A 43,176-nucleotide genomic window follows, 5' to 3' on the forward strand; every position below is an offset into this window, starting at 1 on the left:
CTAACCAACTGAACTACCGCTGCACTGCTGTACTTCTTTTCAGAAGTCAATATCACAAATTATGGTGGGCGCTGACGGGATCGAACCGCCGACATTCTGCTTGTAAGGCAGACGCTCTACCAACTGAGCTAAGCGCCCTGAGTGAGGGTAAGCAAAACACGGTTTTGCCCGAACGCAAGAAAAAATCTATGATTTTTTTACTAGGTTCGACTCATTATCCCAACAAGACAAAAAAGCACGTAGTCTTGTATCCTAGGATATTCTCAATCCTGCAAATTTAAAGTGGCGCAGCGGACGGGGCTCGAACCCGCGACCCTCGGCGTGACAGGCCGATATTCTAACCAACTGAACTACCGCTGCACTATAATAATTTTGCAATTATGAGCTAAACGATATTAAAACTTAAGTGGCGCAGCGGACGGGGCTCGAACCCGCGACCCTCGGCGTGACAGGCCGATATTCTAACCAACTGAACTACCGCTGCACTTGAGTTTTAACGTAAAGGCTTGGTGGGCGCTGACGGGATCGAACCGCCGACATTCTGCTTGTAAGGCAGACGCTCTACCAACTGAGCTAAGCGCCCTTAACGTCTTCATCGTTTGTGAGGTGCATTATAGAGAATCTTCACAGCCTGTCAAACGCTTTTCATGCTCTTTTCGGAAAAAACCGTGTGAATGATTAAAAAATAGGTCATTCTTGATAAAACACAGGATTTTCGTATTTTATTTAGGCACTTATTTACAATCTGGCTGCTTATTTTCCAGTGTCTGTTCTGAAATATAAACCAGTGCATGTTCAGGAACAAGCCCGAAAAGCTCGATAATTTCATCATTCTTCATTCGGATACAGCCATGAGACATCGGAATGCCCATCGGTTCCGTATCAGGTGTTCCATGAATGTAAATATATCGTTTAAAGGTGTCACAGCCCTCCCCCTGGTTAAAACCAGCCTCCAAACCCTCCAGCCATAAAATTCGCGATAAAATCCAGTCCCTTTGCGGAAACTGTTGTGCAAGCTGTTGATTGTAAATTTCACCTGTGGGCTGGCGTGCAATAAAAACTGAATATTTTACAGCGTTATGACCGATCTTTTGGGCAACACGATGCCAGCCTCGTGGGGTTTTACCACTGTTTTCCTGTTCACCAATCCCATTCTTGCCAGAGGAAATCAGATAAAACTTGTTATATTTCGGCAACAGTAATGTTTGTTGTGCCAAGTCAATCAATATGTCTGCCTGTTCCAGTGTATAGGCCATGTTTCATCTCTAGATATTTAATCGTACTGATTTATTTGAACATAAAAAGGCTGTGCTTTCTGTAGTTTTGATTTTTAGAATTTATAGGAGGTTGACCCAATGATTTAGGAAAATGGTGTTTTTTTTGAATCTGCCTTATGTATGGAAGATATATTCTCAAGAGCTTCGATTTTTTAACTTGCCACTCGCAGCATAGCTGCTCGCCTTCTTGCGGAGCTTTAATCGCTCCTCAGGGCAAAGCGCTGCTTTGCTTACCCCGCCACTCAAGCGTAGCTCTCGTCTTGCGCCGCTAAAAAAGCTTTGCTTTTTTTAACGCGGCTCAGGCTCAGGGCGTAGCCATAACCAGATCGCCACAATCAACATGGTGACATCAGTAAACACCTTGACCCAGAACGGCGCATTGGTAAACAACATTAAAATCCCACTGACCAGCATCATGATACTGGCAATCCACTTGGCCTTGCGTGGCACGGTTCCATTCTCACGCCAGTTACGCAGTGTAGGGCCATATTTGGGATGGTTCAGTAACCATGCATCCATTTGCGGCCAGCCTTTTGATGCCGCCCATGCCGCCAGAATCAGGAAAACTGTTGTTGGCATACCTGGTAGAATTGCTCCAATAATTCCCAATGTGATAAAAATCACCACCAAGCTACGCCAGAACAATGTTTTCATTTAGCAATTAACCGACACGTCAATACAACCGTGCTAGTATAAAGTGTTTTTATTGTTGTTTATCAAACTGAGCTTATTATTTCTCGATGATGGGTGACTATGCCTGAGAAGATTGATTCACCCAGCTTTTTTGAACCTTGGTTACAGTTTAAGCACCCTATTGTTCGGCAGCTGGCCTTTTGCATTGCCAGCCCCAATATCCTGACCCAAATACCCGATGATTTAAAAATTGAAGATTATTTTGAACTTCATCCCAATACGGTTTGGCAAGAACACTATCAAGCTTATGAGGCGCGGTTGCAACAGTTGGATCAGCACCCCCAACCCTTAATTGACTTTATGGCACGCCTGAAAAGTACCCGTTTAGGTTTGCGTTTTGAACACCTGCTCTGGTTCTGGCTACAGGATGATGATTATCACCCCTACCAGTTATTAGGCCACAGCATCCAGAAAATTGCGGGGGCAATCACCCTGGGTGAGCTTGATTTCCTGTTACTCAACAAACAGACCCAGGAAATTGAGCATTGGGAAGTCGCCTTGAAATATTATTTGGGAGAGAATGAACTCAATTTATCTGAATGGTTTGGCTTAAATCGGCAAGATACCCTACAGCGAAAACTACGGCACTTTACCCAACGCCAGTTTCAGTTTTCCGAGGCCAACCAGTACCAGATTCAGCGTAAATTTGCAGTCATGAAAGGACAACTGTATTTACCAGAACATCATTACGCATCACCTATTCCAGCATGGATCAACACATCCAGACGTTTAGGTCAATGGGGAACCGCTATCCCTAGACTACCCTACTATCGCCTACAACGGCATGAATGGCTTTGCCCTGATCAGCATCCATCTTCGCAAACTGCCGAATGGTGGACCAATGGACTTTATCACAATGCAGACACTGACCCCATGTATTACATGTTCCGTCAACCTGCATTGTTGTTTAACCCAGCCTAACCTAATCAGGTAACATTTTATAACACATCTACAATCAAACCATCATGTTCATTTTCCAGTTATTTTTTTAGCCTCTAATGACATCATAATTAAATTCAGACGGAGAAGATGATGAAAAAAATTTTAGTTGCTTCTATCATGACCGCTTTTGTATTAACTGGTTGTAATACCTTTAAGGGCTTTGGGAAAGATGTTTCCAAAGCAGGTGACAAAGTAACTCAAACTGCTGAAAGAACACAGGATAAAATGTAGCCCCATAGAACAACGTTCACAAAACCTTATCTACAACCTAGATAAGGTTTATTTTTAAATACCTTTCTCAACAATATTCCCCTATTATATTGGTTCAGATTTCACCAGATTTAGCACCATCTCGCATGAACCATTCCGATACGCTTGAACTCAGTTTACAACTCCTACGCCAACCCTCAGTAACACCTGTTGATCATGACTGCCAGAACATCATGGCTGAACGATTGACCAAAGTGGGTTTTAATATCGAAAACATGCGTTTTGAAGATGTTGATAATTTATGGGCCCGTCGTGGTACAGAAAGCCCTGTGTTCTGTTTTGCGGGGCATACTGATGTTGTTCCGACTGGACAATTGGATGCATGGAATTCAGACCCGTTTTTGCCTAGCATCCGTGATGGTAAATTATATGGCCGTGGTTCTGCCGACATGAAGACAGCCTTGGCCGCAATGGTGGTCGCTTCGGAGCGTTTTGTCACCAAGCATCCTAATCATAAGGGTTCGATTGCCTTTTTAATCACTTCCGATGAGGAAGGTCCATCCATCAATGGCACGGTTAAAGTTGTTGAAACTCTGGAAGCACGTAATGAGAAAATGACATGGTGTCTGGTTGGCGAGCCTTCAAGTACCCATCAACTTGGTGATATTGTCAAGAATGGCCGTCGTGGTTCACTTAATGGGGTGTTAACAGTACAGGGCAAGCAAGGTCATGTTGCCTACCCTCATCTTGCACAGAATCCAATTCATTTGGCAACCAAAGCATTGGATGAACTGTGTGCAACTACATGGGACAATGGTAACGAATATTTCCCTGCAACCTCATTCCAGATTTCAAATATCCATGCGGGAACAGGTGCAACCAATGTCATTCCAGGCACACTGGAGGTGACCTTTAATTTCCGTTACTCCACTGAAGTAACAGCCGAAATTCTCAAGCAACGCGTCATTGAAACACTGGATAAACATCAACTGAATTACAGCATTGACTGGACATTGTCAGGTTTGCCATTCCTCACCCCAGTGGGCGAATTGGTGAATGCGGCAAGAACAGCGATTAAAAATGTGGCAGGCGTTGAAACTGAACTTTCAACCAGTGGTGGTACCTCTGATGGACGCTTCATTGCACCTACAGGCGCCCAGGTTCTGGAACTTGGGGTGTTAAATGCCACCATCCACCAAATCAATGAGCATGTCAATGTTGATGATCTGGAGCCTCTGGCTGAAATTTATGAACAAATTCTGGAACAGCTTTTAACTTAATAGATTTTATGGTCATAAAAAAAGGAACTCTGATGAGTTCCTTTTTTATTAGAGACCGAGGTGGGTCTGGATATTTTGCAAATGGGGAACAAAAAATTGCTTTTCGCCCATCTTCACATACTTAAAGACCTTATTGTCATCCACGTCCCGCTCTTCATCTACAATTTCCGAAATACGTACACGGATGGATTCAGGCATTTCATTACAGACCAAGGCAAACCGCTCGGAGACATCATCGCCCTCAATAACCAAGGCCACGCCCTGCTTCTCGTTCGGGTCATTCACCGCATAAACGGGAAGCTTTAGGTCATGCCATTCAATGTGGTCAACATTGGTTTGGGTATCCATTGCCGACAACACGATATTTTGTGGTAACAGCATGGGAACCTTTTGATGGCACTGAATAATATAGGCATCAATGAACCCTGTTGATACCGTAATTAAGTGTTGTAACTCTTGCTGGTCAATTTGTCCCAATGCCGAGTTTGCGCCTTTTTTAACCATTATTCATTACCCCTTAGCGCACTGTAAGTAAACTTTCAATATTTTCCAGAAGCGTTTCTTCCTGGAATGGTTTACCCATATATTGATTTACCCCCAGTGACAATGCACGTTCACGGTGCTTCTCGCCTGTACGTGATGTAATCATGATGATTGGCAAGTCCCGATGTATTTCATGGTGTCGAACAAGGTTGGTCACTTCGAATCCATCCATTCGTGGCATCTCAATATCAAGCAGCATCAAGTCTGGCTTGACTGTCTCAAGCTGCTCAATTGCATCGACACCATCTTTGGCTGTCACCACATCATAGCCTTGACGTTCCAACAGACGCGACGTCACCTTACGTACAGTCACCGAGTCGTCCACAATCATGATCAGGCGGCGCTCATCATAACGCTGTTTGGTATAAGTCTCATCTGCCTGCTTGCTACGCGCTGTTGACTGTGCCTGACGGGCAATATTCTGACCATCCAGAATCAGGCAGACCTGACCATCACCAAGGATGGTGGCGCCCGCGATCACACCAATACTTGAGAATTGCTGACCAATCGGTTTTACCACGATCTGGCCACGAGAGCCAATTAGCTGGTCTACCAGTAATGCGGTAGTCTGTCCTTGTGCGCCCTTAATCAGGAGTACAGGTAAAGAGTGAACCACACCATTCAAACGCGGGATTGGCTGTCCCGCAACAAATTCGGACAGATAGCGCAGGCGATAACGTTCCTGGTCAATCTTGAAGTAATCTTCCTGGCTATCAAAGTATTGTTCCAACGCCATTGGCGAGATACGCACAATACGGTCAATTTGTGCAAGTGGGAATGCGAATTGCTGGTCGCCCGCTTTCACCATTAAGGCATCACTTACCGCCACGGTTGTCGGTACGCGGATGGTAAAGGTGGTTCCCTTGCCCAGAACAGAGCTGACACTCACATGACCACCCAAGGCCTTGATATCGCTCTGTACAACGTCCAGACCCACACCACGGCCAGAAATCTGGGTCACCTGTGCAGCAGTACTGAAACCTGGATGGAAGATAAACTGTAAAACTTCTTCCTGATCAAGTTTTTGATCCGTGGTCATCAAACCTGTCTGGATTGCCTTGTCCTTGATGCGGTTGACATCAATCCCTTTACCATCATCACTGAATGTGACCACGATATCCGTACCCTGACGGCCAATGTCCAGAACAATATGCCCTGTTTCTGGTTTTTTAGCCTGTAAACGCTGCTCACGGTCTTCAATACCGTGGTCAATCGCGTTACGCAGCATGTGTTCAAATGGTGCAACCAGCCTTTCAAGAATACTACGGTCCAATTCACCTTCGGTATTGTTGACCACCAATTCAGTTGGACGGTTCAGGGTGGAAGCTGTTTGGCGAACAATACGTTGTAGACGTGGTAACAAGCGTGAGAATGGTACCAGACGGGTACGCATCAGGCTTTCCTGAATTTCTGCCTGAATACGCGACTGCTGCAACAGCAAACCTTCAGTGTCACGAATCTTCTCAGAAAGTGTGGTTTTAAAGTCAACCAAGTCCGAAGCGGATTCCGCAAGCGATTTTGACAACTGGTTCAACGATGAGTACTGGTCCATCTCCAACGGGTCAAAATCGGCATAACGGGAATTTTCTCCACCATGTCGGGCAATGATCTGACTTTCCAGCTCGCCTTCCATTCGGCGTAGCTGATCAGCCAGACGCTTGATTGCAAGTTCCATTTCCGTCAACGTACCACCCAGTTGCCCCAGGTCCATTTCAATACGTGAACGGTTGATCGCATTTTCCCCTGACAAGTCAATCATCTTCTCGATGACATCAGCAGAAACACGAATCATTTCATTGTTCTGTTCAATACGTTCTGTGGTTTCCCACTCACCCAACATGGATGGTGGTTCAGTACCATCACCCTGAATAAACTCCATCGTATATTCAGGCGTGAAGATGTCTGTTGCAGAGAGTTTTTGAGGAAGCTGCGCCGCAACATCCACGAACTCCATCTTCTCCAGACTTTGTTTTAAACCATCAAAGTTGGCATATTGACGCTTAAAGATCGCATCATTGAGCCATGCCAGCGCAGTATTAAGCAGATTGTCATAAACGTTTGAGCTGAAATGATGCACACCAAACTGTTCAAAGGCGTTTTCCAGATGGTAGGCAATGATTGCAATCGCATCCATTTCCGCCATGCGTGCGCCACCTTTCAGGCTGTGAGCATTACGCTGGAGCTGTAACAGCAAACTACGGTTACCGCGCTGGTCAAACCACTGTTTCAACAAGCTCTGAGCCTGTTCAAGCAGCTCTTCAGCTTCCTCAAGGAATGTCTGCTCCACCAGTGAACGAACATCATCTTCGAGAGACTGTTCAACATTTTCCACAGTTTGAAGAGAGGAGGTATCTTCAACTTGTTCCTCTATATCATTGCCACTCAGCTCATCTGCCGCAAGACTTGGTTGCTCAGAGACTTCTGCTTCTTCAACAAGTTGCAATACCTCTAGTTCACTACTCTCATCCTGTTCAGAAAGTGCGGTGATTTCAGTTGCAGGCTCGCTTACAACCAGATCAGCCGAGTGATCCGCTTGCTGAAGTAGCTGTACTACATGCGTTGATGGATAATCGATTTGCTGGTCGCGAATGGTTTGAATACGATCCGCAATATCATCCTGTACCAGACGAATCAAGGCAATCAGCTGTGGTGTTGCCTGAATCTGCTGGTTAATCAGCTTCTCGTAAATTGTTTCCAGCTCATGCGCAATCAGGCCGATATGACGCGCCTGAATCATATTTGAACCACCTTTTAAGGTGTGCAAATAACGCATCAGGTTTTTCAGCGCCCCCACATCCTGATGGTCTGCTGCCCATGTACTGAGGTCAACATCAATTCCCACCAGCAACTCATCCGCCTCTTCAAGGAAGATGTCCAACAGGTCAGGATCAAAGTCACTGTTTGATTCGGCTGACTGCAATTGTTGCTTATCTAGTCCAAGCTGGGCTGCCAATGCCGTAACATCAACTGCGGTATGTGGAGATTCTGTCTGAACAGGAAGTTTAGAAACAGCTATCTTTTCTTCCACACCAACTGAATCAACCTTTTCATCTGTCTCTTCAAGCTGTTCAACCGACACAGGTTTGGCTTCGAATGTACCCGCCATCTGACCAAGGTTTGCCAGAACCTGCAAGACATGAGCCGATGGGTAGTCAACCTGCTGGTCGCGAATGGTTTGAATACGATCTGCAATATCATCCTGAACTGAGCGAATCACGGTGATAAGCTGTGGTGTTGCCTGTACCTGCTGGTTAATCAGCTTCTCGTAAATTGTTTCCAGCTCATGCGCAATCAGGCCGATATGACGTGCCTGAATCATATTTGAACCACCTTTTAGGGTGTGCAAATAACGCATCAGGTTTTTCAGCGCAGCTACATTTTTATGGTCAGCAGTCCATGTATTGAGATCCGTATCAATCCCCACCAGCAATTCATCTGCCTCTTCAAGGAAGATGTCCAACAGGTCTGGATCAAAGTCACAGTTTGCCTCATCCGAATGTAACTGTTGCTTGTCCAGCGCAAACTGTGCCGACAGGTCTGTAATATCAAGAACAGACGCAGAATCCTGGGCTTGTTCAGGTGCAACTGTTTCAGGCACAGCATCCACAACATCTGTGGAAGCCTGTTCCAGAAACTCAATATTCTGCTGGGTAAATGAACTTAATTCATTCAGGACACGTTCATGTGCCTTGGTTAAAGTGACACGCTGTCCAGCAGCCAAGGTATCAAACAACTGAATAAACTGTTGGTGCACCTGATGATACAACTCAAACGCATAATCAAGATTCAACAGACTCGGTTTAAAAATCAGGTCCTGATAGCTTGAACGCAATAGGCTGGTATATTGATACATCCCAATCGTGGCATGATGATGCGTATGCTGTAACAGAATTTCCGCCTGATGACTTAATAGCTGGATATATTGAGGGAATTCATTTCGGGCACGTTTTTCAAAATCAAATTCCACATCCAGTAAATCATTAATATTTAATTCTAGTAATTCAGAAACCAGACCCTGTGGTCGTATTGCCTCACCATGTTTTTCTTCTAGCTGGAAGTCATAGCTATCCCATGCCACATTGAATGTGTCATAAATCTCATCCAGTTTCTGTTTCGCACCCTGCTGCCTTAAGGTATGTAGGTAATCACGAACAAACTGGGCGTAATGGGTGAGCAATGCGGTTTCATCAGAACTGGAATCCAGTTCATCCTGCAACAAGGTCTTAAACAGGTTTTCAACTTTAGAACTTGCTTCAAATACCTGATCCACATGCGCCATTGAGGAACTACCACGAAGGGTATGTAAAGCCCTGATCAAGGTATTGTAGTGGTCATTATTTGGACGCTCATTCAACAGGAACTGATCAATGGCCGTAAGATGATCTTCTGACTCTTCTAGGAAGATGGCCAAGGTTTCCTTGGCAAGCACTTCATCCTGCTCAGTTTCAATATCCTGTTGCAACTGATCAGCCGCATTCTCAACACCATCAATCAGTTCAAGACCCGTCTGAACATCATCATGTGTTAAAGTATTTGCAAGGTTTAATAGCTCATAAAGTGCAGGCTCTGGGCTTTGCTGTTGTTGTAATTGCTGCCCCAATAAAACCAGTGGTTTTAAATCAATCAAATGTTTTTGAACCGCTTTAAAATCATGTGAAAGCTTAAAACGGTAAATATTGAAAACTGCCTGAACATAGCGTTGAATTTCCGTGTTCAGGGAAACAGTTCCCGAAATAACTCGGTTTAAAGTGTCTTCAACCGTCCAAGCCAACTCACCAGAGGATTTCGCACCCACCATTCTTCCAGAACCCTTGAGGGTATGGAAATGGCGACGCACATCTGTAAGTACATCCTGTTGATGAGGTTGTTCCGTCCATTGAACCAACAAAGGTTCTAATTCAACAAAGATTTCATCCAATTCTTCAATAAAAATCTCAAGAATCTCGGCATCTTGTTCAAGATAGCTATCTTCAGGAAGCGTCATCGTTTCAACTAACGTTTTTAATATTTGTTTCATAGCTGCTTCTTTCGTTTTTATCCACCAGTTGTGGGTAAAAATTACGTGTATCTATCACACAAGATGTCGTTGCATTCCACCACCACCTTGTTGAGATATTCTACATCTCTAAATAGGAAAGACAGCGCTCCACTCTGTCTTTCCAATGCTGCTTACTCAGGTAACTTAAAGTCAGTTACTGATTCACGTAATGATTCAGCCATGTTTGCCAGTTCAGAAACCGAACGTGCTGTATCAAACGTTGCTGTGGTGGTCTGTGAAGTAATTTCCTGTACAACATTCATCGTGGTTGCAATATGACTTGCTGACGCAGACTGAAGTTTCGCTGCATCAGAAATGCTCGCAATCAGTTTTGCCAGGTCACCTGATACCGTTTGAATCTCATCCAGTGCAATACCCGCATCTTTTGCCAAGTTGGCACCACGTACAACCTCGGAAGTCGTTTGTTCCATTGAAATAACGGCTTCGTTAGTATCGGTTTGAATGGTTTTTACCAACCCTTCAATCTGTTTGGTTGCTGACGCTGAACGTTCCGCTAGACGCTGTACCTCATCGGCTACAACCGCGAAACCACGGCCCGCTTCACCAGCCATAGATGCCTGAATTGCAGCGTTTAAAGCCAAAATGTTCGTCTGATCGGCAATATCGTTGATCAGGGAAACGATGTTACCAATTTCCTGAGAAGACTCACCCAAACGTTTAATACGTTTTGATGTTTCCTGAATCTGCTCACGAATGTGGTCCATCCCCTCAATCGAGCGGTTTACAACTTCCGCACCATTTGATGCAATTTGTACAGAACGCTGTGCCACCTCAGCAGACTCAGATGCGTTTGCAGATACCTGGTCAATTGACAATGCCATTTCATTCATCGCCGCTGACGCACCTGCAATTTCTTGCGCCTGATGTTCAGATGCCTCTGCCAACTGGTTGGTAATATCCTGAGTATCCTGGGTATAGCGTGCAACTTCCTGTGAAGTATCCGTGATTCGGGATACAAGGTCACGCAACTGGTCAATCGCGAAGTTAATCGAGTCCGCAATTGCACCTGTAAAGTCTTCCGATACCGTTGCATAAGAACGCAAGTCACCGTCCGCCAAATCGGCGATTTCATCCAGTAAACGTAAAATCGCGTTTTGGTTACGGTCATATTCATCTTGCAGACGCGTTACACGCTCTTTATCCGTATTACTACGTAAAGCAAGTAATTGCAGTGCAGAGAACACCAGTAGGCCCAATGCGGCAATTAACACGATACCTGCAATAACATTACCCCAGCCACCCTCAGCTTTTTTCGACAAGTCATTCAATGAAGTCAATAAGGCATCAGATTGAGAGAAGATTTGTGAAGATGCCTGACGTACACGAACAATCTGGTTCGCGTTTTGTAGAACCGTTGCCGCCGCTGATTTCAAGACAGCGTCATAGTCAGACTTAATACTGTCTACAGACTCACGTAGATCTGGTGAGGTGATACGGTCAACGCCCAGTTCAGAGCTACCATTGAGCTGTGCATTGAGGTAAACACCAAAGGTATCAATATCCGCACCAAAGTCATTCGCAGAAACACTCGAATTGTCTGTACCCACCAATACCGAGTTGATTGAACGTAAAATACGCTCTGCGATGAACACCTGGTTTTTCGTGATAATTACCTGGCTACTTGGCATGTTTTCACGAACCATCTGGTCAACCATCAGGTTATATTCAGCCTGAATTTCAGGAATCGTTTCACTGATCGAGATGTTAGTGTCATAAAGCTGGTTAATGATTTTTTGTTGAGATGCGATTAGCTCAATGTTCTTGGAGACATTTCCCCAAAGCTCGTTAACCTTTTTATACTCATCAGAACCTTTACCATAGACACTTTCAACGGTGTCAAGGTTTTCAGCAAACTGCTTCTCCGACTCAACCAGACTTTTCATCGCTTCTGGTGTACCAGATGCGGTTGCTTCCGTTGCCTGACGCGAGATCATTTGCGACAACAGACGCAATTCACCCAGACTACGGGTCAATTGGTTGGAACGTGGTACGCTCACAAATAGGTAAATTAAGAGGATGACTGCAAGGGCCAAAGCAATTAAAGCACGATAGATAATCGGTTTGGATTTTTCTGTTTCACCGAACAAACGGGAAAATTGATCCAGTTGCGTTCGGATATTCTCCAGAAACGCTCCGCCTTTCTTCAAACCAGCGCTATCGCCACCATTTTTCTTTTTGAGTTTAAAGCCCATATCAGCTTCTCCCCTGAATACGCGTTTATCTTCCGTAGCGTACAAATTAGTTTATAAATTTTATTGATGCATTCATGTATTGAGGATTTTTCAACAACCGACTCAGTAAAAACACATGCCATTGCTGATTATGCTGGTGAAAGTAACCCTGACAGTAGTCTTTTAACTTACTGTCGAGTTCAGCATTTTGAGAAAAGAAACTTTTCTTGTTAAAGTGCTGAATCCCCAGAACCTGGTCAACAACCAGTCCTACATAATGATCTTGATGGCTAATACATATCACTTTTTGTGTTGGTGAAAACTGACTCCGTTGTCCTGAAATAAACTGACTTAAATCAGAAACTGAAAGCAATCGCCCACGAATATTTGCCAAGCCACGTACCCATGCCTGAGTATTTGGAACAGGGGTATATTTCGGTGGATAGATCACCTCCGAAATTTCCCCCAATGGTGCAACAAAATATTGTCCCAACATCTCAAAAGCGATACCAGACCATCGGCTGACTTCATTCTGAGTTGAAGCATATTGTTTATTGCCCCGCTTGGATAAGCGAAGCAATTCGATAAATCCATTTGCTGCCATACCCTATCCCGTATTGAGTAATGAAAAGGCTCGTATTGGTTAACTTAACAACTGTTTAATCACGTCGATAAGTTGCTGCTCATCAATTGGCTTGGTCAAATAGTCGCAAGCCCCCTGACGTTTACCCCATACGCGGTCTGTCGCCTGGTCTTTCGTACTTACGATCACAACAGGGATATGCTGTGTGTCTTTACCCTTGCTAATCTGGCGTGTTGCCTGAAAGCCATTCATCCCTGGCATCACCACATCCATGAGGACCAAATCTGGCAACTCTGCCTGCGCCATGGTAACACCGTCAGCCCCATTGGTCGCTTCTAAAACTTCATAACCGTGCTTAGTTAAAATTTCTCTAAAACGAAATGTTTCAGTAGGTGAATCATCTACTATAAGAATACGAGCCATTTTTTCCTCAATTTAATTTTATGCGCTAACGTGGTTACGAATCGCACTTAACAGCTCATCTTTACTGAATGGCTTGGTTAAATATTCATCCGACCCCACAACACGCCCTTTAGCCTGATCAAACAAACCGTCTTTGCTTGACAACATAATCACTGGAATATTTTGGTAGTTTAAAGAGTTCTTAATCAATGCACAGGTCTGATAACCGTCCAGGCGTGGCATCATGATATCAACGAAAACGATATCTGGATTTGCTTCCGCAATTTTTGATAATGCTTCAAAACCATCGACCGCTGTAATGACCTCACAGCCTTCACGTTGCAACAAAGTCTCGGCTGTACGGCGAATCGTTTTTGAATCGTCAATCACCATTACTTTCAAATTTTGAAATTTATCTTCCATTTAATTGTCCTGCCCCATTCACTCAATACAAATTATGCTTGGTTTAATTTGTTTTATACAGATTAGTTGATATTTTTAACATATCTTTACTTGCATTATCAACGAAGTTTTTTGAACCAACCTATCAGTTTTCCTTAACAATAACAAGTAGCGCACACTTTTGAGTAAATTCCTAAATTTTTTGTATACTAACTATTTTTAATTGTACAAATAGCTACTAATATACAAGTGATTATTATTTAAAAATAAGTGATTTAGTTAACTTTTTTACGGGGAATGTAATGACTGGTTCGTTAAAGTGCGGTTTCCGCATTCGTCACTTTACAACGATAACTCGTAATTGCATTTGTACATTTCTTTTAATGTTGCTTGCTTATGGCTCAAGTTTTGCGGCCACGGAGCAATCTCGAGCAGTCTGGTATCGCTACTATGACAAGAATGGCATTGCCAATGTAAGCACCTCTGTCACTCCAGAACATATCCGTTATGGCTATGAGGCGCTTGACCGCAACATGCAGGTGATCAAGCGCAACCAGCCTTATAATGCCACCCAGGATATTCAGCAGTCCACACGTCGGGAATCATTGGCACGTCAGCGCGAACAGGACCTGAAACTCAAACGTGCTTATGGCAACAGCAAGATTGCGGCTGCGAAAAGGGACCAGATTCTGGCCAACCTAAAAAAACAGCTAAACTACCAACAGGAGCAGTTGCAACAGTTGCAACAGGACAAGATCGGCTTTAAACGTCAGGAAATGGAATATTACCGCAAAGGTGAGCCTCTCCCCGCCCAGCTCAAAAATAATTTAGAAAATAACGTCAAGAATATTGAGCGCGTGAAAAAAACGGTGGAAAGTTTGCGTAATGCCTATAGCAGAACAGAAACCGATTATACGGATATCATTAACCGCCTAAGCAGACTTGAGCAAAATGATCTCCCTCATACGCCATCTTCCCGTCCCTAATTGAATCTTTATTTTCAAACACTTCATTCTCATTTTGATCATTTGCATTGAATTGCCCCACTTTACTTTTCCCGAAATTCCATGATTCATGGCATAATGCCAAAACTCACAAGTGGAGAGATATTTTCCGCCACTGTTGCAGCTTTTTTCAATCACACTTAACTTTAGGATTGTTTCCATGCGCGCAAGCCGCTTTTTATTTGCAACGTTAAGAGAAACCCCAAATGATGCTGAAGTCATTTCACACCAGCTCATGTTACGTGCGGGGATGATTCGTAAACTCGCTTCTGGCTTATACTCTTGGTTGCCCATGGGAACGCGTGTCTTAAAGAAAGTGGATGCCATTGTCCGTGAGGAAATGAATCGTTCTGGTGCGCTGGAAGTGTTTATGCCAGTGACCCAGCCTGCGGCGTTGTGGGAGGAGTCTGGACGTTTTGAGCAGTATGGCCCAGAACTGTTACGCTTTAAGGATCGTCATGACAATCCTTTTGTACTGGGTCCAACCCACGAGGAAGTGATTACCGATTTGGCACGCAACGAGCTAAAAAGCTATAAGCAGTTGCCTGTTAATTTTTATCAGATTCAAACCAAATTCCGTGATGAAATTCGTCCACGTTTTGGTGTGATGCGTTCTCGTGAATTCATCATGAAAGATGCCTATTCATTCCATGCAGATCAGGCCTCATTACAAGAAACCTATGACGTGATGTACGACACTTACTGCCGTATCTTTACTCGTCTTGGCCTGGATTTCCGCCCTGTTGAAGCGGATACTGGCTCAATTGGCGGTTCAAGCTCGCATGAATTTCATGTGCTTGCTTCAAGTGGTGAAGATGATGTGATTTTCTCAACTGAGTCTGACTATGCAGCCAACATGGAAAAAGCCGAGGCCATTCTGGTCGGCGAACGTGCGGCATCAGCTCAAACATTGGCAATTGTTGACACACCAAACCAGAAAACCATTGCAGAGGTTTGCCAGTTCCTGAACGCTGATGCCAAACAATCGGTTAAGGCTTTACTGGTTCAGGGTCAGGTTGATGAAAATGGCAACACTCCTGTGATTGCCCTATTCCTGAGAGGCGATCATGAACTCAATGAAATTAAGGCTGAGAAGCATCCATTAATTGCTGCTCCACTTAGCTTTGCCACTGAAGAGCAAATCAGCGCACTGGGATTGAAGACTGGGTTTATTGGTCCTCAAGGTTTACTGGAAAAAGGTTTAACCGTAATTGTGGATCGTGCGGCATCGGTATTGTCTGACTTTATTGCAGGTGCAAATGAAGCTGACAAACATGCCACAGGTGTCAACTGGGAACGCGATGCACAGTTTACTGAGGTCTATGATCTGCGTAATGTGGTTGAGGGTGATCCATCCCCAGATGGTAAAGGTACACTACTCATCAAACGTGGTATTGAAGTGGGCCATATCTTCCAGTTAGGCACCAAATATTCTGAAGCGCTGGGCTGTAAGGTTCTGGGTGAAGATGGCAAGCCATTTACAGTCACCATGGGTTGTTATGGTATTGGTGTGACCCGTGTGGTTGCCGCTGCCATTGAACAGAACTATGACGACAAGGGTATTATCTGGCCTCAGGCAATTGCACCTTTCGAAGTCGCAATTGTGCCAATGAATGCGCATAAATCACCACGCACCTTAGAAGCTGCTGAGGCACTTTATGCAGAGTTGCAAGCACAGGGTTATGATGTGTTATTAGATGACCGTAATGAACGTCCAGGTGTGAAATTCTCTGACCTTGAACTGATGGGTATTCCTCACCGTATCGTTATCGGTGAGAAAGGTCTGGATGCAGGCACTTTTGAATACAAGGGTCGCCGTGATGCAGAAGCCAGCAATCTCAACAAAGATGAGTTGCTTGCAAAATTAGTAGGTTGATAAAACCCTGCCATAATAAAAAAGCCGTTTAAATTTAAACGGCTTTTTTATACTTAGACAGTTAAGTCCTTGATTGTTTCTGATGGACCATTATTTTTAACGGATTCAATACCCTTATCTCGGGACTGTTCACTGGCATAAAGTTGGCTATTACCAATGACCTGATGATTTGCCGCTTTCAAGTTAAAGTAAGGTTTATCATTTTTTGATGTCAGTCGTTCATAACGTGCATCATCTGGGCTATTTTTTTGTACTGAAGCAATTCCATTCATTGCGGCTGCCTTGGTTTTATAGAGTTCACTGTTTAAAATGGGTTCACTATTCCCCGCCTTTAACACAAAACGATATTGACCATCACTTGCCTGACTTAGCTCGAACCATCCTGCCATAAAAACCTCTATTTTTTGAGTTATTTGTGTTTTTTATCTCATCTCAACAATAATATAGATCAGGCAATCCGTTTTAAAAAGACTATTTTTTGTTCAATTTTGGTAACTTACACATATAAAAAGGAGCATTTTTATGCTCCTCCATAAGCCAATTGTATTAGGCCTTTTTGACAAACTCAGATTTCAGTTTCATGGCACCAATCCCATCAATCTTGCAGTCAATATTATGACCATCACTCGCATCAGCAATTAAACGGATGGTCTTTACTTTCGTACCAACTTTCACCACTGATGAGGAACCTTTAATTTTTAGGTCTTTAATGACCGTTACACTGTCACCATCCACCAACACATTACCATTGGCATCTTTAATGATTTCCTGTTGTTCTGAAGCCTGTCCCTCACTCTGCTTCCACTCATGTGAACATTCAGGGCAGATCAATAATTCGCCATCTTGATAGGTATATTCTGATTGGCATTGTGGGCAATTTGGAAAAGACATAAAAAATCTCAAAAGCATTATTATGCGAGATAGAATGCTTTTTGCAAAATTTTAGTTTTTATTGTTTGAAGCACCTTTGTCTTTCATGTTTCGATTTTCTTTCCCAACACATAGTTTTTCAGCACCAGCGCATGGTTAATTTTGGGGTCTTTTGCCGCATAAAGCAGGGTCAGCATTTCATCCCTCTCCATTTTCCTTAATTCGTTCACATGAGGATTAGAGTGCAGTTCCTGATAATACTTTTGCTGAAAGGAAAGCCAATGCTCAGCTTGATGATTGAATTCTTTTCTCAATTCTGTAGAGGGTGCAATTTCTTTTAACCAGAGGTCTAAATGTGCCCGCTCTTTTGAAACCCCTCTGGGCCATAGACGATCAACCAGAATACGTTTGCCATCAGACTCTGCAACATCCTCATAAATACGCTTGATTTGTATAGGCATATTCTTCTCTTTTTCAATCGGCTAACTTTCCATTGAAATATCGATGACCTGCCCTTTGGAGCCGAAACTGACACAAATGATATAGTCTGTCACATCATCAGCCAAGGTAAAGTCCAGCTTTTCACTATCATCTCCCCATTGCGAAATCAGTATCAAAGCATCCAAAACCTGTAAGACCGTAGGGGTAGCTGTTGCAAAATGTTCTTGCCAGTATTCTGGCTCAATTTCTTCCAGATGGTGTCGAATAAACAACTCAACACTTTCTCCTGCCTGTTGATTTTCCAGTTCTGTACGCATGGCAATACGTGCCAGCTGTTCACGTTGCTGCTGGCTGATTTCTGTCATTTTCTTTTCCCCAACTACATAAAATCTATATTACTGAAATTTTATCAATCATTTATTTTATTCATCAGGAATTTCAGCTTCCACCAATAATCCCAATAAATATAAGGATTCCTGCCATCCCAAATAACAGGCTTCCACAGGAATCACATCAGGTATTCCCTCTTGGGTAATATTGATCTCAGTTCCAACCAGCACTGCCTTAAATTGGATGGTGACTTGAATCTGCCCTGGCAAATTGGGATCTTCAAATTGGTCAGTATAACGTAGCAACTCATTTTCAATAATTTCTACATAAGTTCCACTAAATGCATGGGAACGATTGGTAGAAAAATTGGTAAATGACATCTTATAAGTCCCACCAACCTGAGGATCAAAATGATGTACTTTCGCGGTAAAACCATGAGGTGCCATCCATTTCGCCAATGCATCTGGAACCAGGAAAGCTTTAAAGACACGCTCTGGTGGGGCCTTGAATACTCGATGTAATTTAACTGTACCTGTCATTTTTATTCTCCATCATTGTTTATCACTATTGTTATATTTGTCATCACCATGAATCAATCGTTGCGATGACTTTGGTTGTCCATTCTGTCATAAATAAGCCAAATCTAAAGCTGTTTTTTTGTGAAAAATAGCGCAAAATAAACCCCTATATTTTAATGACTAGAACACAGCCTTAGGATGAATCAATGAGTCAGCTTACTTTTACTGCTTTTAGCTTAAATGGTGTAGATGCACAAAAATTCCTACAAGGCCAGGTGACTGTTCATGTTGAACGCCTGCCAGAGAATGAAAGTCGCTACACTGCTATTTGTGATTTAAAAGGGCGTATTCATTTTGGCCTATGGATGAAAAGATTAAATCCAGAGAGTTTTGAACTGGTGACAACTCAGGATCAGGCAGAAGAGTTTTCCAAACACATTAAAAAGTTTGGTGCCTTTTCAAAAATGAAGCTAGAAGAAATTGGTCAAGTTTTTCCAAGTGTTATAGGCAACCATACCGAGTTTTCTTCAACAGAAACAGATATAAATGCATGGCAAATACAAGCCATTCAGTCTGGACAAGCATGGATTACCCAAGCAACTGAACATCTGTTCCAGCCCCAGGAACTGCGTCTGCATCAACGAGATGGTGTGCATTTTGATAAAGGTTGTTATCTAGGACAGGAAATTGTGGCGCGTCTATGGTTTAAGGCAAAACCTAAACACTGGTTGCATTTGATTCAAGGCAATGGTGCTGTACCCGCTCCTGCAACTCAACTGAATAAGGATGTGGAGGTGGTCAATAGTATCGCTCTTGAAGAGGGCTATTTGGCTTTGGTGATTGCCAAACCAACTGCACTGGAAGAACTTCATCTAACCGTTTTAGATTTACCAGAAGCTTTAAATGGTGATGTGGCGAGACCTCAATAATTTTTATGCGATAGGATTGCCCAATATTCAAATGGGCGCTATTGTTTCGTCATACTCATCAATTTCAATTTGCAATGAAAATAATGATCAAAACTTTATTATCTGCGATTACGTTTGGCCTCATCACTTTCTCAATAGCACATGCTGATATCCAAACACTTGAACAAAACCTCAAGACCAACTATCCAGAACTCTCTATTAGATCAGTGACTCCCTCACCAATGTCAGGACTTTATGAAGTCTACACAGGTGGACGTTTGATATATACCAATGAAGAGGCAAAATACCTGTTTATTGGTCAACTGGTCGATCCAAAAAACCAAAAAAATCTAACCGAAGAGCGTTTAATTGAGCTCAATAAAATTGATGTTAAACAATTGCCATTAGAGCAAGCTATTCGATATGTTAAGGGTGATGGTAAACGTACACTTTACATATTTACAGACCCTGACTGTCCTTATTGCCAGAAACTGGAACAGTATATGACCTCCATTGACAATGTGACTGTCTATTTATTTCCGTTCCCGTTAAAAACCCTGCACCCTCAGGCTGAGAAAGTTGCCAACAAAATCTGGTGTGCTAAAAACCAGTATGAAGCTTGGGAAGATTATATGCTACATCGCAAAGCTCCAAAAAATTCAGGACAATGCACTACCCCAATTCAGAAGAATCTAATTCTGGGAAAAAGTCTACAAATCAATGGAACACCCACCCTATTTTTGAAAAATGGTACTCGGATTCCTGGTATGCCACAAAATGCAGAACAGATTGAACAATTACTGAACTCAGCTGAGCAATCTAAATGAATAAATTAACAGTAGAATGACTATTTCTACATGATACATTCATATTTTTCTTTATCAGCATTTTAAAATAATTTATATTTTTCAATATACTACAAAGATAAGATATATTTATCCATAAATATTGGCATACAAAATATCCATTTACATTTTATGCCAAACTCTTAAACTTAACTTGGGTCACAACATTGTTTTCTGCCAACAACAAAGGATTGCGGCAGATTTACATGAAAGGAAAGGAAAGATGAAAAAGTTGCTCATTGCCAGCCTAATCATGGTTGCAAGCCATTCGGTATTCGCAGCTGACAATAAAACCTCAGCAGCTCCAGATGTCTTTGCAAAAGCCACTCAACTTTATGAAGCAAAGAATTATCCTGAAGCATTTCAGGAAATGCAGCGCCTAGCAAATACAGGCAATGCCCAAGCAATTTATAATGTGGGCTACATGACCCAAATCGGGCAAGGCACAGTTAAAGATGAAAAAAAAGCTTTGCAATATTATCAGGATGCCTCCAACAAAGGATTTGGTAAAGCTAGCTTTATCTTGGCACAAGCCTATCATAAAGGGAATTTAGGCCTCCCTAAAGATGCTCAAAAATACAAGGAATTTTTAGACAAAGCTTCCGTTCAGGGTTCTGAGGAAGCAACTGTTGAGTTTGCAGATTTGTTGTTTAAACAGGGCAAACCCGAATATGATCAAATTGCTATTCAACGCTTACTGCCTTTGCTACGCAAAGATTATTACCCAGCAAAAAACCTTAAAGCAATTTATGATCTTGGTATTGGTGTAAAAAATAAAAATCCGATTATGCAATTACAAGCTGTAGAAAGCTTAAAAGACTTAGCTAAAAAAGGCTATGCGCCATCACTTATGGTTTTAGGTAATATGCTAGCAAACGGTGGGATTATTGACCAAAACCTTCCTGAAGCTCAAAAAATATTTAGTGCATTGGCAGCACAAAATTTTCCAAATGCCAAAGAAGCATTAGCCGAAGTTGAAAAAGCAATCGCTGCTAAAAAGTCTGCTCCAGCAACCTCTAAAAAATAATGAAAAACCCTCTTATATTCTATTAAAAATAAGAGGGTTATTTCTATTTGAATTAAAACTGCTTGCTGACTCTCATTCCCACACTTAGGTTACGCCCATCAGCAGGCTCAAAAAATCGACTGTTCCCTTCATTAACAATGACTGAACCAATATAGTTTTTATCAAACAGGTTATCTATCCGAACAAAACCATTGACACTCCAATCGACATATTTCCTTACATAACCCGTATAAACAGAGGCAATGGTATAGCTTGCTGCTGAATCACTATTGATGTCATTCACATAGACTTTATCCATATAGTGGGTATCAACACCAGCATAAAAACCCAGTTCAGGCTGCCATGTAACTCCAATAAAAGCTTGATTTTTAGCAATTCCTGGAATGAGATTGTTTGCTGGAATTTCTGCAACATTTCCTAATTTCGGAACTTTCGCATCAAACTTTGCATCTAAATACGCATAGCTCGTATTGATGCTCAAATCTTTCCATAATTTTTTATTCCAGCTTAACTCTGCACCTTTACGCAAGGTTTTATCAGCATTACGGTAGGTTGCACGTCCACCTATATTTTCTGCTGCAACAATGTCATTTTGCGTATCGATATAAAAAGTTGCGAAATTAAAATCACCCCATCTATTTGAAGATTTTAAACCAACTTCATAGTTATCGCTTTTGGATGGCTTTAAATCCAAAGTGCTTGCTCCACCCTGTGCAGGGTATGCCATTTCAGTGAACGTTGGTGTTTCAAAGCCTTTGGCATAACTCGCATAAATTAAAGCTTGTGGCATGAATTGCCAACTTAAAGCAACGGATGGCAAGATTTCTTCATAAGTTGTTTTACCGCTATTATCACCATTTAGACCAACAATATAATGATCTTTGGATTTGTAATGTACATTACTGTAGCGTACTCCTGTATCTAAGCGCATAGCTGGCAAAAAATTCCAGGAGGCTTGCAGATAAGGATCAACATTCCATAAAGTATTTCGCTCATCTCGGCGCAAAGCACCCACAATCCCTTTATCACCGTGATCATTAAAATTTTGGAAACCCTGCCGATCTTCATTCATAGCATCTATAGAAACACCAGCGGTAAATTGGGTTTGAGGAAGTAAATCCTTACCCGTCCAGCGAAAATCAGTTCCATAGTAGTCACGTTTAAAATCAATCACCCCACCCGCCTGATAAGGTGTATTGGGATTTTTTTGAACCATATCAGGAATAGATTGATATTGAATGACTTGCCGCTGTCCGATATAAGCCATGGCATAAAGTTCATTTTGATCATTGATTGGCTTTGACCATGTTACACCAGTCTGGGTCTGGTCAATTTTTTTACGCGCATTATAGTCCAAGACATTTTTTGCAACTTGTTTGGGATTGTTCTCCCACTCTGCTCGAGTTAGTCCACCTGGATCAGCAGCATCAATATTGACGTAATTAGTGACCCAGTTAATCTTGCTACCATCATCCAGATTCCATGTCAGTTTGGCATTATTTAAGGTTTTATTGGCACTGCTATGGTCACGGAAACCATCAGTATCAAAATAGGATGAACTAATGATATAACTCGGCTCATTTTGCTTGTCCACCCCTCCTTGTAATATCAAACCCGCACGATTTTTATGATGACTTCCTCCAGCATAACTCATTTCAATAGAATCTTTACCTTGCCCTTCTTTGGTCGTTGCCAGAATTGCGCCACCCGATGAGTTTCCGTACAGGGAAGAAAATGGCCCAGTTAAAACTTCAAGATGATCTAAGCTACTCAAGTCAATATTAGAGGTCTGCCCCTGCCCATCAGGCATGGTTGCGGGAATACCATCAGTATATAAACGGATTCCCCTCACACCGAAAGTAGAACGGGCACCAAAACCACGCATAGAAATTTGTAAGTCTTGCGCGTAGTTCTCTCGGTTGCGCAACTGAACACTTGGAATCCCTTTGACCAGTTCAGTCAAGTTTACTTGGGCAGATTGATCTGCTTTAGGGCTTTCAATACGGAAAACTGAAGCTGGTGTTTCCATATAGGTGGTATTGGTACGGGTTGCCTCGACTTTAATTGGGATAAGTTGCTTTATTGGCTGTGTCTCCATATCAACTTTAGCAGCCCATACCAAGGAGCTATTCAACCCCATACTTACCGCAACACAACCGTATAAAAAATTTAGTTTAATTAAAGGCATAGAAATTCCTTTTGTAACGACCATTTTTATCTAAAAGACAATAAAATTTTAAATGACAAAGATTTTATATTTGATTTTATTGCATTATTCGCTATCGTAATGTTTTATTATGAAATAAATAAAATGATTCAATTTCATTTGAACAATAGATAAATTTTAGTTTGTGCCAAAATAAAAAAAATGTTAATTTCCAAACTAAATCTTGAAATTTTAATAAGTTAAGTAGAGCAACCACATGACAAAACTACAACTTACACCACCAGAACCATTACCACTGATCAATAATGAACAAATAAATGATACAGTTCAAATAAAACCTGAGGTGATTGAAAATTTAAATCAACAGATTGAAGACTTTTTGCATCATCTTATTGAACTGCCTTCTCATGAAAAAACATTTCAAGACAAGGTCAACACTTTGCATCAGTTGGGGCAACAAAGTGTCAAAAAATCTTCAGGTCTTAGCCATCGTTTATTATCACGATCCTTAAACCAACTGGATGATGATGCAGAAAGCCAGAATATCAGTCACAACCTGATTGAGTTACGTCAGACCTTGGAAGCATTAAACCCAGCCCAAAATCAAAAATTTTTTGCGATTCGGAAATTTCTAAGACTTTTACCAATAGGTAACCGAGTAGAAGATTATTTTGATAAATATAAATCTTCCGAAGAGCATATTAATGTGATTCTAAGCAGTCTGGATCAGGGTAAGGATGAACTCATTAAAGACAATATTGCATTGGAACGTGATAAGCGCACCATGTGGGAAACCATGCAGGAACTTGAACAATATAGTTATATCGGCAAACAGTTGTCACAAAAAATTGAATATGTGATTGATGAAATTAGCCTAACAGATGAGCATAAAGCGAGAGTCTTAAAAGAAGAGGTTCTTTTTTATTTAAAGCAAAAAGTCACCGATTTAATGACGCAACAAGCCGTAAGTGTACAAGCCTATATGTCACTGGACTTAATTCGAAATAATAACCTTGAGCTGATTAAAGGGGTTGATCGTGCATTGATGACCACCGTTTCTGCACTACAAACAGCGATGGTGGTTGCACAGGCATTATCCAATCAAAAACTGGTATTGAATCAGGTTAAACTCATTAATAGCACGACAGAAGACCTGATTGTTTCAACCAGTAAAATGCTGAATCAGCAAACACGTGACATTCAGTCCCAGTCTGCCAATAGTGTCATCAGTGTTGAAAAACTCCAAACTGCTTTTAACCAGATCTTTGATACCATTGATCTAGTAAATGATTTTAAGGTGAAATCACTACCTAATTTGCAGCAAAGTATGGATCATTTATCAACCCAGTTACAACGAGCCCAACAATATACCGATCAGGTTCGAAAAAATGAAGTTGAGCAACAGCTCAAACTCAAAGATATTCACAATGATGGTATTGCAAAAATTGAATAAATTCAATCAATATATAATTCTCTAATACGACTTTCAATTCGAAAGGATGCTGCCGATTTTCCAAACTGATCTATGATTTTAATTTGATTTTTGGTTTCATCCTGAGAATAGCTAAAATTCTCTAAATTACTAACGGTACAGTTTGAGCATTTTTGCGTATATGGAAAGGAACTATAGATTTTATTATCTTCGATCTCGCCAAAAATTTCACTTTCTATATTTCCAGTCAGATAAATCAGTTTAACCTGCTCATCTTTATCTTTTATATGCCATTTTACCGCCTCATAACTGTTCAAAATCAAAATTATTGGTGTTTGCACATTTACATTGACTGTCACTGTTCCTGATTTTTGAAAATCTTTATGTTTTCTTGAATAGACATAACTATAGCATTTTGCATGGTGATAACCCTGATTGATGCGCATACATTCATCATAAAGTGCTCTCTGCTCATCCTCCATTTGACCCGATTCTTTTACACCAACATAGTAAATATCCGCTTTTTCAGAAAGTCTATAAAATTTCTTTTTCGCCCTATCCTGATTATAGCCCCCAAACCATTGCTCATCCCCTTTATCAATCAATATGACAATACAAATCACTAGAATCAGATGAAGAAAATGATGTATATGCTTTGGCATGATGCTCATTTTTACTAATTTCCTCCATGAAGCCTATTTATTTTTATGACAAGACCAAATAAATAATAACTAAAATTATAAAAAATCAATCCAGATGAAAAGTTTTTCCATAATACTCCCCTTGAAAAGAAGAAATATCTTTACCAAAATAATCAAATATAATTGATCTCTCTGGCTGTTTATACTCCGACCAATAAGGTAAATAGCTTATCAAACAGCCTGAACAGATATTATCCTGATAAAATGATCCATAAATTTTTCCCTGAGTTAATTTTGTATGAACCTCACTTCCATAATAACCAGTAGCATAAATTAATCGAATTTTATCCGTATTTCCTTTCACAATCCAATCAACTGCTTCGTAATTACTTAAAACTAAAATAATCGGTTGTTTAGTATTTACATGAATTGTTACTGCTTTTTTCAAATCTGGTCGGTGTTGCATATAAGCCTGAGTATGACAATCTCCAGCAGACCTACCCTCATTCTGTTTTTGACATTGATCAAATATTTTTCTTTGTTCCTCACTTTGTTGTGCAGATTCATATACTCCCACATAATAAATCTTGGCATTTTTTGCAATTTCATGGAACTTTTGTTTCGTTACAGATGCCATATTTTCTTTTGTAGGCACATCAGCCATATCTTTTATCATCGCAGCCTCGCTTATTTGATGATTTATATCTGGAGCAGCATCATCTTCAAATTTTTTCTGGGCAATCGCCTCTGCTGCTTTGGTCTCCTCCATGGCGGCAAGATGTGCTTCAGGACTAGCTTTGACTGAACGTGTTTCTCTTTTCTGGGAAGTCACAATAACGATAACCAAAAATAATAAAATACAATGTAAAATAGAACTTGGAATATTCGACATTATTCTGATCCCATATATTTACCCACTTTAAAAAAGTGATTGGGTTTAAGTTGCTGCAAAATAAATTCATTATGTGAATGAATGGACTCCAAGTCTTTTTTATACAATAACTCTGCAACTTCAATCAGTTGTTCTAACATCTGTTCTAACTGTTGTGTCAACCAAATTTGTGGAGATGGTACATGTTGTTCAGACGGATAATAACGTTGATTTTTAGGATATTGTATATATTCCTCTATTGATTTCTTTAATAATTCCAATGAAGTCCGCAGAACAGCTTCAATTTCGCTTTGACTCTTTTTCTGAGAAGTTTGATTAATTTTCTGTTGTAAACCTGCAAAAACATCATGTATCTCATTGAGCAACTTATTCTGATTAAAATTAAGTTCAGACCGCACTTGTGCTTTTAAATCAATCAAAAGAAACAGCGCATTTTTTTCAATTTCCATTCGCTCTTGTTCTTGGATAAGGTGACGTGTCATTTTTATTTCTGGGGCTGTTTTATGAGTATTTACTATTTCATTATTTTCTTTAGATAATTCAAGTTCTTCATCATTATTTTTAGATTCATTAAAGCTAACTTTTTCTGTTTCCCCAAAGAATATATTATCCGTATAGATTCGATTATATAACAGCATTCCAGCAATATAACTTAATATACACCATATCCATGACCATTTAAATATCCCCACAAGCACTAAAATACAATAAAGAATTGCAACAATACAACCAAAGCGATAGAAGTCTTTTGGAATTTTCGTCATTCCAACAATAATAGAGACAAGAACAATTAAAAATAGAATAAGCATAATAAAGAAAAATAATGCAGCACTCATTTATTTCCCCTTTTATTCATCTGTCTTAAATTTAAAAAATTCTTCTCTTTCTAACTTCTGTTTTAAAAACTCAGCATGATCATGTAAACGATTAAGATCATTTTGATAAATTAACTGAACAATTTCCTCCAACTCAGTTTTAATCAAATCCAACTGCATATTCAATAAAGAACTTGGTGTGCTATTATTTTCAAGAAAAGCACGTTCTCTTAGAAAAATAGGTAATTCAATATAATTTTTCAAGGCTGGAATTAAATATTGTTTTAAGATCCTATCAATATTTCTTTCCTGTAACATTAAATCTGTAGGCGATGTACTCCTTATCTTATCTGATAATATTTTGAGTAATTCATCCATCTGATTCAACTTGATAAAAGCATCTTGCCCTAGATGACCTTGAGCTTGTATCTTGAATTTTCTAAAATAATCTAAAAATGATAAAGGTGGGGTTTGAACTTTGGCGGTGATGTTATCCTCTGTTTTATAAATAAAAGCATTGTTTTTTTCAAGGATTTTTTCATTATAATCTAAATATTCCTGCTCATATTGATTCATAATCTCATAATTGACCAAGACATCTTCTTTTAGTTTTTTATAACAGAAATAAAAGAAATAACCTAAAGCATAGCTAACTATTATCATCAAAAAAGAAACTGGAAAAAGATCAATAATCATAAGAATACTCACGACGATTGCACAGATACATCCCCATTTATGTAATTTGCTCTCCCAGAACATCACCCCCCCTTATTCATAAATCTAAAAATAAAATCAAGCTATCTTGTTATTTTTCATCATTTTCTAACATATTTTTTGATTATACAATAAACTTATAGAATCTCAATCCTTTTAAAAATCATTCTTTTAATTAATTGATTTGCAATTTAAATAATAAACTCCATATAAAGAATAATCTCACTCACGACATATCTGATATGCCCGAACTTCCAGAAGTTGAAACTACTAAAACAAGTTTACTGCCTTTACTCGACCAACGTGTTTTAGCAGTTAAAGTCTTAAATGCAAACTTACGCTGGAAAATTCCTGATGATATTCAGAAATTGGTTGGACAGCGTTTAATAACGCTTTCACGCCGCTCTAAATATATTCTAGCTGAATTTGAACAGAATCAAATGCTTTGGCATCTCGGAATGTCTGGTAGTTTTCGATTATGCCAACCCAATGATGAATTGCGCAAACATGATCATTTAATTATTGATTTTGAAGATATTCAACTGCGCTATCATGATCCACGTCGTTTTGGTTGTATTCTTTGGCTAAATCAGGACAACCAGTCCAAGCTTATTGACACACTTGGTCCTGAACCTTTAAGTGAAGATTTTAATGCGACTTATTTGTTAGAAAAGCTAAATAAGAAGAATGTAGGTATTAAAATTGCGCTTATGGATAATCATGTGGTGGTAGGTGTTGGTAATATTTACGCAACTGAAAGTCTATTCAATATTGGAGTTCATCCTGCGCAACCTGCTTCAACTTTAACCCAAGCACAAGTTGAAAAGTTGGTGATTGAGGTCAAGCGCATCCTAAAACAAGCGATTGATCTTGGCGGTTCAACTTTACGCGACTATAGTAATGCGATGGGCGAAAATGGTTATTTCCAACAAACGCTGCTTGCTTATGGTCGTGCAGGTGAAATGTGCGTCAACTGCGAAACCACGCTGGAGAATTTAAAGTTGGGACAACGCGCCAGTGTGTTCTGCCCACAGTGCCAACCCTTAAATAAGAAAGCTTAGTTATTTCAATGCTGGCTCAAGGAGAGTGATTTATGCAGACTGCAATTGTTCGGCATATTCTGGTCAAGGATAAAGACTTGGCAGAACAACTGAAAAAGCGGATTCATTCTGGCGCGGACTTTGTGAAAATCGCCAAGCAATATTCAACATGCAACTCAGCAAAACGCGGTGGTGAACTCGGTGAAGTGAAAAAAGGGCAGCTTGTTCCTGTGATCGACAAACTGGTCTTTACTGCCGCGGAGAGGGTCTTACACGGTCCAATTAAAAGCCAATTTGGCTTTCATCTGGTTGAAATTAAATTCCGTATGGAGGGTTTTCACTAAAGCTTTTCTTTTACCGTGAATGATTGTTCTATATCTGCTCATTCATGACATAAGTCCATGCTTGTACAATCTCACCAGAATTCAGAATGGTTTTAACTTGTACTCTTTTATATTGCACCCCCTCAAAGTCATCCAGCATTTGCCAGTTTTGTTCTAATTTTTCAGTGCTAAACAAATAGCCTTCAACCAATGGATCTTTATTACTCAGAATAATTGCGGGTAAACCCTTATCTGGACCCCAATCTAAAATATGAACCGTTCCACGTACATAAGCTTTCTGCCAATCTCCACCGATTCCACCAAGAATATGGGCATTCTCTCGGTTTGGACAGAGGGTGCCATATACAAATAAACGATTCATAATAGTTTATCCCACTTCAATACTTTTCAGCATGTTAAAGTGAAATAATTAAACTTTCCATGCTCAATATTCATAATTATTCAAATAACTTTTACCAATTATTTTCTAATCATTCATAAAAAATGACATCTTGAGATGTCATTTTATTTCAGGAGTTTTTAACCCTGTTTTTTCAATTCATCACGGATTTCACGTAACAATTGAATATCTTCTGGCGTTGCTACTGGTTCAGGAGCGACTTCTTCTTGTTTACGAATACGGTTCATCACTTTCACCAACAAGAACACAACCCAGGCTAACAGCAAGAAGTTAATCAAGATCGTCAGGAAGCTACCATAGGCAAATACATTAAGTCCTGCATCTTGAGCTGCTTTCAGCGTGGTAATGTTATTTGGGTTATCTCCCAATACCAAGAACCAATTGGTATAGTCCACTTCCCCACCCAGGATCCATGAGATCACAGGCATGATGATATCCTTGACCAGTGAATCGATGATTTTACCAAAAGCGCCACCAATGATGACACCTATCGCTAAATCCATCATGTTGCCCTTAATGGCAAACTCTTTAAATTCTTTAATAATACTCATCTATAACTCTCCAGAGTTGACATGATCGCACCTACTTTTGCATTGTTTATTACATAGGCACAGTTATTCATCATAATGTTGATAATTTAATATTATTCTGAAAAAAATAAAGTTATTTCACACTTTAACAACATATTTTATTTTAATAAAAATATGAACTTAAGCATGATGTATTCATTTATTTTATATAATAAAAAACCGCTAAATAGAATTAGCGGTTTTTTCTTTTTCAGTTAAGAAAAATTATTTATCACGGTTACGCTTACGTTCGTTTTCAGTCAAGTAACGCTTACGAATACGAATTGATTTTGGTGTTACTTCAACTAGCTCATCATCTTCAATGAATTCAAGCGCTTGTTCAAGCGTATATTCCATTGCAGGTGTTAAAGTCAATGCTTCATCAGTACCAGATGCGCGGACGTTGGTGAGCTGTTTCGCTTTAGTTGGGTTAACAACCATATCGTCTGAACGGGAGTTAATACCGATGATCATGCCTTCATATACTTCAAGTTGTGGTTTAGCAAATAAACGACCACGGTCTTGAAGTGTAAATAATGCATAGCCCAAGCAAGTCCCTTGAACCATAGAGATCAACACACCGTTTTGACGCTTCGCCACAGTACCTGCTTTCGCTGGACCGTAATGTGAGAAACTTGATGTCATAATCCCTGTACCAGAGGTCATGGTTAAGAATTCAGAACGGAAACCAATCAAACCACGTGAAGGAACGGTAGCTTCAATACGGATACGACCTTTACCGTCAACTTCCATATTGGTCATCTCACCTTTACGGAAGCCCATTTGTTCCATTACAGAACCTTGGTGCTGTTCTTCAACATCAAACGTTACATTTTCAAATGGCTCTTGTCTTTCGCCATCAATTTCTTTCATGATGACTTGTGGACGAGAAACACCCATCTCGAAGCCTTCACGACGCATATTTTCAATCAGAACGGAAAGATGCAGCTCACCACGACCAGAAACCTTGAAACGGTCTGGACTATCAGTATCTTCAACACGTAATGCCACGTTGTGAATCAATTCACGATCAAGACGTTCACGAATATTACGTGAAGTCACGAACTTACCTTCTTTACCCGCAAATGGTGAGTTGTTCACCTGGAATGTCATCGAAACTGTAGGTTCATCTACAGACAATGGCGGCAATGCCTCAACATTTTTCGGATCACAAATTGTGTCAGAAATATTGAGTGCATCAATACCTGTAATACAGATGATATCGCCTGCTGATGCAGATTCAACATCAACACGCTCTAAACCGTGGTAACCCATAATTTTAAGGATACGACCGTTACGTGTCTTACCTTCTTTATCAATTACAGTGACTTGCGTATTCAATTTCACTGAACCACGTTGAATACGACCAACACCGATAACACCGACGAAGCTGTTATAGTCAAGTGATGAAATCTGCATCTGGAATGGACCATCAACATCAACGGCTGGTGGTTCAACGATATCGACGATGGTTTGGAACAATGGTGTCATATCATCAGCAAGTTCCTCTGGCGATGGACCTGCAACACCACGAAGACCTGAAGCATAAACGATTGGGAAATCCAATTGCTCATCAGTTGCACCCAAGTTATCAAATAAATCAAATACCTGATCAATAACCCAATCGCAACGAGCACTTGGCTTGTCAACTTTGTTAATAATTACGATTGGCTTCAAACCACGTGCGAACGCTTTTTGCGTTACGAAACGAGTTTGTGGCATAGGCCCTTCTTGAGAGTCAACAAGAAGCAATACGCAGTCAACCATCGACATTACACGTTCCACTTCACCACCGAAGTCGGCGTGTCCTGGGGTGTCAACGATGTTGATGCGATATTCAGTGTTGGTACGTGCATCTAACCATTTGATTGCAGTGTTTTTTGCAAGAATAGTAATACCACGTTCAGACTCAAGCGCGTTAGAATCCATAACACGTTCAATCTCGCCTGCGCGATCGCCAAGAGCACCTGATTGTTGTAAAAGTTTGTCTACAAGAGTCGTTTTACCATGATCGACGTGCGCAATAATGGCAATGTTACGGAGAGTTTTAATATCTGACATGTAAAATTCGATACGCTTTAAATTTGAGGGCAAATTATACAGAAGAATCCTAAACTTTAGTAGTGACAGTTTATTGACAGAGTGCTTTTTTTCTGACGAAACGTTACAGAATCGTTGGTAAAGTAGGCCAACTCTATTAGAATATTCCACTAATGCTTATCGCTTTTTTATACTCCCATGTCGAATTCCCAACCCCAGCAACAGCTTGATCTGGTCTATGGACTAAACGATCAACCGAAACCTTTTGTTGCATTTTTAGCCGCATTACAGCATCTTTTGGCAATCCTGGTGCCTATCGTAACCCCAGGTTTATTGATCTGTCTGGCACTTGGCGTGTCCCGCGAAGACACCAACATGATCCTGTCCATGTCATTGATTATTTCAGGGATTGCGACCTTTTTACAGTGCAAAAAAGTTGGACCATTTGGTGCAGGATTGCTGATTGTCCAAGGCACCAGCTTTAATTTTATTGGCCCCATCATTGGGATTGGCAGTGCCATGGTTGCAGCAGGTACGCCAGTTGAACAGGTGATGGCAGCCATTTTTGGCGTGGTGATTGCGGGTTCATTCATCGAAATGGGTGTCTCCAGAATTCTACCCTGGGTTAAAAAGCTGATTACTCCACTTGTGACAGGCATTGTGGTTCTGCTGATCGGCTTAACCTTGATTAAAGAGGGTTTGATCAGCATGGGCGGTGGTTATACTGCGATGCAGGACAATACCTTTGCCAATGCAGATAACCTCATCATGTCCTGTACTGTGCTGGGAATTATTATTCTACTCAATCGTATACGTATAATTTGGGTGAAAAGTTCAGCAATTTTAATTGCTTTGGTCATTGGTTATATCCTTGCTGGATTTATGGGACATTTAAACTTTTCTGTGTTGCAGGATGCGCCACTGATCCAGATTCCAACCCCAATGCATTTTGGATTAAGCTTTTCATGGAGCCTGTTTATTCCAATGGCATTTATCTATTTGGTCACTTCACTGGAAGCGATTGGTGATGTCACCGCCACCAGTAAAATTTCCAACCAGCCTGTTGATGGTCCAATTTGGATGCAACGAATTAAGGGTGGTGTATTGGTCAATGGTGCGAACTCATTTCTGGCGGGTATTTTCAATACATTCCCAAGTTCTGTGTTTGCTCAAAACAATGGTGTTATTCAACTGACAGGTGTGGCAAGCCGTTATGTCGGTATCTGGATTGCCATCCTGCTGGTTATTTTAGGTCTGTTCCCTGCTGTTGCGGCGGTAATTCAAGCTGTACCTCAAGCTGTGCTTGGTGGTGCGGTGATGGTGATGTTTGGTGCTGTTGCTGCGTCTGGAATCAATATCCTTGCCAGCATCCAGCTAGACCGCCGCGCATTATTGATTGTTGCCATTTCCCTTGCACTGGGTTTAGGCGTGGCACAAGTGCCGCAGATTCTGGAGCACCTACCTGAACTATTTAAAAACATCTTTAGTTCAGGCGTGGCAACAGGTGGACTGGCAGCCTTGATTTTAAATATTGTTTTACCTGAAACGCACAAATAACCATCTGGCAATCGCACTGCCCAGTTTTACCACTGGGCTTTGTTTTTGATGAGAGATCAAAATGGATCCACGTAGTGAAGTTGTTTTACGACAACAGGATTATTTAAATGGGCAAGTGCTATTGATCAATGCCCCAAATGATCAGCTTGCCAAGAATTTACCCAGCCAAGTTCAAGCCTCTGTCTGGACCTGGAATTATGCCGACCACCAAGCTTTTCTCAATGCAGGAATCAACTCACATTTTTCAGTTGAATTTCCACAGGCAAGCTTTGATCAGGTGATTATTTTTGTACCTAAATCAAAAGAGTTGCTGAATTATATTCTGCATGTGGTGACCAGCCATTTAACACTGGGACAGTCTGTTTTCCTTGTCGGTGAGAAAAAGGGCGGTGTGGAACGTGCTGCCAAACAATTGCAGCAATACGGTAAAACCCTCAAACTTGACAGCGCACGTCATTGTCAACTTTGGCAGATGATCATCGAAAAAACTGGGCAATTAAAGCCACTTGAACATTGGATTAAAAGCTATAGCATTCAGGTTGGACAAGACCAGCTAGAAATCACTGCCCTACCTGGCGTATTTAGTCAGGACCATTTAGATGTCGGTACAGCCGTATTATTGCCTTACCTGAATCAAATAAAATCAGGCAAGATTGCCGACTTCGGTTGCGGTGCGGGTGTGATCAGTGCCTATCTAGCCAAACTTAATCCAAACCAACAAATTTTTGCACTGGATGTTGATGCATTTGCATTACGCTCAACTGAACTGACCTTTCAACAAAACGGTTTAAATTTAACCCAGCTTCACCTTCAGCCTGTCACGGGTTTTGCTGATGCACCCAAAGAGCTGGATACCATTGTCAGCAATCCGCCTTTCCATCAGGGTATCCAGACCAATTACCATGCCAGTGAAGCACTGTGCCAGCTTGCCAAATCTCACCTGAATAGCTCAGGCGAGCTATGGATTGTCGCCAATCGATTCCTGAACTATCCGCCGCTGATTGAGCAAAGCTTTGGTCAGTGTACAGTTAAAGCGGATCAACAAGGATTCAAGGTGTTGTATGCCTGTACAAAATAAACAGTTTAAGGAATTTTTATGAGCGATACATCTGCTCCCCAACATCTCCAGCGTAAGCTTGGGGCACGCCACCTCAATATGATTGCCATTGGCGGTTCAATTGGCACAGGCTTATTCCTTGCTTCGGGTTCTACCATTGCCACCGCAGGTCCAGGTGGTGCGTTATTGGCATACGCCCTAATCGGGATCATGATTTATTTCCTGATGACCAGTCTGGGAGAACTTGCCACCCATAACCCAAGCTCTGGTGCATTCTTTACCTATGGCAGCCGCTATGTCGAAGAGGGTTTTGGTTTCGCACTGGGCTGGAACTACTGGTATAACTGGGCAATTACTGTCGCTTTTGAATTGGTTGCAGTACAGTTCATTATGAAATTCTGGTTTCCTGAGATTGCAGGTTTTTACTGGAGCGCAATTTTCCTTGCCGTGATTTTTGGCATTAATGCCATGACGGTCAAAGGCTTTGGTGAAAGCGAATTCTGGTTTTCCATGATTAAAGTGGTTGCGATTATCGTCTTTATCATCATTGGGATTGCCATGATTGTAAAAATCATGCTTACACCTGATGTATCAGTATGGAACAACTGGACCAAGGGGGATGCGCCTTTTGTAGGTGGCCTACAAGCTTTAGTCGGGGTCGCCATGATTGCGGGATTCTCTTTTCAGGGTACTGAAATGGTGGGCGTTGCCGCAGGTGAATCCAAAGATCCAAAGAAAACCATTCCATTGGCCATCAAACAGATTTTCTGGCGAATTTTGCTGTTCTATATCCTGTGTATTTTTATCATTGGTACATTGGTCAGCTATGACAATCCACTGTTGCTACATGCAGCCGAAAGTGAAAATATTGCCCTTTCACCCTTTACCTTACTGTATGAAAAAGCAGGCTTGGCCTTTGCCGCAGGCTTAATGAATGCAGTGATTCTGAGTGCGATTTTATCTGCGGGTAACTCTGGGATGTACTCATCTACCCGCATGCTGTTTGATATGGCAAAAGAGGGTCGTGCGCCAAAATGGTTCTCCAAACTGGATACTCGTGGCGTTCCCATGAATGCCTTGTATGCAACCACAGCCGTTGCTGCCCTCTGTTTCCTGACCACTTTTATTGGCGAGCAACAAGTATTTAACTGGTTGCTGAATATGTCAGGCATGTGCGGATTTATCGTCTGGCTCGGCATTGCCATTTCACATTACCGTTTCCGCAAAGGCTATACAGCACAGGGCTATAAAGTCGAAGACCTTGCCTACCGTGCCAAGTTTTTCCCATTTGCCCCATGGTTTGCTTTTATTCTGTGTTCAATCATCATCTTAGGACAGAACTATCAGGCCGTTCTGGGCGGTAAAATTGACTGGTTAGGCTTACTTTCAACCTATATCAGCATTCCATTATTCCTGATTATTTGGTTAGGATATAAATGGAAACATAAAACCAAACTGATTGCCTACAAAGACATGAATGTGAAAGAGGGCGAATAAAAAACCATTTTTTTACTTGACCATTATGAAAATATGGGTAGAATTCACGCTCATATTTTCAACGGCATTATTTTATAGGAGGACAACATCATGCCATTACTACAAGGAACAACTTACTAAGGTTTGGCACGTTGTCGTCTCACGGACAAGTGACAAATCTGCTGATCACTTGTCCGAATGCTTTATTAGACCTGGCATTCGCTAGGTTTTTTTATGCCTATTCGGACAGAAAAATTAAAATGACCGAGATAAGAAAATGGGCATACAAAAAATTCTGAATGCCGAAGCACACTATGGCGTTCCAGTGAAAATATTCACCAACGACATTGATAGCGAGAGCATTGAACAACTCAAGAAAATGGCACAACTGCAATTTATTTATTCACATATTGCTGTCATGCCAGACGTGCATGTGGGTAAAGGGGCAACCGTTGGCAGCGTGATTCCAACCCAACATGCAATTATTCCTGCGGCAGTTGGTGTGGATATTGGGTGTGGCATGAATGCAGTTCGACTCAACCTCAAGGCATCCCAATTACCAGACAATCTTGCACCGTTACGGCATGCAATTGAACGCAAGGTTCCTGTCGGCTTTGAATTGCACAAGCAAATCAAAGCCAAGGCTTCCAGCATTATTCCATTGGAAAAACGCTTGCAGCCGATCATTCAAAAACACCCAGGCTTGGTTCGGATGCTGCGAAAGTTTGATGCCACCTGGCAAAAACAACTTGGTACTTTAGGTGGTGGCAACCATTTTATTGAGCTATGTCTGGATGAAAATCAGGATGTCTGGATCATGTTGCATTCAGGTAGCCGTGGCTTGGGTAATGTGATTGGCACCTATTTTATCGAACTGGCAAAGAAAGAAGCACAGCACCGTTTTGGTCATGTCCCTGACAAGGATTTAAGCTACTTTGCCGAGGGTTCAGCCAGTTTTAATGATTATGTTGAAGCAGTGGAATGGGCACAAAACTATGCTTTTGAGAATCGTCGGGAAATGATGCGACTGATTCTGGAAGCCATTCGCCCGCTTATACCACCCTTTCAAATGACCAAAGAAGCGATTAATTGCCATCACAACTATGTCAGTCGGGAGAATCACTTTGGTAAAGACCTACTGATTACCCGTAAAGGCGCTATTCGGGCAGGTCATGATGAACTCGGTATCATCCCAGGTTCAATGGGTGCTCGCTCCTATATTGTTAAAGGTAAGGCAAATCCTGAATCATTCTGTTCATGTTCACATGGTGCGGGACGGAAAATGAGTCGCAACAAGGCAAAGTTACTGTTCAGTCAAGATGATTTGATTCAACAAACCCAAGGCATTGAATGCCGTAAAGATGCAGGTGTGATTGATGAAATTCCGAGTGCATACAAAGACATTGATCAAGTCATGGCAAACCAGTCTGATCTGATTGAAATTGTACATACACTCAAACAAATTTTATGTATTAAAGGCTAACACGATGAAATTAAAAGATATGCCAAAGATTAAAGCTCGCAATCCTGTTGCACTCTCTCCTTTACTTCACAAGGGAGGCATTCATGAAAGCGAAAAACCGAAAGCCCAACATCGCAAGGAACGTAAAGATACCAAAAAGTTCCTGAACAAAACTGCTTGGCTCTAGTAAAAAAAGCGGCTCAATTGAGCCGCCCTTTCATATCATCAAGACTCAATTACTGAGCTTGTTGACCTGGTTGTACAACAACAGTACGGCTACCAGTGATCGCAGCGAATACGCGACGGTTCATGGCACGGCCTTCTTTAGTCTTGTTGTCTGCAATCGGTTGATCCCAAGCGAAACCTTGAGTAGATAAACGAGATGCATCAACATTGTATTCATTCACAAGCGAAGATTTAACAGAGTTAGCACGAGCCAGAGACAAACGTTCGTTCAACTTACGTGGGCCTGTGTTGTCTGTGTGACCTTCAATACGGGCAGTTGCATTCGGGAATTCACCCAATTTCTCTGCTACTTTCGCAATTTCAGACTTGTACTGAGGCTTGATGTCTGACTTGTTGGTATCAAAGAACACACGAAGCTCCATGTTAAGGTCTTCAGTCATCTCTTGTGGCTGTGGCTGAACAGGTACGGGTGTAGGTTCAACTGGAGCAACCTCTACCACTGGTGCAGCTGGACGTAAGTGACCACCGACAACAACTTGAAGAGCAGCCATAGCCTGACCTTCCCACCAACTGTTATCAAAGTTATAAGTTGCACGACCCTCAGTACGAAGTGTTAAGGCATCGTTCAATTCCCATAACACACCACCGCCGATATTACCAATGGTGTCATAAGAACGACGATCCCAACCTGGATTATCGATTGTTAATTTAGAATATCCACCACCAAGCAATGCATATGGCTTGATTTTGCTATCATATTTACCTGTAAATACATCAGCAGTTGCAATCGCATTTAAGCTTAGAGTTTGATGTTTAGCATCCCAAGGCTGACCATTATCAGTTGCACTTTCCTTACGGGCAGCATCAGCTTTGGTTTGTTGATACTCAACCTCAGCCTGCAACCATGGGGTCAATTCAACACCAATTGCAGCACCAACAAGTAAATCACTTTGTAAAGCAACACCAGAACCATTTGGGCTACCAGTCCAACCTAAACCATTTGGATCGCGATCTGTTAATACATCACGTTGTTTGTCTTGGGTATCTCCTGGATACCAGTGATAACCAAGCATTAAAGGGGTAATTGTGACACCTGCATTTGCAGCAACAAAAGGTGTTACAGCCAGCATAGCAAGTACAATACGACTCATTTTCATGGATATCCTCCAAAGATAAAAAATATTTAAGCTTGCTCTAGTAATTTTTTGAACACTGATAACTTATTCTATCTGTCACAGTCATTCATTTCACGTTGAATCATACAAACACTTGATCAATTTTCCAAGCATTTAGCAATATTCAGCCCTCGATTCTCGAAAAATACTTATCCCCCACTTAATATAGCAGCTAAGTAAATTTTCATTAACGTTGTTCTAGCGCATGAAGTTTATCATTTTTTAATCAGAGTTTTAACCACATATCAAAAACTTTTCAATAAGACTAAACAATTCCAACATTTCTTTCAAATATAGAACAAGATTTTTTACCTCATTCCATTAATGCTTCAACTATATAAATTTTTAAAACAATAAATATTCGACCTCACGATTATAAATAATCCTAGAAATAAAAAAGCGGCTCAATTGAGCCGCCCTTTCATATCATCAAGACTCAATTACTGAGCTTGTTGACCTGGTTGTACAACAACAGTACGGCTACCAGTGATCGCAGCAAATACGCGACGGTTCATGGCACGACCTTCTTTAGTCTTGTTGTCAGCAATCGGTTGATCCCAAGCAAAGCCCTGAGTTGTCAAGCGAGATGCATTTACGTTGTATTCATTGACAAGTGCAGACTTAACAGAGTTAGCGCGCGCCAAAGATAAACGTTCGTTCAACTTACGTGGACCAGTGTTGTCTGTGTGGCCTTCAATGCGAGCAGTCGCATTCGGGTATTCAGACAATTTCTCTGCCACTTTAGCAATTTCAGACTTGTACTGAGGCTTGATGTCTGACTTGTTGGTATCAAAGAATACACGAAGTTCCATATTAAGGTCTTCAGTCAACTCTTGTGGCTGTGGCTGAACAGGTACTGGTACTGGTTCAACAGGAGCAACTTCCACCACTGGTGCAGCAGGTTTCAAGTGACCACCAAGAACAACGTTTAAACCAGCAAGCGCGGTGTAGTTCCAGAATTTCTCATCAAAATGATAAGTACCACGCGCCTCAGTACGAAGAGACAACGCATCATTTAAGCGCCAGAAAATACCACCGCCTGCGTTAGCTAGAGTACCTTCTTGTTTACCACCATAAATGTCATCACCATCATATTTATAGTGACCTGCACCAGCTAAAACATATGGCTTAATTTTGCTGTCATAGTTTTTAGTAATTAAGTCAGAAGTCACATAAGCGTTACCAGCAATGTTACGACCTTTGTAATCGTTACCTGTACTCGTATCACCTTTAATTTGGCTATATTCAGCTTCAAAGCCTAACCAAGGTGTCAATTCAATACCCAACGCAGCACCAACGAATAAATCATCATTAAGTTCTGGACTCGGAGTAAGTTGCCCCTTATCACCATGGTTATTATGTTCAGTATCAAACATTGTATAACCAAGTAATAATGGAGTAACTGTTACACCCGCATTAGCAGCAGCTAAAGGGGCAGCAACAAGCATAGCAAGTGCAATACGACTCAATTTCATGGATATCCTCCAGAGATAACATTTGTTTGTTGTTAAGTTTAGCCTATAATTTTTTACCACTAATAAGCATCAATCACTTACAGTGTTATTTTTAAGCTATTCACTTAACTTTGAATCATACAAACACTTGATTAATTTTCCAAGTGCTTGATAACTTTAACCTAGTAAATTATTGACAAAATTTCTTACAATTTCCGTTGTAGTTCAGTAAATTTTCAATTCCCATATAAAGTTGAAATCGATTATCGTTCGCAAGTTTTTATTTATTCGATACATAGCATTTCTATTTAAATAATGACCTCAATATAGATTAGTGCATTATTTAATTTTAAAAACATAATTTAACACTTTGTTATTTATATATTTAAACAAAAATTACTTGGGTTTCACATGAAAAGAACATTAGGTTTTACCTTAACCGAAATAGTGGTGACTACTACTGTTTTATCCATCATAGTCGCTTTCGCAATTCCAGCATTTCATTATTTACTAGCTTCTTGGGAGTCAAACCAGACCATTAGAATACTCACAATGAACATACAAAAAGCAAAAACTGATGCACAAATTTACCATAAAAATGTGATCATCTGTCCAAGTCAGGATTTAGAAAGTTGTCATAATGACTGGAATAAGGGTTTTATTAGCTTTATAGATAGTAATAAAAATAGACAACGTGATAATGACGAAACCTTGTTATTTGCCAGCACACTTAATCATAAATATGGTTCACTAAGCTATAGAGGCTTTGGCTCTTCACCACGATACATTGTCTTTCAGCAGGAAAATGGCCTGCCTTTCGCTTCAAATGGTAGCTTTATTTATTGTTCCAATTCACTGGATTATCATTCAAAACTGATCATTGGCCGTATGGGACATCCTCGATTTGAGAAAATACCCACCTGCTAAAAAACTCTTCAGTCTAGGCAAGGCGACATAAAACACTTTATTCACTGTTTTTTTTTACTATACTGCATAGGTTTTGAACATTCTCTGCAAATTATAAGTCTGGAGACACACAATGACTGACATCGTAATTGTCAATGGCGCTCGTACAGCAATGGGCGGCTTCCAAGGTGCATTATCAACTGCAACTGCACCAGAACTGGGTGCAATCACAATTAAAGAAGCAATTGCCCGTGCTGGTCTACAGCCAACTGATGTAGAAGAAGTCATCATGGGTTGTGTGTTACCAGCAGGCTTAAAGCAAGGCCCTGCCCGTCAGGCAATGCGCAAAGCTGGTTTACCTGACTCAACAGGCGCTGTAACGATTAACAAGCTGTGTGGCTCTGGTATGAAAGCGGTTATGCAGGCAGCTGACATGATCAAGGCAGGCAGTGCTGAAATCGTGGTTGCAGGGGGGATGGAATCTATGACCAATGCACCTTACGTTTTACCTAAAGCACGTGCTGGCTATCGTATGGGTCATGGTGAAATTAAAGATCATATGTTCCTTGATGGTCTTGAAGATGCTGAAACTGGTCGCTTAATGGGCTCATTTGCTCAGGACATGGCAAATACGCGTGGCTATACTCGTGAACAAATGGATGACTTTGCCATTCGTTCTTTACAGCGTGCCCAAAAAGCGATTACTGAAGGTTATTTTAAAGATGAGATCGTTCCTGTTACGGTTTCTACTCGTAAAGGTGACGTTGTCGTTGATCAGGATGAACAGCCTTTAAATGCAAAAATTGACAAAATCCCAGGTTTGAAACCTGCATTTGCAAAAGACGGTACCATTACCGCCGCCAATGCCAGCTCAATCTCTGATGGTGCGTCTGCACTGGTACTTACTAACAGTGATGTGGCGGCTCAACGTGGCTTACAACCTTTGGCAAAAATCGTTGCAACCGCATCAAATTCCCAGCACCCATCTGAATTTACCATTGCGCCTGTAGGTGCAATTCAGAAAGTCTTGAACAAGGCAGGCTGGGATGCTCAAGACGTTGATCTTTGGGAAATCAATGAAGCATTTGCCATGGTCACCATGTGTCCAATTGATGATTTCAAACTAGATACAGAAAAAGTCAATATCAATGGTGGTGCCTGTGCTCTTGGACACCCAGTTGGTTCTACAGGTTCCCGTATCATTTTGACCCTGATTCATGCACTTAAACGTACGGGTGGCAAGAAAGGTGTTGCTGCACTTTGTATCGGCGGTGGTGAGGCGACCGCTGTTGCGATTGAATTGATCTAAATATCATTCTTTTCTATAAAAATCCTGCTTGATGATCTGACCCCAATAAGTTGGACAGTTTGATTAAGTGGTTTCTAAGGACTGATTTCTGTACTGTACAGGACTCAGTCCTTTTAGTTTCACCTTGATTCGATCATGGTTGTAATAGTGGATGTATTT

At 41.0% G+C, this 43,176-nt stretch carries 42 protein-coding genes, 5 tRNA genes and 1 pseudogene (1 of these 48 cut by a window edge); 18 read left to right on the forward strand and 30 right to left on the reverse strand.

Annotated elements, in window-relative coordinates; genetic code table 11:
* The 7 genes from QTA56_RS16460 to QTA56_RS16490 form a co-directional block, all read right to left on the reverse strand.
* Positions 1-23, reverse strand: a tRNA-Asp gene (locus QTA56_RS16460) (it extends 54 nt beyond the left edge of the window).
* Positions 24-62: 39 nt separating this feature from the next.
* A tRNA-Val gene (locus tag QTA56_RS16465) sits at positions 63-138 on the reverse strand.
* A 145-nt stretch (positions 139-283) separates the two neighbouring features.
* Positions 284-360 (reverse strand) — tRNA-Asp (locus QTA56_RS16470).
* Positions 361-407: 47 nt separating this feature from the next.
* Positions 408-484, reverse strand: a tRNA-Asp gene (locus QTA56_RS16475).
* A gap of 23 nt (positions 485-507) precedes the next feature.
* Positions 508-583 (reverse strand) — tRNA-Val (locus QTA56_RS16480).
* A gap of 151 nt (positions 584-734) precedes the next feature.
* A complete protein-coding gene (gene elsL, locus QTA56_RS16485) occupies positions 735-1,256 on the reverse strand; it encodes a cell wall-recycling L,D-carboxypeptidase ElsL (protein ID WP_267982071.1) in 522 nt (173 codons plus the stop codon).
* Positions 1,257-1,565: 309 nt separating this feature from the next.
* The gene (locus QTA56_RS16490) at positions 1,566-1,931 is read right to left on the reverse strand and encodes a YbaN family protein (RefSeq protein ID WP_267982072.1); all 366 of its coding nucleotides are present in this window, start codon (positions 1,929-1,931) and stop codon (positions 1,566-1,568) included.
* A gap of 99 nt (positions 1,932-2,030) precedes the next feature.
* Between QTA56_RS16490 and QTA56_RS16495 the strand changes: the two genes are divergently transcribed.
* The 3 genes from QTA56_RS16495 to dapE all read left to right on the forward strand — a co-directional run bounded on the left by QTA56_RS16495 (position 2,031) and on the right by dapE (position 4,402).
* Complete coding sequence (locus QTA56_RS16495; RefSeq protein WP_267982073.1) at positions 2,031-2,891, forward strand: DUF1853 family protein; 861 nt, start codon at positions 2,031-2,033, stop codon at positions 2,889-2,891.
* 108 nt (positions 2,892-2,999) lie between these two features.
* A complete protein-coding gene (locus tag QTA56_RS16500; protein ID WP_171194741.1) occupies positions 3,000-3,143 on the forward strand; it encodes an entericidin A/B family lipoprotein in 144 nt (47 codons plus the stop codon).
* 125 nt (positions 3,144-3,268) lie between these two features.
* Positions 3,269-4,402, forward strand: coding sequence for a succinyl-diaminopimelate desuccinylase (dapE, locus tag QTA56_RS16505; RefSeq protein WP_267982074.1), 1,134 nt, complete (start codon positions 3,269-3,271; stop codon positions 4,400-4,402).
* Positions 4,403-4,450: 48 nt separating this feature from the next.
* On the opposite strand, the gene QTA56_RS16510 is transcribed toward dapE, so the two are convergent.
* The 7 genes and pseudogenes from QTA56_RS16510 to pilG all read right to left on the reverse strand — a co-directional run bounded on the left by QTA56_RS16510 (position 4,451) and on the right by pilG (position 13,583).
* Positions 4,451-4,906: a hypothetical protein gene (locus tag QTA56_RS16510; protein ID WP_267982075.1), complete on the reverse strand. Its 456-nt coding sequence runs from the start codon at positions 4,904-4,906 to the stop codon at positions 4,451-4,453.
* 13 nt (positions 4,907-4,919) lie between these two features.
* Positions 4,920-9,440: an Hpt domain-containing protein gene (locus QTA56_RS16515; protein ID WP_411956114.1), complete on the reverse strand. Its 4,521-nt coding sequence runs from the start codon at positions 9,438-9,440 to the stop codon at positions 4,920-4,922.
* Between the two features lie 303 nt (positions 9,441-9,743).
* Positions 9,744-9,962, reverse strand: a pseudogene (locus QTA56_RS18350) (Hpt domain-containing protein); the annotation flags it as partial.
* A 152-nt stretch (positions 9,963-10,114) separates the two neighbouring features.
* The gene (locus QTA56_RS16520) at positions 10,115-12,196 is read right to left on the reverse strand and encodes a methyl-accepting chemotaxis protein (RefSeq protein ID WP_267982077.1); all 2,082 of its coding nucleotides are present in this window, start codon (positions 12,194-12,196) and stop codon (positions 10,115-10,117) included.
* Positions 12,197-12,242: 46 nt separating this feature from the next.
* Positions 12,243-12,779 carry a chemotaxis protein CheW gene (locus tag QTA56_RS16525; RefSeq protein WP_004681658.1) on the reverse strand — a complete coding sequence of 179 codons (537 nt, stop codon included), beginning with the start codon at positions 12,777-12,779 and terminating at the stop codon, positions 12,243-12,245.
* Positions 12,780-12,818: 39 nt separating this feature from the next.
* Positions 12,819-13,181, reverse strand: a complete 363-nt coding sequence (locus QTA56_RS16530) for a response regulator (RefSeq protein ID WP_004664659.1) — start codon at positions 13,179-13,181, stop codon at positions 12,819-12,821.
* An 18-nt stretch (positions 13,182-13,199) separates the two neighbouring features.
* The gene (gene pilG, locus QTA56_RS16535) at positions 13,200-13,583 is read right to left on the reverse strand and encodes a twitching motility response regulator PilG (protein WP_004640629.1); all 384 of its coding nucleotides are present in this window, start codon (positions 13,581-13,583) and stop codon (positions 13,200-13,202) included.
* 281 nt (positions 13,584-13,864) lie between these two features.
* Between pilG and QTA56_RS16540 the strand changes: the two genes are divergently transcribed.
* Together QTA56_RS16540 and QTA56_RS16545 are read left to right on the forward strand one after the other, a co-directional pair.
* Positions 13,865-14,548: a hypothetical protein gene (locus tag QTA56_RS16540; RefSeq protein ID WP_267982078.1), complete on the forward strand. Its 684-nt coding sequence runs from the start codon at positions 13,865-13,867 to the stop codon at positions 14,546-14,548.
* 178 nt (positions 14,549-14,726) lie between these two features.
* Positions 14,727-16,442 (forward strand): proline--tRNA ligase, encoded by a 1,716-nt coding sequence (locus tag QTA56_RS16545; protein WP_267982079.1) that lies wholly within the window; start codon positions 14,727-14,729, stop codon positions 16,440-16,442.
* Positions 16,443-16,495: 53 nt separating this feature from the next.
* Here the strand turns inward: QTA56_RS16545 and QTA56_RS16550 are convergent, their stop codons facing one another.
* The 5 genes from QTA56_RS16550 to QTA56_RS16570 form a co-directional block, all read right to left on the reverse strand.
* Positions 16,496-16,831, reverse strand: coding sequence for a YegP family protein (locus QTA56_RS16550; protein WP_267982080.1), 336 nt, complete (start codon positions 16,829-16,831; stop codon positions 16,496-16,498).
* Positions 16,832-16,988: 157 nt separating this feature from the next.
* Positions 16,989-17,333 (reverse strand): zinc ribbon domain-containing protein YjdM, encoded by a 345-nt coding sequence (locus tag QTA56_RS16555; protein WP_267982081.1) that lies wholly within the window; start codon positions 17,331-17,333, stop codon positions 16,989-16,991.
* A gap of 83 nt (positions 17,334-17,416) precedes the next feature.
* Positions 17,417-17,773 carry a DUF488 domain-containing protein gene (locus QTA56_RS16560; protein WP_267982082.1) on the reverse strand — a complete coding sequence of 119 codons (357 nt, stop codon included), beginning with the start codon at positions 17,771-17,773 and terminating at the stop codon, positions 17,417-17,419.
* A 21-nt stretch (positions 17,774-17,794) separates the two neighbouring features.
* On the reverse strand, positions 17,795-18,118 hold the full coding sequence (locus tag QTA56_RS16565; RefSeq protein ID WP_267982083.1) for a DUF2004 domain-containing protein: 324 nt from the start codon (positions 18,116-18,118) through the stop codon (positions 17,795-17,797).
* A 57-nt stretch (positions 18,119-18,175) separates the two neighbouring features.
* Complete coding sequence (locus QTA56_RS16570) at positions 18,176-18,628, reverse strand: SRPBCC family protein (protein WP_267982106.1); 453 nt, start codon at positions 18,626-18,628, stop codon at positions 18,176-18,178.
* Between the two features lie 179 nt (positions 18,629-18,807).
* Between QTA56_RS16570 and ygfZ the strand changes: the two genes are divergently transcribed.
* The 3 genes from ygfZ (at position 18,808) to QTA56_RS16585 (ending at position 21,381) form a co-directional block, all read left to right on the forward strand.
* On the forward strand, positions 18,808-19,530 hold the full coding sequence (ygfZ, locus tag QTA56_RS16575) for a CAF17-like 4Fe-4S cluster assembly/insertion protein YgfZ (RefSeq protein WP_267982084.1): 723 nt from the start codon (positions 18,808-18,810) through the stop codon (positions 19,528-19,530).
* Between the two features lie 83 nt (positions 19,531-19,613).
* Entirely contained in the window at positions 19,614-20,336 is a 723-nt protein-coding gene (locus QTA56_RS16580; protein ID WP_267982085.1) for a DsbC family protein, read from the forward strand.
* A 241-nt stretch (positions 20,337-20,577) separates the two neighbouring features.
* Positions 20,578-21,381 (forward strand): tetratricopeptide repeat protein, encoded by an 804-nt coding sequence (locus QTA56_RS16585; protein WP_267982107.1) that lies wholly within the window; start codon positions 20,578-20,580, stop codon positions 21,379-21,381.
* Positions 21,382-21,433: 52 nt separating this feature from the next.
* Here QTA56_RS16585 and QTA56_RS16590 read toward each other — a convergent pair whose 3' ends face one another.
* On the reverse strand, positions 21,434-23,569 hold the full coding sequence (locus tag QTA56_RS16590) for a TonB-dependent receptor (RefSeq protein WP_267982086.1): 2,136 nt from the start codon (positions 23,567-23,569) through the stop codon (positions 21,434-21,436).
* A gap of 235 nt (positions 23,570-23,804) precedes the next feature.
* Between QTA56_RS16590 and QTA56_RS16595 the strand changes: the two genes are divergently transcribed.
* Positions 23,805-25,001 (forward strand): toxic anion resistance protein, encoded by a 1,197-nt coding sequence (locus QTA56_RS16595; RefSeq protein WP_267982087.1) that lies wholly within the window; start codon positions 23,805-23,807, stop codon positions 24,999-25,001.
* Positions 25,002-25,003: 2 nt separating this feature from the next.
* Here QTA56_RS16595 and QTA56_RS16600 read toward each other — a convergent pair whose 3' ends face one another.
* From QTA56_RS16600 to QTA56_RS16615, 4 genes are all read right to left on the reverse strand, one after another.
* The gene (locus tag QTA56_RS16600) at positions 25,004-25,651 is read right to left on the reverse strand and encodes a hypothetical protein (RefSeq protein WP_267982088.1); all 648 of its coding nucleotides are present in this window, start codon (positions 25,649-25,651) and stop codon (positions 25,004-25,006) included.
* A 76-nt stretch (positions 25,652-25,727) separates the two neighbouring features.
* Positions 25,728-26,513 (reverse strand): hypothetical protein, encoded by a 786-nt coding sequence (locus QTA56_RS16605; RefSeq protein WP_267982089.1) that lies wholly within the window; start codon positions 26,511-26,513, stop codon positions 25,728-25,730.
* The gene (locus QTA56_RS16610; protein WP_267982090.1) at positions 26,513-27,349 is read right to left on the reverse strand and encodes a hypothetical protein; all 837 of its coding nucleotides are present in this window, start codon (positions 27,347-27,349) and stop codon (positions 26,513-26,515) included. The genes QTA56_RS16605 and QTA56_RS16610 overlap by 1 nt, the downstream gene beginning before the upstream one ends.
* Before the next feature lie 12 nt (positions 27,350-27,361).
* On the reverse strand, positions 27,362-28,024 hold the full coding sequence (locus QTA56_RS16615; protein WP_267982091.1) for a hypothetical protein: 663 nt from the start codon (positions 28,022-28,024) through the stop codon (positions 27,362-27,364).
* A 260-nt stretch (positions 28,025-28,284) separates the two neighbouring features.
* On the opposite strand from QTA56_RS16615, the gene mutM reads away from it, so the two are divergent.
* Both mutM and QTA56_RS16625 read left to right on the forward strand, forming a co-directional pair.
* Complete coding sequence (gene mutM / locus QTA56_RS16620) at positions 28,285-29,103, forward strand: bifunctional DNA-formamidopyrimidine glycosylase/DNA-(apurinic or apyrimidinic site) lyase (protein WP_267982092.1); 819 nt, start codon at positions 28,285-28,287, stop codon at positions 29,101-29,103.
* 32 nt (positions 29,104-29,135) lie between these two features.
* A complete protein-coding gene (locus tag QTA56_RS16625; RefSeq protein WP_267982093.1) occupies positions 29,136-29,426 on the forward strand; it encodes a peptidylprolyl isomerase in 291 nt (96 codons plus the stop codon).
* Positions 29,427-29,454: 28 nt separating this feature from the next.
* Here the strand turns inward: QTA56_RS16625 and QTA56_RS16630 are convergent, their stop codons facing one another.
* From QTA56_RS16630 to typA, 3 genes are all read right to left on the reverse strand, one after another.
* Positions 29,455-29,787 (reverse strand): gamma-glutamylcyclotransferase family protein, encoded by a 333-nt coding sequence (locus tag QTA56_RS16630; protein WP_267982094.1) that lies wholly within the window; start codon positions 29,785-29,787, stop codon positions 29,455-29,457.
* A gap of 158 nt (positions 29,788-29,945) precedes the next feature.
* Positions 29,946-30,377, reverse strand: coding sequence for a large conductance mechanosensitive channel protein MscL (mscL, locus tag QTA56_RS16635; RefSeq protein ID WP_267982095.1), 432 nt, complete (start codon positions 30,375-30,377; stop codon positions 29,946-29,948).
* A gap of 243 nt (positions 30,378-30,620) precedes the next feature.
* Entirely contained in the window at positions 30,621-32,456 is a 1,836-nt protein-coding gene (gene typA / locus QTA56_RS16640) for a translational GTPase TypA (protein ID WP_267982096.1), read from the reverse strand.
* Positions 32,457-32,633: 177 nt separating this feature from the next.
* Between typA and QTA56_RS16645 the strand changes: the two genes are divergently transcribed.
* The 5 genes from QTA56_RS16645 (at position 32,634) to QTA56_RS16665 (ending at position 38,174) form a co-directional block, all read left to right on the forward strand.
* Positions 32,634-33,992: a uracil-xanthine permease family protein gene (locus QTA56_RS16645; protein ID WP_267982097.1), complete on the forward strand. Its 1,359-nt coding sequence runs from the start codon at positions 32,634-32,636 to the stop codon at positions 33,990-33,992.
* 61 nt (positions 33,993-34,053) lie between these two features.
* Positions 34,054-35,070, forward strand: coding sequence for a methyltransferase (locus QTA56_RS16650; protein WP_267982098.1), 1,017 nt, complete (start codon positions 34,054-34,056; stop codon positions 35,068-35,070).
* A gap of 18 nt (positions 35,071-35,088) precedes the next feature.
* The gene (locus QTA56_RS16655; RefSeq protein ID WP_267982099.1) at positions 35,089-36,546 is read left to right on the forward strand and encodes an amino acid permease; all 1,458 of its coding nucleotides are present in this window, start codon (positions 35,089-35,091) and stop codon (positions 36,544-36,546) included.
* Positions 36,547-36,802: 256 nt separating this feature from the next.
* The gene (locus tag QTA56_RS16660) at positions 36,803-38,008 is read left to right on the forward strand and encodes an RtcB family protein (RefSeq protein WP_267982100.1); all 1,206 of its coding nucleotides are present in this window, start codon (positions 36,803-36,805) and stop codon (positions 38,006-38,008) included.
* Positions 38,009-38,012: 4 nt separating this feature from the next.
* Entirely contained in the window at positions 38,013-38,174 is a 162-nt protein-coding gene (locus QTA56_RS16665) for a hypothetical protein (protein WP_004678308.1), read from the forward strand.
* Between the two features lie 49 nt (positions 38,175-38,223).
* Here the strand turns inward: QTA56_RS16665 and omp38 (QTA56_RS16670) are convergent, their stop codons facing one another.
* On the reverse strand, positions 38,224-39,330 hold the full coding sequence (omp38, locus tag QTA56_RS16670; RefSeq protein WP_267982101.1) for an outer membrane protein Omp38: 1,107 nt from the start codon (positions 39,328-39,330) through the stop codon (positions 38,224-38,226).
* 458 nt (positions 39,331-39,788) lie between these two features.
* Positions 39,789-40,823 carry an outer membrane protein Omp38 gene (gene omp38, locus QTA56_RS16675; protein WP_267982102.1) on the reverse strand — a complete coding sequence of 345 codons (1,035 nt, stop codon included), beginning with the start codon at positions 40,821-40,823 and terminating at the stop codon, positions 39,789-39,791.
* A 390-nt stretch (positions 40,824-41,213) separates the two neighbouring features.
* Between omp38 (QTA56_RS16675) and QTA56_RS16680 the strand changes: the two genes are divergently transcribed.
* Together QTA56_RS16680 and QTA56_RS16685 are read left to right on the forward strand one after the other, a co-directional pair.
* The gene (locus QTA56_RS16680; RefSeq protein ID WP_267982103.1) at positions 41,214-41,729 is read left to right on the forward strand and encodes a GspH/FimT family pseudopilin; all 516 of its coding nucleotides are present in this window, start codon (positions 41,214-41,216) and stop codon (positions 41,727-41,729) included.
* Between the two features lie 112 nt (positions 41,730-41,841).
* The gene (locus tag QTA56_RS16685) at positions 41,842-43,017 is read left to right on the forward strand and encodes a thiolase family protein (protein ID WP_267982104.1); all 1,176 of its coding nucleotides are present in this window, start codon (positions 41,842-41,844) and stop codon (positions 43,015-43,017) included.
* 63 nt (positions 43,018-43,080) lie between these two features.
* On the opposite strand, the gene QTA56_RS16690 is transcribed toward QTA56_RS16685, so the two are convergent.
* Positions 43,081-43,176, reverse strand: a 96-nt coding sequence (locus tag QTA56_RS16690) for an IS3 family transposase (RefSeq protein WP_267981435.1), incomplete at its 5' end; no start/stop codon positions are given.

Origin of the sequence: Acinetobacter thutiue (genome assembly GCF_030385805.1) — a bacterium.
Lineage (GTDB): Bacteria > Pseudomonadota > Gammaproteobacteria > Pseudomonadales > Moraxellaceae > Acinetobacter > Acinetobacter corruptisaponis.

Excerpts from the sequence above, each read along its gene's own strand:
- elsL (WP_267982071.1), bottom strand. The coding sequence starts at position 1,256 with ATGGCCTATACACTGGAACAGGCAGACATATTGATTGACTTGGCACAA.
- QTA56_RS16490 (WP_267982072.1), bottom strand. The coding sequence starts at position 1,931 with ATGAAAACATTGTTCTGGCGTAGCTTGGTGGTGATTTTTATCACATTG.
- QTA56_RS16495 (WP_267982073.1), top strand. The coding sequence starts at position 2,031 with ATGCCTGAGAAGATTGATTCACCCAGCTTTTTTGAACCTTGGTTACAG.
- QTA56_RS16500 (WP_171194741.1), top strand. The coding sequence starts at position 3,000 with ATGATGAAAAAAATTTTAGTTGCTTCTATCATGACCGCTTTTGTATTA.
- dapE (WP_267982074.1), top strand. The coding sequence starts at position 3,269 with ATGAACCATTCCGATACGCTTGAACTCAGTTTACAACTCCTACGCCAA.
- QTA56_RS16510 (WP_267982075.1), bottom strand. The coding sequence starts at position 4,906 with ATGGTTAAAAAAGGCGCAAACTCGGCATTGGGACAAATTGACCAGCAA.
- QTA56_RS16520 (WP_267982077.1), bottom strand. The coding sequence starts at position 12,196 with ATGGGCTTTAAACTCAAAAAGAAAAATGGTGGCGATAGCGCTGGTTTG.
- QTA56_RS16525 (WP_004681658.1), bottom strand. The coding sequence starts at position 12,779 with ATGGCAGCAAATGGATTTATCGAATTGCTTCGCTTATCCAAGCGGGGC.
- QTA56_RS16530 (WP_004664659.1), bottom strand. The coding sequence starts at position 13,181 with ATGGCTCGTATTCTTATAGTAGATGATTCACCTACTGAAACATTTCGT.
- pilG (WP_004640629.1), bottom strand. The coding sequence starts at position 13,583 with ATGGAAGATAAATTTCAAAATTTGAAAGTAATGGTGATTGACGATTCA.
- QTA56_RS16540 (WP_267982078.1), top strand. The coding sequence starts at position 13,865 with ATGACTGGTTCGTTAAAGTGCGGTTTCCGCATTCGTCACTTTACAACG.
- QTA56_RS16545 (WP_267982079.1), top strand. The coding sequence starts at position 14,727 with ATGCGCGCAAGCCGCTTTTTATTTGCAACGTTAAGAGAAACCCCAAAT.
- QTA56_RS16550 (WP_267982080.1), bottom strand. The coding sequence starts at position 16,831 with ATGGCAGGATGGTTCGAGCTAAGTCAGGCAAGTGATGGTCAATATCGT.
- QTA56_RS16555 (WP_267982081.1), bottom strand. The coding sequence starts at position 17,333 with ATGTCTTTTCCAAATTGCCCACAATGCCAATCAGAATATACCTATCAA.
- QTA56_RS16560 (WP_267982082.1), bottom strand. The coding sequence starts at position 17,773 with ATGCCTATACAAATCAAGCGTATTTATGAGGATGTTGCAGAGTCTGAT.
- QTA56_RS16565 (WP_267982083.1), bottom strand. The coding sequence starts at position 18,118 with ATGACAGAAATCAGCCAGCAGCAACGTGAACAGCTGGCACGTATTGCC.
- ygfZ (WP_267982084.1), top strand. The coding sequence starts at position 18,808 with ATGAGTCAGCTTACTTTTACTGCTTTTAGCTTAAATGGTGTAGATGCA.
- QTA56_RS16580 (WP_267982085.1), top strand. The coding sequence starts at position 19,614 with ATGATCAAAACTTTATTATCTGCGATTACGTTTGGCCTCATCACTTTC.
- QTA56_RS16585 (WP_267982107.1), top strand. The coding sequence starts at position 20,578 with ATGAAAAAGTTGCTCATTGCCAGCCTAATCATGGTTGCAAGCCATTCG.
- QTA56_RS16590 (WP_267982086.1), bottom strand. The coding sequence starts at position 23,569 with ATGCCTTTAATTAAACTAAATTTTTTATACGGTTGTGTTGCGGTAAGT.
- QTA56_RS16595 (WP_267982087.1), top strand. The coding sequence starts at position 23,805 with ATGACAAAACTACAACTTACACCACCAGAACCATTACCACTGATCAAT.
- QTA56_RS16600 (WP_267982088.1), bottom strand. The coding sequence starts at position 25,651 with ATGAGCATCATGCCAAAGCATATACATCATTTTCTTCATCTGATTCTA.
- QTA56_RS16605 (WP_267982089.1), bottom strand. The coding sequence starts at position 26,513 with ATGTCGAATATTCCAAGTTCTATTTTACATTGTATTTTATTATTTTTG.
- QTA56_RS16610 (WP_267982090.1), bottom strand. The coding sequence starts at position 27,349 with ATGAGTGCTGCATTATTTTTCTTTATTATGCTTATTCTATTTTTAATT.
- QTA56_RS16615 (WP_267982091.1), bottom strand. The coding sequence starts at position 28,024 with ATGATTATTGATCTTTTTCCAGTTTCTTTTTTGATGATAATAGTTAGC.
- mutM (WP_267982092.1), top strand. The coding sequence starts at position 28,285 with ATGCCCGAACTTCCAGAAGTTGAAACTACTAAAACAAGTTTACTGCCT.
- QTA56_RS16625 (WP_267982093.1), top strand. The coding sequence starts at position 29,136 with ATGCAGACTGCAATTGTTCGGCATATTCTGGTCAAGGATAAAGACTTG.
- QTA56_RS16630 (WP_267982094.1), bottom strand. The coding sequence starts at position 29,787 with ATGAATCGTTTATTTGTATATGGCACCCTCTGTCCAAACCGAGAGAAT.
- mscL (WP_267982095.1), bottom strand. The coding sequence starts at position 30,377 with ATGAGTATTATTAAAGAATTTAAAGAGTTTGCCATTAAGGGCAACATG.
- typA (WP_267982096.1), bottom strand. The coding sequence starts at position 32,456 with ATGTCAGATATTAAAACTCTCCGTAACATTGCCATTATTGCGCACGTC.
- QTA56_RS16645 (WP_267982097.1), top strand. The coding sequence starts at position 32,634 with ATGTCGAATTCCCAACCCCAGCAACAGCTTGATCTGGTCTATGGACTA.
- QTA56_RS16650 (WP_267982098.1), top strand. The coding sequence starts at position 34,054 with ATGGATCCACGTAGTGAAGTTGTTTTACGACAACAGGATTATTTAAAT.
- QTA56_RS16655 (WP_267982099.1), top strand. The coding sequence starts at position 35,089 with ATGAGCGATACATCTGCTCCCCAACATCTCCAGCGTAAGCTTGGGGCA.
- QTA56_RS16660 (WP_267982100.1), top strand. The coding sequence starts at position 36,803 with ATGGGCATACAAAAAATTCTGAATGCCGAAGCACACTATGGCGTTCCA.
- QTA56_RS16665 (WP_004678308.1), top strand. The coding sequence starts at position 38,013 with ATGAAATTAAAAGATATGCCAAAGATTAAAGCTCGCAATCCTGTTGCA.
- omp38 (WP_267982101.1), bottom strand. The coding sequence starts at position 39,330 with ATGAAAATGAGTCGTATTGTACTTGCTATGCTGGCTGTAACACCTTTT.
- omp38 (WP_267982102.1), bottom strand. The coding sequence starts at position 40,823 with ATGAAATTGAGTCGTATTGCACTTGCTATGCTTGTTGCTGCCCCTTTA.
- QTA56_RS16680 (WP_267982103.1), top strand. The coding sequence starts at position 41,214 with ATGAAAAGAACATTAGGTTTTACCTTAACCGAAATAGTGGTGACTACT.
- QTA56_RS16685 (WP_267982104.1), top strand. The coding sequence starts at position 41,842 with ATGACTGACATCGTAATTGTCAATGGCGCTCGTACAGCAATGGGCGGC.